This window comes from Campylobacter concisus (genome assembly GCF_002913745.1).
In the GTDB taxonomy this organism is placed as follows: domain Bacteria; phylum Campylobacterota; class Campylobacteria; order Campylobacterales; family Campylobacteraceae; genus Campylobacter_A; species Campylobacter_A concisus_R.
The window spans coordinates 57,672-101,408 of the sequence record NZ_PPCG01000034.1; the positions used below are offsets into that span (position 1 = coordinate 57,672).

Below are 43,737 nucleotides of genomic sequence, written 5' to 3' on the forward strand. Positions count from 1 at the left end.
GCACAAACTAGCAACAAGTAAAACCAAACTCTTCATCATATCTCCTAAACTACTTTTATATCTCTACCGCGGTAGGCTAGGGCGATTAGCAAGGCAAGAGCCGCTAAGATCAAATATATTAGCCCTGAAACGCCAAAACTTTCGCCATTTGCGTATGAGTGAAGTCCGCTAAGGTAGAAATTTACTCCAAAATATGTAAAAAGCACCGAAGCAAATGATAGCACGCTAGCCGTTAAAAAGGCAAAAACGCCCCTTAGCTTTGGTATAAACCTTAAATGAAGCACTATGGCATAGACGATGATCGTGATGTATGACCAGCTCTCTTTGCTGTCCCAGCCCCAGTATCTACCCCAGCTCTCATTCGCCCAGACGCCGCCTAAGAAATTTCCGATAGTTAGCAAGCTAAGTCCTATGATGAGGCTTAGCTCGTCAGTAGCGGCTAGGTATCTTATCTGTTCGCTAAGCTTTTGCTCGTTTTTGTCATTTTTTAGAGCCATCAAGATAAGTCCCACAAGACCTAGCACAAAGCCAAAGCCCAAAAAGCCGTAGCTTGCTGTGATGACGCTTACATGCACGCTAAGCCAAAATGACTTTAAAACTGGGACTAAATTTGTTATCTGTGGGTTTATAAAATTTAGATGAGCTACCAGCAAGCTAACACTTGCAAAGAGCGAAGCAGCGCCAAGAGCGAAGCTTTGATGCTTGAAAAATAGCACTCCAGCTAGCACGCTTATAAGCGAGATATAAACTAAACTCTCATAAGCATCGCTCCAAGGTGCGTGGCCTGAGATATAAGCGCGTAGGGCTAAATTTAGAGCATGCACTATAAATGCAGTAAAAAATGCAAGGCTAAGCGCTCTTTCAAATCTAAATTTCCTTCCAAAAAATAGCCTATAAAAGCCAAGGGCGAGCGAGGCAAGAGCTAGGATCATATAAAAATAGATAAGAAATTTAAATATCTCCATTTGATTGTAGAGCAATTCAAGGCTGACTTTTGCCTCGCTTGGCGCAAGAGAGCCTAGAGTGCTTCTTTGATAGTTTGAAATTTGCTCCAAGCTCTTGTCAGCCCCTGCGCACTCGCCACTTTTTACGCAAAGGCTTAAATTTTCTATGTAAGCGCCTAAAACGCTTTTAAACTCATTTGAAATTTCATCTTTGCTAAAGGCTTCATTTACGCCTAGCCACGTGATCGCGTCATTATTTTTAGCGGGGATAAATTTTAAAATTTCGCCCTTTAGCGCAAGGTATAAGATGTTTAGCCTCTCGTCAAATTTAATGACATCACTATCAAATTTATCTCTTTTTGAGGTGGATTTTTCATTTGCAGCCTCTACAAATTTAGCCAGCTTATACTCGCCATTTTCGTTAAAGACGTCATTAAAGCTAGCAAATTTCTCACTAACGCCAAGAAGCTCACCCACGCGCTCACTCGTGATCTTTACTATCTTTTTATCCATCCACTCTTGTGGCGAGATGGCAAAAGAGAGCATAAGCTCATCGCTGCTAAGCCCAAAGAGCGTGGTTTTGGTTGAAATTTTGCTTATTACTGCCCTTGTGTAAGAGCCAGCTGGTGCGATCCTGCTATCAGTTTGAACCAAAATTTTGGCAAATTTATCTGCGTGAGCTTTAAAATTTGTAGCTTCGTCGCTTGCAAAATTTGGCGTAGCGTTTAGCAAAAGCAGGGCCAAAAGTGCAAACTGCGTGCCTTTTATGAAGTTACAAAGTCTAAAAAATCGGCTCTTTTTGCTAAATAAATTTCCCACAAAGCCAAGGCAAAGCAGAAAATATCCGATGTAAGTTGGCACTTTGCCAGGATCAAAGCTGATCTCAAAGGCGCTTCCAAGCTCGTCAGCGTCGTATGATGACTGAAAAATTTTATAGCCCATGATGCTAAGTGGGTGATTTAGCGAAATTTCATGCTCGCTTTTTGCGATGCTTACTTTGCTCGTGTAAGACGATGGGCTATTTAGCCCTGCGTAGCGCTCTAGGATAAATTTATCAAGCCTTAGTGAAAATGGTAAATTTATAGCCCTTGAGCTAAAGTAAAATTTCGCCTCTTGCCCATCAAAGCTCAAAATGCTTGGCTCAAGATCATATCCAGCGCCACCTTTTAGCTTGGCGGTTTTGCTCTTTTCATTAGCAAAGCCAGCCTCTATGCTAAGCGTGGCTGGAGCGTTTTTCTCATCTTTTTTGTAGCCAACTATCTTTATAATAAATTCTTTGCCGTTTATATCTTTTTTGAAGCCAAAGTCGTTTTTGCCAAGTAGACTAAGTCTTAGTGGATATTCAAAGCTTTCATTTGAAATTTGCACTCTCAAATAGGGCTTTGTGCTTTGCATATAGTTGCCACTCTCGCCCACTCTAAGATGCATAACGCCCTCTTCGCCAAAGTATCTTGTAAGCGCAGCACCGATGAAGATCAGAATAAAAGCAAGATGTATCAAAAATGCGCCAAATTTCTTATACATCTTGGTTTTTACGATGCTAATGGCTAGGCAAATAACGCAAGCTGCCATGACGCACTCGTACCAGAGCGCTTCATAAACAAGCACTCTAGCCGTCTGTGTGTCATAAAAATTTTCCAAAAAGGTCGCCGCCCCTGCACCAAAAGCAAGGATAAATAATAATATTAAAGACAAGCGATAAATGTTTAAAATTTTCATCACCTGCCCTTAAGCCTTAAATGCTATAAGTCTGTCCTGCATAAAGTATAAAAACCCTAAGCAATAAAACGCCAACGACTGCTGCAAATGAGCCAAGGTAGAAGCTAAATTTCATCTTGCCAAGTGCAAAATTTAAAACAAGAGGCAAGACAAAGCCAACTAAAACAACCCCAAGCCAAAAGAATTTAGCCCAAACGCCACTATAAAATGCAACTGCTGCCTCTTGCTGATAGCTTGAGCCAAGCAAAAGTGAGACAAAAAGCATTAAAATGAGTAAAATTTCAGCGCATAAGACGTAAAACTCCACGCCATGAAGCGAGCTAAGGTCGCTTGAGTGCGGATCTTCTTTGAAAAATAGTGCTGCTATCAAGCTGCTACCACTTATGCCAGCACTAAGCCCTGAAGCTATGAAAAGCGCTGGTAAAACGGCGGTGTTTAAAAGTGGAAATCTAATGAGCACCGAGATCAAAAAGCCTGTATATGCGCAAATGATAACCGCAAAAATCAGGCAAAGCGCGCTTAAGAGCGGATAAAGTGGCGATAAAATTTTCATCACGCCATCAAAAAAGCCACAAAATGACTTTAACTCTGCATTAAAAGCGTATAGACACATCAAAAAGCTAAGTGGTATAAACACGCAAAGTCCTGCTACACCGATAGACATAACCGATGTGAAGTTGTAATTAATCAAAATTTTCCAAAACAAAAGTGGCTTTTCAAGGTCAGCTATCAAGCAAACCATACCAAGCATGATGCTAACGAATGCCAAAAGTGAAGCAGCCTTAAAAAATGGGCTAAAGCCATCTTGCCTTTTGTAGCGCTTTAGAACTATGGCAGCTATTAGCGCTCCGCCGCTCATACCAGCTAGCAAAAGATAAACAGCGATCGGCCAGCCCCACTCAACTGCGTGCGAAAATGTCGCAGTGAAATTTAATGCACCATCCATCTTACACCCCCGCTTTTACTTTAGGAATATATCTAAGGCTTGGTTTTGTGCCAAGTTCTGCTCTTAGCCTTATGCTATCTTTGACAGCTAAAAGCTGACTAATGTGCGAGCTCTCATCGTTTAAATCGCCAAAGACCAAAGCCTCATATCTGCACGCCTCAACGCAGGCTGGATCTTTTTTATCCTTTAAATTTGTATCTATGCAGAAGTTACAGCTTTGGGCTGAGTGATTGACTTTGTCGATATATCTCACGTCGTAAGGACAGGCTACGATGCAGTATTTACAGGCGATGCAGTCATCTATGTTTGTAGTTTGGATGCCAGTTTTTATGTCCTTGTGACAGGCTTTTGTTGGACAAACAGCCACGCATGGTGCATCCTCGCACTGCTGACAAGATACTCTTACATATCTTTTATCAAGCAAATTTTTTGGATCAGTCTTATCCTCTACAAAAAGTCTCATCTGCCCTTTTGGGACTAAATTTACCTTTCTACATGCCACTTCGCAGTCCGTGCAGCCGACGCATTTGTTTTGGTCAAATATCATGCCAAAATGTGGTTTTTTCGCACTCTCTTCACTCTTAAAAGCAAAACCACTACTTGCCACGCTAGCACCAGCAGCCACAACTGCTATGCGTTTAAAGAAGGCTCTTCTGCTATTTTGATTTTGCATTTTTAACTCCATTTATGCCTTAATGAGGCTTTTTAATGACCTCATTTTGCTCTTTTTCATGAATTTTTCTTGCTGCCTCAGCTAGTTCACTAGGCTTTAAGACCTTAATAAGCTCTATCTCAAAAACGATAGTCTCGCCTCCAGGTATCCCCTCCATGCCGCTATCGCCGTATGCAAGCTCAGGCGGGATGACAAATTTAAACTTCTCACCCTCTTTCATAAGCATAAGTCCCTCTTCAAGCCCAGGGATCAAATTTAGCATCGAAAGATGAGCTGGAGCCTCTTTTGTCTTGTCAAAGACTTTGCCATCGACAAAACTTGCTTTATAATTTACTATGATGATGCTCTCAGGCTTTGGTGTAGCCCCTTTTGAGCCACCTTTTATGATCTCATATTGTAAATTTGATTTTGTTGTTTTTACATTTTTATTTTTTGCATTTTTTTCCATATAGGCTTTGCCTTGGGCTAAATTCTCTTTTAGCTTGGCAGCCTCTTTTTCTTTTACTATCTTATCTAAGCTTTCAGCCCTTTTGTTTAGTAGCTTTGCTATCTCATCATCACTTAGTTTTAGCTCGCTCTTTAGCGCATCGCTAAAGCCTCTTATGACTGCATCAGCGTCATAGCCAACACCTAGTTGCTTTTGATCTAGCAGTCCTTTTAAAACATATCCACCGCTTGTTGCACCTATGGCATAAGAGTCGTTTGTATCGACATTTGCTAAGAGACTAGCCACGCTTAGGCTAAGAAGTAGCGAACATTTTAAAAACGCATTTTTCATTTCAAACCCTTAAGATTAAAGGGGCTAAAACTAGCCCCTAAATGCTATAAATTTTTGTTTAGAATTCTCTGAGCTTCTTTTATATACTCTTTAGATGCATCTAGTCTTTGTTTAGTAAATTTAAATCCGTGCATACCCCACGAACCATCTTTTTCGACCATATCGATGATCTCTTGAGCGTTTTGGACAAGCTCATAAACTCTTGCTTTATCACTTGGATCTAGCTTTTTAGTCTCTAGTAGTGAGTAAATTCCCTCGATACCTATTTTGACCTCTGAGAATTCATTTTTAACTGGAGTTTGCCATCCCATAACCTCATCATAAACTTGTTTTTGGTTTTTGAAGTGAAGTGTTGGTTTTAGCTCAGATAGTACTGGGCTATGGCAGCCTTTGTTATCTTTCATATCTTTATCAGCCCAAGATGTTCTAGCGCATGCCCACATCAAATCAACATAGTTGTGGCCATTTTTATCTCTCTCAAAGTGCCAATCTTTAGCATCTCTTGGACCTTTAGCAGCGTCGCCTGGGACAAGAGATTTCTCTTTTGGATCGACCATGATCTTCCAGATGTGAGAGCGTCTTTGAGTATCAAAGCCAGCGTTGTCTTGGAACTGAACAGCGTAGAAATTCTCGCAGCTCATCATAAATGGCATGTGGCAAGATGCACAAGTGTTGTTTTTGTGAGTATCTGCCTTTGATGCGATATATGCTTGAGTCTCGTGACAATCTTTACAATCTTTTTTGAGTTTTGGTTTAGTGTAGAACGCACTTAGATAGCCTTGATCTGGGTTGTAGTTCATGCCAGTTACGCTCTTATCGCCTACGACGTTACCTGTGTTGTCGTGTGGATCGTGGCAAGTGACGCATCTCATACCTTTATCGTAGTGAGCGGTAAAGTATGATTGTGAGCCCTCAGAACCGCATCCTGGTCCCATTGATTTAAATTTAGAGCTTAGTGAGAGATCAAGCTTGCCGTTATTAAGTGGGTTAGCTCGCATTAGATCTGGACTAAAGTTAAATCTTTGGTGACAGCGTTCGCAGTTTGATGTTCTAAAATTTGTAGCTCCATCAAGGTGACCGCCAGCTCCGTGGCACTCCTCACAGCTTACGCCTTTTGAGATAGTGTGTTTTTGAAGCTCTTTTGCATTACCAAGTGCTGCGTAAAATTCTGCTTTTGACTTAAAGTCAAATTTAACTGGGTGGCAAACCTCACAATATGATGAGTTTGCTTGGAAAAACATCGATTTTTTATGTTTTGCGGCGTATGAGGCTAGACCTCTGACATATCCGCCATTATCGCCATACTCTTCAAGCGTGCCAGGAAATTCTGGGACAAGCTCTTTTATCTTTTTAACAGTTGCGTCGTCTAAATTTAACGCCCATGTTCTTTGCCATTGGTTACCGCCAGCCACGATCTGACCTGTGCCATCTCTTAGCAAACCACCCTCAACGTAGTAAGTACCACGAAGTAGCCATGCATCGACGTATCCCATCTTAGTTCTTAAGTGACCAACGGTTGCGTAGATAACATCTGGAGTGATACCTTTTGGAAGGATAGAAGCGGTATCTTTGTCAAATACTGGCTCAGTTAGGTTGTTATTGACCTCTGGGTGCTCGCCAGGGAAGCGCATAGTAGTTGCGTGGCGAGATCTGCTCCAGACCTCATACTGAGCTGGGTGACACTCACCGCACTTTTCTGGTCCTACAAATTTATTAGGAAATTGAAGTGATGAGGTGGCTGGAATTCTATACATCATAGAGCTATAGCCCTTACCACCATCTCTTTTACTAAGCTTTGACATATCAAAGCCATGTCCCTCGGCAAGCCACTCTAAGCCACGGTCATGAACGACCATTTTGCCGACGGTTTTGCCACCATACTTTGTAAAAATAGGGTGGTTTTTAAATAGCCAGTTATACATCTCTTGCTCTTCTACGACGTAGTCTTGCAAGGAGACAACACCTCTACTTTGCAGTGTGCCTTTAGGATTTGCGATAACATCACGTGCTTTATCGGACATCTGCATATTATGCTCTTCGCAACAGGCTTGTGAAGCAAAGATACTAACACCCATGAGTAAGCCTGCTAAGGCTTTGTGTAAGTTTCTCACGTCTCCTCCTTTGAATTTTTATCCTAAAATCAAAATGATTTCATACTGATAATCTTAACACCAAAAAAGGGTAGAAAAGGGGGAAAATTAACAAATTATAAATTTTCGAAACTAATTGTAAATGCAACGTGGTTTTCATCCACATTTTTAGCAAAGATTAGGGCGTTGTTTTTGCGAGCGATAAGGCGGCTCATATATAGCCCAAGCCCGCTACCGCTCTCTTTTGTGCTAAAGTGTGGCTCAAAAATAACCTTTAAAAATGAATTTTTTATCGCTCCTGCGTTATTTTGCACGCATAAATTCTTGCGATCATCTTTTAAAAAGGCGCTTATCTTTATCACTCTTGGCTTTGTGTAGCTCTGTTTAAATGCGTCTTTGGCGTTGTTTATGATGTTTATTAAAATTTGGATTATCTCATTAAAATTTGCAAATACCTCAAAATTTTCTCTCACGTCAAGCTGCACTTCGATCTGATGCTTTTTAAGCGTTGAGTTTAAAATTTTTATCGTTTGATTTATCACTTCAAGCACCTTAAATTCTTTTCTCAAGGTATTTGGACTAAAGAAATTTTTAAAGTCATCAACAGTTTCTGACATGAAATTTATCTGCTTGCTTGTCTCTTCTATAAATTCATAAATTTTTGCCTCATCAAGCTTCTTTCGCTCCTGATAAAGCTCTAAATTTATCAAAGATGAGCTTATCTGCGCTAGTGGCTGCTTCCACTGGTGCGAGATATTGCCTATCATCTCACCCATCGAGGCTAGGCGGCTTTGATGTATCATCAGCTGCTCGGTCTGCTTTTTGCTCTCCTCGCCGCGCCTATGCATCTTATAAACAAGTATCAAAAATAATCCAAAGATGACGCTTATAGCGCACATTATGACGATGACCTCTTGCAAATGGTAGGTAAAAATAGCGCGAATTGGTATCTTAAACGAGATCATCGCGACCGTTTCGTTCACGTCTGGGATCTCTATGCCCTCCATGCCGTATTTTTCTAGCATTTGTTGTGGGGCATTTGCGCTGCTATGACAGGCTAGACAGCTTGGACTTTGGTTTTTTATAGGCAGACCCACAAAGAGCTGTGAGCCATTTTCATCTTTTATTATCTTTACAAATTCTTGAAATTTATTCTCTTTAAAGCCATGCAAGACGCCAGCTTCAAATTCATTTGGCTCGTGGGCTTTGTTTAGCGGAGCGATGGCAACTAGCTTGTAGTCAAATTCAAGGTTGTATTTTTTCTTTTGGATGTTGTAAATTTCACGGCTTATATATGAAGATGATAGAAGTCTCTCGTCAAAAAAGTCCTCTTTTAAGATGCCCTGCTCTTTTAACTGCTCGATTAGCGGGCGCTGAACTCCAGCGATGTACTCTCTTACAGAATTTATGCCCTCCAAAACATAATACGCCTCTTTTTTGGCGTCTTTCATCGCAAGATCGTTGTAAAAATTTAAAACAAGTGCTGAGACTAGCAGATAGACAAAGATAAAAGCACCGACAATTAGCTGAAATTTATATCTCACAAAGGTAGCCCACGCCATATAAATTTTTGATCACATCTTTGCCTAGCTTTCTTCTAAGCTCTTTTACGATAGTCTTTATCGCCTCTTTTGTGGGCTGCTCGTAGTCCCAGATGTAGTCAAAAATTTGCTCATAAGTGATAGTTTGGTTTTTGTTGTTTAAAAAGTACTCCAAAAGCTTGCTCTCGCTCTTACTTAGATGAGAAATTTCGCCATTTATATAAAGCGCTTTTTTACCAAAATCATACTCAAGCTCGTCATTTAGCCTGATAGTTGGTGTGCGTCCAACTAGCTCAAACGCCACATCTTCAAGCGCTTTAACAAAAGATTTTTTATCGTATGGTTTTGCAAGGTATCTTGTGATCTTTAGCTCAACCGCGCGCCACAGATACTCTTGCTCGACGTGGCTTGATAAGATCACGATAGGGATTTTTTGATTGATAGCTCTTACTTTTTTAGCGATCTCAAGACCATCGATATTTGGCACGCTGATATCAAGCACTAGCACGTCATACGCCCCACTCATTGCAAGCTCAAGCGCATCAAAGCCGTCTGTGACGCCTTTAACCTCTGCGAAAAAGAGCTCCAGCGAGGCACAGATATTTCGCAAAATCGCCTCTTCATCCTCTAAGCAAAGGACCTTTTTGTTTGATAAAACATCTAAAATATCATACTCTTGCATACGTCATCTCATCTCTTAAGCCAAAATGCCGACTTAAATAACACAAAATAAAAACTATTTCATAAATTTACATCATGATCGTAAGCTTAAAGTAAAAAATAGACTCACTACTTAAGTGATAAATTTAAAGTTAAATTTAGCCAAAGATTTGGCTAAATTTATCAGGTTCTAAATTTTGAAAGGCTAGTGTTTAGATTATCAGTCATCTTTGAAAGATGAGCGGCTGCTAGTGAGATTTCATCCATGCTTTTTGAGTTTTGTTTTGAAATTTCATCGATATTTACGATGCCTTTTATCAGCTCTTCGACCTTATTTCCAGTCTCTAGATAATCCTTCGTAGAGGTCTCATTTAAGCTAACGCTCTCGTTCATTAGCTGATTCATATTTTCTATTTTTTCATTTATCTGGGCTGATTTTTTGCAAAGCTCTCCAGCTTTTTTAGCGTTATCGCCGATGGTTTGGCTTGAGTTTGAGATCGCTTCAACGATTAAATTTATAGTCGCATTTATCTCGCTTAGGCTATTTTGCGTGCGTTCAGCTAGCTGTCTAACCTCATCAGCCACGACTGCAAAGCCTCGTCCGTGCTCACCTGCACGAGCAGCTTCTATGGCAGCATTTAGAGCAAGTAAATTTGTCTGATCAGCGATATCATCGATGATGTTTAAGACATCTTTTACATTTTTAGCCTGATCAGCTAGGCTTTTCATCGAGCTAGCGAGTGAAATTTCGCTATTTGCAGCCTCATCTACATTTTTACTAAGTCCTAAAACATCGTTTGAAACCTCATTTATATATAGACAGGTTCTTTCAAGATTTTCTTTGCTCTTCTTAGCCTCTTCAAATGAGCTTTTTATCTCTTCTGACATGGTTTTTGCCATATTTGTCGTATCTGTGACGATTAGTGACGATTTGTTGGTTAAATTTGTGGTTTGAGCTGAGGTTGAAGAGAGCTGCTCAGCGATAGAAGAGTTCTCATGTGCTAGGCCTTTAACGCTTTCTATAACAGATCTTAGCTCGCTTGTTAGGTCATTTATCGAGCTTTTAATGTTTGAAATTTCATCTTTGCCACTAACTTCAAGCTTTTTAGTAAGATCGCCTCTGCCACTTTTTATCTCATCTGACATCTCGGTTAAATTTGCAACGATATTTTTTATAGGTTTGATGATCGCCCTACTTAAGATAAATAGCACGACAGCTATCAAAACAACTGTGATCACGGCACAGGTGATGATAAAAGTTCTTGTATTTTGGCTATTTTGCTCGTTTAGCACGACCTTTGTCTTTTCTATCTCATCAGCCAAGTCATCGACATATACGCCACTTCCTAGCATCCACTTATATGGCTCAAAATTTGCAGCGTAGCCAAGCTTCTCCACTGGCTCCTCGCCCTCTTTTTTCGCCCAGCCAAATGTGACAAAGCCGCCGCCTTGTTTAGCCTTTTCGATGAGCTCTTTTATGAGAAGTAGCCCTTTTGGATCTTTTAAGCCGATTAAATTTTTACCCACAAGCGATGGCTTTTCAGGGTGCATCAAAACAACACCATTGTAATCATAGATGAAGATATAGCCAGTCTTGTCGCTAAAGAATTTTAGCTTTGAGACGACTCTAAAAATTTCTTTTTTTATCTCATCGTCGCTTAGCCCTTTTTCTTTGCCACCATTATAAATTTCACGCATCATTTGATTGATCGTCTCGACGTCATCTCTTAAATTTTCTTTTCTGGCATTTACCAGCTCGTCGTAGGACTTATGGGTGAAAAACTGAGTTAGATCGCTTGAAAATTTGCTATTTAAAAAGATGAGCAAACAACTAACAAGCAAAACTGAGAAAACAAAAGTGAGAATTATCTTTGTAGATATTTTCATAGCACACATCCTTGCATTTTGGGATCTCCTAAAAATTTACGTGCCATTTTATACATTCAAATCTTAATTATAAATTAACTTTTGAAATTTAAGAAAAAAGAAGAAATTTGCTGAGAGAATTTACTCAAAGCCCAAAATAACGAATAAGTTACAAATATTATTATCTTAAGCTTTGAGCGTAAAATTTTATAAAATTTAGTTGCCTCTGCTTCCAGGCTTAATCGCCTTGCTACCACTCTTGCAAAGCGGACAGTGCTCTGGCTCGTAAATTTCAAATTCAAAATTCCCCAATGCAAAAAATGGCTTATCGCTTGGCAGTTTTGCATTTGCCTTAGCTTCATTGCCTAAATTTGCAACCTTGCAAAAGCCGCGATTTGCAAGTGCCGCAAAGCCAACCACCTCGCCACCAAGGCTCTCTATCACATGAGCTGCTTCAAGTGCAGAGCCACCAGTTGTGATGATATCTTCACAAACTATAAATTTCTCGCCTTTTTTCACTTCAAAGCCGCGCCTTAAGCTCATCACTCTATCAACGCGCTCAGTAAATATAAAACGCTTTTTCGCCGCGCGAGCTAGCTCATATCCAGCTAAAATTCCACCAAGTGCTGGCGAGCAAACACTATCAAATTTAATGCCAAATTTCTCTATCACACTGGCTAACTCATCTGCTAGCTTTGCTGCAAGAGCAGGGTCTTCAAGCACCTTTGCACTTTGCAGATAAAACTGTGAGTGGTTGCCACTACTTAGCAAAAAGTGCCCCTCCAAATACGCCCCAGCGTCCTTATAAATTTTCTCTAAATCCATCGCTTTTTCCTTTTAAAATTTGCCAAAAATCTTAACACATACCCACTTAAGCCACTCTTTTTAAAATTTAATAAGCCCCGCCCTTGTATAATTCTTGCACTCATACAAAAAGGACACTCATGCTTCTCTTTAACCCTGTTGTTTTTAGCATTTTGGTGATGACGGTGCTATGTTTGCTACGTTTTAACATCCTGCTTTCTATCCTCGTTTCTGCGCTTGTTGCTGGGGTTATGTATAAGCATGGTTTTAGTGGATTTGAAAGTGGTTTGGCAAGCGGTTTTGAGAGCTTTTTTACGGCTCTAAAAGAGACCACGCAAAGCCTCATAAGCGGCATGCAAGGCAACCTTGAAACCTCGCTTAGCTACATCTTGCTGGGTGCTCTTGCAGCTGCCATAGCAAATACAAATTTAACAGCCATTTTGATAAATGCAATGAGTAAATTTCTTAGCTCAAACAAAGTGATTTTTATACTAACTATTGCATTTATCGCTTGCTTGTCTCAAAATTTGATCCCAGTTCATATAGCCTTCATACCTATCTTGATCCCGCCACTTCTTGCTCTTATGAATAAAATGGGCATAGATAGACGCGCGGTGGCTTGCGCTCTTACATTTGGACTGCAAGCGCCTTATGTGAGCATTAGCGTTGGCTTTGGTCTGCTTTTTCACAATATCCTTAAAAAAGAGCTAGCCAACAACGGCATAAATACAACCATCTCAGACATCTCATCAGTCATGTGGATAGGCGGTGCATCGATGTTTGTTGGGCTCATCTTAGCCATACTTTTTTATAGTAAAAAAAGAATTTATAAAACTTCTAAATTTGAAAAAGCCGAGCTTGATGAGATCGAGCGTGCAAAAAGCCTTGAGATGACTAAAAAAGAGTGGGCGGTCTTAGCTGGTGCGGTTGTTGCTTTTGTCGTGCAAATTTATACTTCGCTCTTGCCACTTGGCGCACTACTTGGACTTTTGGTTATGGTTGTTTTTGGCGGCATCGAATACAAAAAAGTAGATAAGATCATGGATAATGGCCTTGCTATGATGGGCTTTATCGCATTTATCATGCTTGTTGCTGCGGGATATGGCACCATTTTAAGAGAGAGTGGCGGTATAGATGAGCTTGTAAAATACGCTAGCTTGGTATCTGGCGGCAAGATAGGCGGAGCATTTTTGATGCTACTTATCGGACTTCTTGTCACAATGGGCATAGGCACTAGCTTTGGTACTATCCCTATCTTAGCCTCTATCTACGTGCCACTTTGCCTTAGTCTTGGCTTTGGCGTGCCAGCTATCATCTTGCTAGTTGGTATAGCAGCAGCTCTAGGCGACGCTGGAAGCCCAGCAAGCGACAGTACACTTGGACCAACGAGCGGTCTAAATGCTGATGGTGAGCACAACCACATATATGATACTTGCGTGCCTACATTTATATTTTTTAATATCCCGCTAATCATCGGTGGCATCGTAGGAGCCATGATACTTGGATAAATGTGTTAAAATCATTAAAAAATTTAAAGGAAAATGCGATGCAAACAAATATTGACTATGCAAAATATGAGACTATGACACGTAAAGCATTGTTTAATTCTCTTGAAAAAGAAGAAAAAAAACTAAATTCATTGCAAGATACTTTAAAAAAACAATCAGAACTAATCCTTTATCTTAAAAAAAAGATAAAAAGCAAACTTGATGAGCCAAAAGATTATGAACTTTTAAAGTCTCCAAGCATAAAAAAACTTGATATAGAATTTAAAAAACTCTCAAAAGCAGAGCAGGAAACACTAATAGCTGAAGTTAAAACAGAAATGGGCGTTTAGTGTATAAAATAGTCATTAAGCGCTCTGCTGACAAGCAACTAGATAAAATTTCAAAAGGCGATCTAAGAGCAGCTCTAAAAATACGCACCTTTCTAAAAGAGCTTGAAAAAATAGAAAATCCTTTTGCAACAAATAACGCAGAAAAGATGCAAGGCTATGATGATCGCTGGCGTTGGAGAGTTGGCATACATTACCGCATAATAGGGCTTAAGCAAGATGAAATTTTAACTATTGAGATAATAGAAATCTCATCACGAGAAAAAGCATACTAAAAAATACGATCACACAAAAATTTTCAAATTTTTCTCTTTTTGCCGATATAAATTTTGGAACATCTTTTGCTTTAGAAAGATCATAAAAAATTTTAAAACGAGAAAAAAGGATAAGCTCATGATGAGATCACTTTGGTCTGGTGTTTCAGGCCTACAAGCCCACCAGATAGCCATGGACGTAGAAGGCAACAATATCGCAAACGTCAATACCTATGGTTTTAAATACAACCGCGCAAATTTTGCTGATATACTAAGCCAAACTCCAAGAGTAGCTACTGCTCCACAAGGCCAGCTAGGCGGTCAAAACGCTATGCAAATAGGTCTAGGAACGACTATAAACTCAACTACAAGAATTTTCTCACAAGGCACACTAACAGCTACTGACAAGCAAACCGACCTTGCACTTCAAGGAAATGGTTTCTTTGTCGTATCTCCAGATGGTGGAACTACAAGATACTATACAAGAAATGGTGACTTTGTCCGTGATAAAGCGGGAAATTTTGTAAACAATAGCGGATATATCGTTCAAGGCTGGACAAGAGATGAAGAGACTGGCACTATCGACTCAACAGGTCCGATAAAAAATATCGTGATCAAAGAAGGTCTTACAACTCCGGCAAGAGCTACAACAGAAGTAAAGATAAAAGGCAACCTCGACTCAGGTAACAGCATCGGTCAAAGAAGCACTCCTATCTACGCTCTTGACTCAGTAGCAGGCGGACGTGACTTTAATAACGATGGAATTTTAAATGCTAACGAAGTTCATAATGAAAACGACGTAAATAACGATGAATTTTATACAAACTCAAAAAAAGAACAAATGCTGACAGAGCGTGGCGTCGATCTTGGCGTGACATTTGACGAGCTTGGAAACGGCCTTGCTCTAAGAGAAGGTCAAGGTATATGGATAAGTTACGCAAATGCTAAAACTCAAAAATACACAATAGGAAGTGATACTCCACAAAATATAGGTCAATTTGTAGGGCAGAAAAAATTAAATATAACACTAAACGGCGTAAAGATCGAAAATAAAAATATAACTAATATTAGTGACGTTGCAGCTGCTATCAACGCTCAGTATAACAAAACTGGCGTTAGAGCTGAAATTTCAGAAGGCAACAAACTAACACTTATAAATAGAAACAACTCTGGTACCACTGAAGATACCAAAAATATTCACTTAACAGTTTATGGGGATGACTCAACTGGTCTTGGAAGTATAGATGTTATAACAGCATACCAATATACTTATACAAGCTCACAAACAACAACCGTTCATCCAAATAACGACAAGATCGCAAGACAAGTAACCACCACAGAAGATCTTCGTAGAGCTATGCAAGAAGATGCTAGATATCACATTGATTACAATGGTGACGGAACTATCTTGAATGTAACATCAATGGATGAGTTAATAGAACAAATAAAACAAACAAACGATGCAAATAATGAAGCTATAACTAAAGCAAATGCTGCTGCAGCAAAGGCAACAGCAGACTCAACAGCTGCTAATACAGAAGCAGCCAATGCACTAACGGCTTTAAATGCTGCAATTGCAGCGGCAGGTGCTGGTGGTGCTGGTGGCGGTGCAATACCTGGTGTACCTACAGGACTACTAGGATTGATTAACACTGCAAACACTGCAGCAAATACAGCCAATAATGCAATTAATGCAGCTAATGCAGCAATTGCTGTTGCTGCAGGAACACCCACAACACCTGGAAATCCAGCAGCATTAACCACTGCAAATAGTAATGCAACAGCAGCTGTTACTGCAGCCAATAATGCAAATCAAGCCGTTATCGCAGCTATTATTGCAGCTGCAAACGCTGCTATAACTGCACCTGGAGCTGGTGTTAATACCGACATAGAAGATTTACGTAAAAAATATAAAGAAGCGGCTAATAAAGCAGCTGAACTAGCTGAAGCAGCTGATAATGCAGTAAATGCAGCCAATGTAACTGCCATAAATGCTGCTTCTATGGCAAGGATTAATGCTGACAAGCTAAATAAAGCAAGAGCTGCAGGCACAGCGACAGCTCAACAAGAAAAGATAAAAAGTTTATCAGACTTAAATGATGGCGTAAAATTTACGGTTAATAAACTAGGTCAATTTCAGCTAGAAAACCCAACAAATGATAAATTCGATCAAGGTTTATATATATCAACTACCGCTCTTACAAAATCAGCAGAGAACACAACTACTCCAGCAGTCAATGAAAATGTTCGCTTTACAAACATCATGAAAGCACTTGATGGCGCACTAAGCCCAGGTCAAGCACTAAGAGCGAGCGGTAAGATGATGATGTCAAGCCACGGCTCAACAGCTGAAATTTTTGACTCACTTGGCTCAAAACACACAGTTAGTATAAAATGGGCAAAGACAGGCACTACAAAAGATGGTGGTACAGAGTGGAATATGATCATCCAAGTGCCAGAACCTGCTAAGATAAACTACACAGGTGAGGGTCCAGACAACGTCGTGACTGGTTCAGTTAGATTTAACTCAAACGGCTCACTTGCTAGTTTTCACCCAGCTACGATAACATTTTCAGCTAACAACGGCTCACAAAGTGGTCAAAATGTTAGTTTAAATTTTGGCTTGGGAACAGACTTTAATGGACTAACAAGCTTTGATAAAGACTCATCAACTGAGTCTATCTCACAAGATGGCTACACAGGTGGTACATTAAACGGCGTGAAAGTAGATGAAACAGGAACTATCATAGGCTCATTTACAAACGGACAAAGCTTTGGTCTAGCTCAAGTTGCACTTGCTAGCTTTACAAACAACGAGGGTCTTCAAAGTGAGGGCGGAAACGTCTTTTCACAAACTGCAAACTCAGGCGAAGCAGTCATCGGCGCAGCAGGCACAGGTGATAAAGGAACGATCGCAGCTTCAAAACTAGAAGCTAGTAACGTCGATCTAAGCCGTGCGCTAACAGATCTTATCGTCATCCAAAGAGGCTTTCAAGCAAACTCAAAAACGATCACAACAAGTGATGAGATGCTAAACACACTTCTTCAACTAAAACAATAATCATAAAGGGGGCGCTCGCTCCCTTTTAAATTTACAAATAAAATCAGCCTTCTTTTTGTAAAATGCTAAAAAATTTCACAAAAAGAGAAAATATGCAAGTAACGCTTCTAAATCACACCCCACTAAATATCTGCTCTCACGCGATCCGCACATGCTGGCAAAGCTTTGAAAAAGGCGACAACGGCGGCGAAAAAGACGTCGAGCTGATAGACAGGGTGGGTAATAAATTTAAACACGCTTCAACACTAGAGCATCTTTACTACAACTTCTACATCCAAGGCATCTCGCGCGCACTACTTCAAGAGCTAGCCCGCCACCGATTGGCAAGCCTAAGCGTCAAATCAACCCGCTACACGCTAAAAGAGCTAAAAAAAGAGGAGAAATTTGAAGTAGGGCAGTTTGAGCGTGCAGCTAAATTTATCGTGCTAACAAATGACGAAATGGTCGATAACGCGAGCATAAAAGCGCTTGAAAATTTACGTGAAATTTTAGCCTCAACTACAAAAAGCCTAGACATAGTCAAATACTGCTTGCCAGAGTGCTATAAAACCGAGCTTACATGGAGTATAAATGCTAGAAGCTTGCAAAATTTCATCTCTCTAAGAAGCTCAAAATCCGCCCTTTGGGAGATAAGAAATTTAGCAAATGCTATCTACGACGCCTTGCCAAATGAGCATAAATTTATCTTTGAGAAGTGCTTGCCAGAGGATGAGGGTTAAAATTAAAAGTAGTTAAATAAAGAGAAAGAACTAAAATTTTATGCTTGGTAAATTCTCTTTGTAGATCAAAAGTATAGTTATAGTCTCTTTTTCTTTATCGATATAAAATGGAACAACATAACCATGAAATATCAAGTCTCTAACATCATCATCGTTTATATCTAAATTTTTACGAAAACGATACGGCATATATTTTATCTCTTCGATCTTTGTTATCAGATCATTGTAAAAAAGTACCGCCTTCTCAACACTATCTTTAGCTATAAATTTAATGATCTTATCAGTAGCTTGCTCAAATTCCTTAGAAAATTTTACTCTCATCTGCACCAAGTCCTATGAGCAACTCTCTTTTATGACGTTTAAATTCATCTTCTTCAACACATTCAAGCTCGCTATTTTTAGCCTTAAAGGCTACATCTTTTAGATATTTTGCATCCTCTTTACAAAGTCTGTATCCATCATTTTCCATCTTAAACTGAGGATCGATCTTTTTTATAGCTTCGTAGGCATCTTGTAAAATTTGGGCTATCTGAGGCGTTATATCACCTTTAAAAATTGTAGTTGTCATCTTATATCCTTTAAATTTACTTTTTCAAAACGTAAAGAAGTTCGTCTACGTGGATGTTTCTAGCTTTTAAATTTCTGCTGCCACGGTAGGCGTTATACTTTTGGCGAAGCAGATGAACTTTGCCCATTTTATTTAGATTTTTGTCAAATTCATCTTGGTTTATAAAGCCCTCTGAGTTAAACGAGATGAGCACAAATTTCGCCTTTAAATTTGCTATCAGCTCGAAAAATGCCTCGCTTGCTGATGATTTTTTATTAAAAACTGATCTGTTCCAGTCCTTTGCGATGCCTGAAACTTTTGAAATTTTACTTGGCTCTTCATAGCTTGCGATGAGATTTAGCATGAAGTAGTTTGAGCCGTATGGATGCTGGTTATAAGGCGGATCAAGATAGGCTAGATCAAGCCCATCAAGCTTTTTTGCGAGCAAATTTGCATCCTTTTGATAGACCTCAAATGGCACACTAAAATTTGAAAAAATAGGCTTAGTCAAATTTATATCAGAAGTGATCCTTGAGATGGCATTTTGCCCCCTGCCACCAAACTGACCGATGCCCTCTTTATTTTTATGAAAACCTTTAAAAATTCCACTCGTATTTGCATGCACGCTTGCGTTATAAAGTAGTGGAGCTATGAAAAATTTTCTCATCTCCTCTGGCAATATCTCATCTATGAGCCTTCTTGCAGTGTCGATGAATTTGGCATTTTTTTTCGTGTAAAAGACCCGCTCTCCAAAAGTGATATTTTCGTCATCTTGCGGGGCATAAAGCCTTGTTATAAAGCCCTCAGAAAGGTTTTCTTCTATCTCTTTTTCAAGCTTTTTTTGCCAGAAATTTATCTCATCTTTTAGCTCATTTGTGACGTTTTGCAGGTAGCATGAGTTTGTGATGAAGCTATAAAGCTCCAAGTCGTTTGCGACTAGAAATTCGCTATTTTGTTTTAAAAACCTAGCCACCACGCCGCTTCCGCTAAAGAGGTCGCAGCAGCTAAGCTTCTCTTTTTTAAGCTCGTCTTTTGCGTATTTTACGCCTCGCTCGATAAAGCCTAAAAGAGAGCGTTTATTACCAAGATAGGTTAAAATTTGCTCTTTTAGATAGGCTTGATTTTCTTGTTTAGCTGGCTTCAAATCAGTGCTTTTTTAGTCCCATAGCATCAACGTCAAGTTTGATCTCTTCGTTATTTATGATGACTAGACCTTGTGCTAAAATTTTATTTGCTATGGCGTGCGCCTCATCAAGCGAGTGCATCTTGTAAGTGCCGCATTGAAATTTATTTAGTTCTGGGATCTTATCTTGATCTTTGACCTCTAAGATATCTTTCATCGAAGCAAGCCATGCCTTTTTTACAGCTTCTTCGCTAGGTGTGCCTATCACGCTCATATAAAAGCCCGTCCTACAGCCCATCGGCGAGATGTCTATGATCTCCACGCCGTTGCCGTTTAGATGGTTTCTCATAAAGCCAGCAAAAAGGTGCTCTAAAGTGTGGATGCCCTTTTCTGGCAAAATTTCTTCATTTGGCTTGCAAAATCTCAAGTCAAAAACGCTGATATCATCTCCTTTTGGGGTCTTCATACTCTTTGCTAGTCTTACTCCTGGGGCTTTCATCTTCACATGATCTACGCAAAAACTATCAAGTAGTGGCATATATTCTCCTTTAAATTTTTGGTAATTTTAGCGTAAAAAAGATTTAAAATTTAAAGGCCCACGTAAATTTACATGAGCCTAGTAGTATTTTTGGGTATTAAAATTTATTTTTTCTAACGTCTGTTAGTATGACCTTCGCCATGCCGTCTATCTCGCTAGTTACATCGTTTGTAGTATTAACAACTGAAATATTTTCTTTTGTAACATTATCTATTTGAGATACACTTTGATTTATCATATCAACAGCTGTTGTTTGCTCTTTGATTGATTCACTCATCTCGTTAATTGATTGAGCAAGGACATTTGTATTTGCTTCTATCTCGCCAAGTGATTTTTGTGTTCTTTCAGCTAGCTTTCTAACCTCATCAGCCACAACTGCAAAGCCACGTCCATGCTCACCTGCACGAGCAGCTTCTATGGCAGCATTAAGGGCTAGTAAATTTGTCTGATCAGCGATGTCACGGATAATAATGATGATATTTTTGATCTCATCACTTTGTCTTATAACATCCGCTGTCTTTTGAGATATTGCATTCATTGAGCTTGACATCTCTTCGATAGCTGCTGCACTTTCTTGAATAGACTCTGCTTGCTTATTTGCTCCTGAAGTTAAATTCTTCATAGATTCAGATAAAATTTGTGCTTTTTCTTCCAAAATTTGAGCTTGGTTTAAGTTATCATTTAGCATATTGCAAATAGCAACACCAGAGCTATTTATACCAAGCATCATGGCTTTTAGATCAGCTTCAATGTTTTCATCTATTTCAATCTTTGCAGTATAGTCATTTTTAGAGTAAGCATTTAATATATTTATTACATTGCCCAAATTTTGACTAATAGAACTAAAGAAAGTATTTAGTAGATCTCTTAGCTTAATAAGCGATGGATTGTTTGGATTTTGGCTAAGTTTAACACCTAAATTTCCTCTTATCATGTTATTTGCAGCTACATTTAGCTCTTCAAGCATAGTATTATCTTTTTGGATACCAACTATGACTTTATCGATATTTTTATTTATCTCTTCACTCATCACACCAAATTCATCAGTCGTGTGAATATCTAGCTTGCTTGGGGCAGTGCTGCTCTCATAAGTGATAAATTTAAATGTATCAGAAAGCTTCTCTTGGATAACTCCGATAGGTTTAAGTGAGCGTTTTAGTAGTACAAATACAATGGCTGAGAGTATGACTATAAAGAGCACTGCAAGTATTAGCTGAGCTTTTAAGATAGGCATAGTGTTGTTTGAAAAGGTATCCGCACCTATTGCAACAGCAGCAAGCCAGCCATCATCGTTGATAGGTAAAATTTTAGCTGTTACATCTTGGTTTTTAGAGTTTTTATATGAGATCAGACCATTTTCGTCAAATTCTTTATTGTTATACTTTTCTGAGACGACCTTTGTAGCAGGTAAGATGGTACCAACTTCTGAAGCTATATCAGAAATAAGCATAGTTCCATCTTTTTTCATAATATAAGCATATCCACCTTCTTTAGTTTTACCAATATCAAGGATCTTGTCACTTAACTTTTTAATGTCTATATCAATACCGAAAACACCTTCAAATTTACCATTTTTTATGACAGGAGCAGTAAAAGTGATAACTAGATCATTTGTAGAAGTGACTCTTGGCTCGGTATAAATTTCTTTATTTTTTTCTTTTGTACTCTTATACCAACCTCTAGTTCTTGGGTCATATTTATCAGCTACGGTTGTTCTTTTACCATCTGATTGAAAAAAGCGTCCATCTTCATCACCATAATATACATAAGTTATTATGGAATTTGATATCTTTTTCTCAAGCAAAACAAAATTCATTATCTCGTCGCCACTTTGTAACTCATCGATAACAGCTGAAGATTTTTTAACGTATTCTAAATTTTCATCAAAAAACGTATCTATGACACCTTTTACATCTTTTAGAATTTGATCTTCTTTTTGGCTAACAAGCTCAACCACCTTTTTCTCTGACGTAAAATAGCTGACCGCGGAAATAGTACAAAACGAGATGATGAGTAAGATCATCAAGGCAAATGCTATTTTATTTGTGATAGAACGAAACACCTTTACTCCTTTAAATTTTGTTTGAAATTTATTTGTAGAACAAAATCGGAGTAAAAATGAAAATGTTTATAGCTTTTTTATAGTGTTCTCATAAATTCAGTGCTATAAATTCCCTCGATGCGTCTTTTCATATCATCATGCCAGCCATTTGTAAGAGTGGTGAGGGCGTTAAATTTCTCTAGTAAATTTAAATTTTCACTTGGCGCGTAAAAGAGCCTGTTTATCTCTAAAATACTCATATGAACTGGATCACTTTCTACAACCTCTATCACGTCGCCTGCTTTGCACGATCCTGGCGTAAGGACACGGTAGTACCAGCCAGTAAGGCCTGTTTCAAAGATGTGAGTAGCCATATTTTCATTGCCCCATCTTTTTGAGAGCTTAAAGCATGGCTTTCTAGGCTGTGAGACTTGAAGCACAAGCGAGCCCACCTTGTGGATATCGCCCACATAAACGCAGCTCTCATCAAGCCCGTCAATACATAAATTCTCCCCCATCGCCCCATAAGCCATATTTTTTAATCCTAAAAATTTCTCCCACTCAGCGTAGTTTGCAAACGAATTTGCAAAGACTGCCTTTTCAGGGCCGCCGTGGTGCTTCGTATCAGCGACGCTATCGCCCTCAAAGCCAAGCTCATTTGCGAAAATTTCTCCATTTTGAGCCACTTTAAAAATAGCTGAGCTCCAAGGTAAATTTAGTTTATCAGTCACATTTTGCGAGCCGTAGTTTTTCACATTTCCTATTAGTAAAGCTTTTAGCGTTGCCATATTTTTCCTATTAAATTTAGTTTATTCTTAAATTATTCGCGTGAGTTAGCGCGATCGCGATCGCATCGGTGATATCAAGCGGTTTTATCTCTTTATTTATGCCTAAAATTTTTTTTACCATAAATGACACCTGCTCTTTGTCAGCCTTTGCCTTGCCAGTGACTGTTTTTTTTACTTGAAGCGGCGTGTATTCGGCAAAGTCACCATGAAGCTGCAAAATTTTAAGACTAAGTGCCCCGCGAAACTGAGCGAGCTTTAAGACCGTTTTTGGGTTGTAGGCAAAGAAGATGTCCTCTATCGCGACCTCGTCAAATTTATGGTTTTTAAAGATGAGATCAAGCCCCTCGCAAAGCTCTGTTATTTGGTATTGAAGCGTGTTTGGCTTTATCTTTATAAGCCCAGCTTCAAGAAGTATAGTTTTAAATTTGTTCTTTTCAAGTATCGCGTAACCGCAATTTTTCGTGCCTGGATCGATTCCTAAAATTTTCATCACAATCTTTTCAATACTTTTTCACGACTTTTTCACGGCGTGAAAAAGTTTGTCGGAGTTTAACAAAGGTTTTATTAAATTTAAGATAAAATCGCTAATAAAATTAATTACTTCAAAAGGGTTTAAATTTGCTAGCAGACGAGATTTTAGAGCTTTTACAGACAAAAATATCCGCTAATGAATTTGACTGCTACATCAAACAATTAAAATTTAACGAAAAGGCTTCAAACGAAGATTTTATAGTTTTTAACGCCACAAGTGAATTGATGGCTAAATTTATAAAAACTAGATATGCAGAAAAGATCGCCTACCTCTACGAAGTAAAAACAGGCAAAAAGCCAGAGGTCGAGATAACTAGCCAAACAAAGCTAAAAAATATAAAACAAAGCCAAGTAAATGTAAAGCAGATCAAGGCACAAAGCAGTATTTTAAACCCTGGATATACATTTGAAAATTTTGTCTGCGGCGACTCAAATCAGTTTGCATTTCTAAACGCAAAAGCAGTTGCAGACAAGCCTGGTGTGCTTTACAACCCACTTTTTATATATGGCACAACTGGTCTTGGCAAGACGCACCTGCTTCAATCAGTTGGTAACTACTGCCTAGATCAAGGCAAGGTCGTTATCTGCGTGACGAGTGATCAGTTTATGATTGATTTTACCACGCATCTAAATAGCCACTCGATGACTAAATTTCGTGAAAAGTACCGAAACTGCGACGTTTTACTAATAGACGACGTGCAGTTTCTTGGTAAAACCGATAAAATTCAAGAGGAGTTTTTTAACACCTTTAACGAGCTCATCGCCAAAAAAGGTCAGATCGTCATGACCTCAGACCGCCCAGCAAAGATATTAAAAGGCTTTGATGAGAGGCTAAAGTCTAGGTTTGAACAAAGCATAATGGCTGATATTACACCGCCTGAGCTTGATACAAAGATAGCCATCATCATCAAAAAATGTGAATTTGACAAAATTTATCTAAACAAAGAGGTGATTGACTACATCGCTACAAACATGGGCGATAATATCCGTGAGATCGAGGGCGCTATCATAAATTTAAACGCCTATGCAAGCTTGATGAGAGTTGAGATAACGCTTGAATTTGCTAAAAACACGCTAAAAGATCTCATCAAAGAGAAGCATGAAAATATAAATTTAGAGACCATTATAGAGATCGTGAGCAAAGAGCTAAATATCAAGCCAAGCGACATAAAAAGCAAGTCAAGAGTGCAAAACATCGTCGAGGCTAGACGCATCATCATCTACCTTGCAAAGATGCTTACAACAAATTCAATGCCACAAATCGCAAACTATTTTGGTATGAAAGACCATAGCGCCGTTAGTCACAATATAAAAAAGATAAACGAGCTCATGGAGAGCAACGAAATTTTCAACCTCAGAGTGACTGAGATAAAGAACAAAATTTTAACAAAAGGATAAAAACAGAATGAAATTCGTGAATAAATGTGAAGAAATGAAAAATTCTTTTCACATTTTAAATAACGATGCTGGCGTGAGAAAAGATGGTTTTCACACTTTCACGCTACCAACTAATACAACAAAAAGAAAATTAAAAATAAGAGGGAGTATTTAATGAAGGTTTTAATAAACAAAAACATGCTTGAGAGCATAGTAACAAACACTAATCCATATCTCGAAAAAAGAGATCTTAGTGCTATAACTTCTCACATCTATATCTCTGCAAAAGATGGAGTTTTAAACATAAAAGCAACTGATCACGAGATAGGACTAGCATATAAACTAAGCAACGTAAAGATCGTTGATGAGGGCTATGCAACTGCAAATGGTAAAAAGCTACTTGACATAATAAAAAGCCTAAAAGATGAAGAGGTAACGCTTGAAACTGTTAATAACTATCTTTACATCAAACAAAAAAACTCAAAATACAAACTTCCTATGTATAAATTTGAAGACTTCCCAGAGTTTCCAACGATAGATGGCAAGGCTAAATTTGACATAGACGCCATAATGTTAGGCAGAAGCTTAAAGAAAATTTTACCATGCATCGATAGCAACAACCCTAAATTTGAGCTAAATGGCGCTTTACTAGATATAAAACAAAACTATATAAATATAGTCGGTACTGATACAAAAAGGCTAGCTGTATTTAAATTTGCAAATGAAGCGAGCAATGAGTTTTCACTGATCATCCCTAAAAAGGCGATAAATGAAATTCAAAAGCTATTTTTCGACAAGATAGAAATTTACTACGATGAAAACGTTCTCATCGCTCAAAGCCAAAATTTTGAGTTTTTCACAAAGATGATAAATGGCAAATTCCCTGACTATGAGCGCGTTATACCAAAAGATATTGCTATAAGATTTGAGCTAAGCAGAGATAAGATGGTTGAGGGCATCAAAACTATCTCGATGCTAAGCGATCAGATGAAGATAACTTTTTCAAAAGAGAGCATCACGTTTGAGAGCATCATAGAGGACAACTCTGAGGCAAAAACGATGATAGAGTTTCAAACAGGACTTGAAGAAGATATCAGCATAAATGTAAAAAATAGAAATTTAATAGACTTCTTACAAAGCATAGAAGATGAGAAATTTGAGTTTGGATTTAAAGATAAAAATTTACCTTTCGTTGTTAGCTCAAAAGAGCTTTTAACGGTTATAAGTCCATTAAATATATAAGTTAAAAAAGGTTTATGATGGAAAATAATTACGGCGCAGAAAATATTAAAGTACTAAAAGGGCTTGAGGCGGTCAGGAAGCGCCCAGGCATGTATATAGGCGATACTAACATAAGCGGTCTTCACCACATGATCTACGAAGTCGTTGATAACTCTATCGACGAAGCGATGGCAGGATACTGCGATACGATAGATGTTGAGCTTACACGTGAGGGCTCAGCGATCATTAGCGATAATGGACGTGGTATCCCAGTAGATATGCACCCGACTGAGAAAATTTCAGCTGCGACTGTTGTTCTAACTGTGCTTCACGCTGGTGGTAAATTTGACAAGGACACATATAAAGTCTCTGGCGGTCTTCACGGCGTTGGTGTTTCTGTCGTAAATGCCCTTTCTAAAAAGCTAGTCGTAAATATCAAACGTGATGGCAAGCTTCACAGACAAGAATTTGCAAAAGGTATCCCTCAAAGCGATCTTGAAGTGATAAAAACTACAAATCGCACAGGCACACAAGTCGAGTTTTGGCCAGATGATAGCATATTTGAAGTGACTGAATTTGACGATGAAATTTTAGTAAAAAGATTTCGCGAGCTAGCCTATCTAAACCCAAAGATAACTATAAATTTTAAAGATCAAAGAAATGGCAGAAGTGAGAGCTTTCATTTTGAGGGCGGACTTGAGAGCTTTGTAACTGATATGAACAAGGCAAATGCTGTTAGCAAAGCAGTCTCATTTAGCGGCGGCGAAGATGATGTTATGGTTGATTTTGCCCTACTTTACAACGACACTTATAGTGAAAATTTACTAAGCTTTGTAAATAACATCAAAACTCCAGATGGCGGTACTCACGAGGCTGGCTTTAGAGCGGGCCTTACAAGAGTTATCACAAACTACGTTCAAGCAAACGCTGCTGCACGTGAAAAAGATACAAAGATAACTGGTGAAGATATCCGCGAGGGACTTATCGCAGTTGTTAGCGTAAAGGTGCCAGAGCCGCAGTTTGAGGGACAAACAAAGGGCAAGCTAGGCTCAAGCTATGTAAAACCTATCGTTCAAAAGATGGTTTTTGACGTGCTTACAAAGTATTTTGAAGAAAATCCTATCGAAGCAAGAGCGATAATGGATAAAGCCCTAATGGCAGCTCGTGGTAGGGAAGCTGCTAAAAAAGCTAGAGATCTAACTCGTAAAAAAGAGAGCATGAGCGTAGGCACACTCCCTGGCAAACTAGCTGATTGTCAGAGTAAAGACCCGGTAATTAGCGAGCTATACCTAGTGGAGGGCGACTCTGCGGGCGGTTCTGCAAAGCAGGGACGTGATAGAGTTTTTCAAGCGATATTACCGCTTAAGGGTAAAATTCTAAACGTTGAAAAGGCAAGACTAGATAAAATTTTAAAATCTGATGAGATAAAAAATATGATAACAGCTCTAGGATGCGGTATCGGAGATGAATTTGACGCTGAGAAGCTTAGATATCATAAGATCATCATCATGACCGACGCCGACGTCGATGGTAGCCATATTCAAACACTACTTTTAACATTCTTCTTTAGATTTTTAAATAAAGTTGTAGAAAACGGCCACATCTATCTAGCTCAGCCGCCACTTTACCGCTATAAAAAAGGTAAGAAAGAAATTTATCTAAAAGATGAAAAAGCACTAAATGAATTTCTTATCGAAACTGGCATCGAGGGCGTTGATATAGAGGGCATTGGCAGTGCGGATTTGATTGATTTTTTAAAGATCGTTGCAGCTTATAGAAGCGTCTTAAAAGAGCTTGAAAAACGCTTTAACGTCCTTTCGGCGATCCGCTATATGATAGAAAATCCAGATATCGTCTCAAAAAGCTACAATGAAATTTTTGAAATTTTAAGAGACTTCTTAAAAGCTGAGGGTCACAATATCCTAAACCACTACGTTAGCGATGATGAGGTTAGAATTTATGTCCAAACTGAAAGCGGCCTAGAAGAGCTTGTGGTAAATGAAAATTTATTTACAAATCCACTCTATGAAGAGGCGCTTTACATCAGCCAAAAGATAAAAGAGCGTGGCCTAGACTTGCATAGTGACGTTATAGACGTGCTTGATGAAGTAGAGAAAAATGCGAAAAAAGGTGCATACATCCAGCGTTACAAAGGTCTTGGTGAGATGAACCCTGAGCAGCTTTGGGAGACTACGATGAACCCTGAGAACAGAAGACTTTTAAAGATCGATATAAACGACGCTATAAGCGCTTCTGATACGTTTAATTTATTCATGGGCGATGAGGTCGAGCCAAGAAGAAATTACATCCAAGACCACGCAAAAGACGTTAAACACTTGGATATTTAAAAGAAAAAGGATAAAAAATGAGCGAAGAGATGAAGTATGGCGAGAAAATTTTAAAAGAATTTGACGTAGAGAGTGACCTTGAGGTCTGGGAAAATAAGCAAACAAGGGACTACGTCATAAAGATCACTCTGCCTGAGTTTTGCTGCCTTTGCCCTCGCTCTGGTTATCCTGACTTTGCGACCATATACTTTGAGTACATCCCAAATAAGCTAGTTGTCGAGCTAAAAGCGATAAAGCTTTATATAAATAGCTTTATGAACCGCAACATCAGCCACGAAGATAGCATAAATGAAATTTACTCTGTTTTAGAGAAAAAACTTGAGCCTAAATTTATGAAGATAGTTGGCGACTTTAACCCACGTGGAAATGTCCATACAGTTATCGAGATTAGCTCTGATCTAGTGGTAAAAAAGCCAGCTGAAGAGAAAGAATACGCTCCAAGAAGTAGGGAGAGAAGCTTTAGCGACAAGCCGCGCGAGAGACGTAGCACAAGCGATCGCGCTAGCAGCAAAGGCAGCAGAGATGATAAATTTAAAAAAGATGACAAGCCAAGAAGAAGCTCAAACAAAGAGGGCTTTAGAAAAATAAGCTACGCTGATGATAAGAAGCCAAAAGTAGTCAAAAAGGATAAATAATGATAAGTGCTAAGCTTATAGAACATATCTTTAAAGCAGCATCTATATCACGTTGGAACGACTATCCAAAGATGACAAATTTAGTCGAGCTTGACAAACAGGCTCATAAATTTATCATCGCTTATTTCATAGCAAAACAAGAGCAAAATGCCGATATGAACTACATCATCGAGGCTGGAATTTTTGAGTTTTTAAGCAGGGTCGTAGTCACAGACATACGCCCTGACGTCTTTCACCACATCCAAAAGACAAAAAAAGAGCAGATAAATAGCTGGGTTTTAAGCAACCTTGAGACGCTCATCTCAGATATCGAGGACGGCGAGTTTTTGGAGAGGTTTAAAAACCACTATAAAAACGACAAAACTCATGAAAAAGAGCACCTTATACTAAAAGCAGCCAGCTATCTTGCCACGAGGTGGGAATTTTCTATCGTCTATCAAACGAGCCAATTTTTAAGTGACATCGACGAGCTTAAGGCGAAGGTTGAGGAGGAGATGGAGGATTATTACGAGTTAATTGGTATTAGAAAGATTGCTATGAATCAAAAATTAGCCCGCCTTGTAGATCTAAGTGGCAGGCTAAGGTTTCAAAAGCGCTGGGCACAAACGCCTCGCATCCCCGAAACTGCAGTTTTAGGACACATGCTAGTTGTTGCGATACTTAGCTATTTTTATTCACTAAAAGCAAAAGCTTGCAAAAAACGCTTAGAAAATAACTTCTTTTGCGCACTATTCCACGACCTACCAGAGAGCCTAACAAGAGATATCATAAGCCCTGTAAAATACGGCGTAAAGGGGCTAAATGAGATCATCAGCGAGTATGAGATGAGGCTTATTGATGAGAGGATTTTGCCATTTGTGCCTGAAAAAATAAAAGATGAGTTTAGCTACATCCTTGGCATCAGAAAAGATGGCGAGAAATTTATCAAAGATGAGTTTGAAAATAGGACTTATGAGCGCAAGATCATCTGCCACGAAGGGACTATGGAGAACGTAAATGAGGATAAATTTAACCCGATCGATGGCAAAGCGCTAAAATACTGCGACAAGCTCTCAGCCTACATCGAAGCTGGAATTTCTATAAGCTACGGTGTCAAGTCAAAAGAGCTAACTGACGGCTTTAATAATATGTATAAATTTTTTAGCGAAAAACCTAAGATCGATGGAGTGGATTTTTTAGAAATTTGCGATGATTTTAATGAGCATTTTGGTTTAGAAAGACCCCCTCTCAGATGACTGCGGCACACACTTAATACAAGTGCTCTGCTGTGTTCCCACCCTGAAGCGGTGCTCATAAAAAGCATTGCACAGGTCTAAGAAGGAGCTTCGCAATCATACAAAAACTATACTTAAATTTAGTTTTATAGTTACATTTTTAAAAATTTAGCTTTAAAAGTATATAATCTCACATAAATTTCACCAAAAGTAGGGCAATGTCAGGAAAGATCAAACTTAGTTTTTTATCGGCCTTTAGAGATTTTTTTGTCTATCATCACAAGTCTTTAGAGTTTCGTGCCAAAATTTTTGCTGCGATTATCTCGGCTAAATTTGACCCAGATGAGGATGATTTTTTCATCTTAAATGACATTGTAAATGAAATTTATGAAAACGATCAAACTAGAAAAGACTTCTTAATCCAAACCGTTAGAGAGTACGTGGCAAGGGTTAAGAAAAACGATAGGATCACGCTTGACACGCTTCTTTTAAGTATAGATAAAGATATGAAAGATCACAAAAGATATGCTAAAAAGATAGATTTTTCGCACCTTCGCCGCTTGATGAGTGGCTGCGAGGAGGAAATTTTAGTGCAACAAAGAGTCTATGAGTTTTTGATAAACGAGGTTAAACTCTACTCGCAAAGCGCTTAAATTTCATCCTAAATTTAATCAAAAATTTTTCGTGGCTTGTAGCTAAATTTCTTCATTTTTGACCTTGATTTTCTCTATTTATCTAGCTAGCTTAGGCGATTTATGACCAAAATTCGAAATAACACTTCATCAGCTAAATTTACATTGATAAATGTGCATTATTTTGTGATAGAACGATATAGACCTTGGGCTAACCATAAAATTTAAAATAGGGTGTTGCAAAAATAATAATCACATATGATTAACCCGCTTGTTATGAGTGGGACTGGATGTAGCTTTTCAACGGCGCTTGCTTGCTACCTTGCAAAGGGCAAGAGCTTGGAGGAGGCCATAGGGCTTTCAAAAGAGTATATCTGCTCCATTATAAAAGAGAGCATCGACACAAAACTAGGTAAAAACCGCCTACTTTGGCACGGAGCAAAGTAAATTTAAGCTGCTTTTTGCACGGCGGCTGAGTGGGTTATGATGTCGTGTAAATTTAGTTTGTCTTTTCTAAAAAAGCAAAGGCAAAGTCCGATGATGCTAAAGCCGGCAAATGCAAAGCAAATTTGACGCAAGATCGCGTGAAAAAGGCCTAGTTTTTTGCCGGTTTGTAAATTTATGAGATAAATTTCTTGTGCTTTGTAGCCTGGAGTTTGCGCTTTTATGCTAAAAAAGAGGCACATTATAAGTGAGATGATACTATTTACCACAAAGATCGCAAGCTGGTTGTTTAAAAAGGCCTCTTTACCGCCAAGAACGAGATATGTGCTGATGTAAAATACTGGCATACCGATGATGAAAAGATCTATGATAGAGGCCTTTACTCTAGCCCAGATAGGTGCGATTTTCGCCTTTTGCTTTGCCAAGTTACTTTCCTGTATTTATAAAAATTTGGCTAAATTTCTAGCCATTATCATGCGTGACGCAGAGCATAGTAGAGGCGCGTGAGACCTTGCACCAGTGACTATAGAGATCAAGTTTTTTGATATCGCTTTCTAGTACATCAAAATAGCCTATATATTCATAAATGCTAAGATCAAAAAAGCTCTTATTTTCGGTCCTTAGCAGACGTTTTTTGCTAAAATCTTGCATCAAACTAGCTCAACGCCTTTGCCGCTTACCACTTCGCCGATCACGTAGCCATCACTATTTGCTAAGACAGCATCAATGTTTTCTTTAGGCACGACAAGGATCATACCAACGCCCATGTTAAATGTCCTCATCATCTCGCTATCTTCTACTTTTTGAGCTAGGATTTTAAAAATTTCAGGCGTTTTTATAGCGCTTTTTTGCACCTTTGCACCAAGTCCAGCAGGGAAGACGCGAGGCAAGTTTTCAACTATGCCACCACCCGTTATATGCGCCATCGCTGTGATCTTATCTTTTAATCTTAGAAAGTCGCTCACGTAAATTCTAGTTGGCTCAAGAAGCACGTCGATAAGTTTTTTATCGCCCACTTTTTCATCAAATTTTAGCCCAAGCTCGCTTACCACTTTTCTTGCAAGAGAGAAGCCATTTGAGTGCAGGCCGCTACTTGGAAGTGCGACTAAAACGTCACCAGATTTTACAAATTTGCTCCTATCGATCTCGTCAGCCTCGGCGATACCCACGGCAAATCCAGCAAGGTCAAAGTCGCCCTTTTCATACATTGACGGCATCTCGGCTGTCTCACCGCCGATCAGCGCGCATTGCGCCTTTTTGCAGCCGTTTGCGATACTTTTTACCACCTCTTTGGCGCTTTCTATCTCAAGCTTTGCAGTCGCGTAGTAGTCGAGGAAAAAGAGTGGTGTGGCGAAGTTGCAGATGAGGTCATTTACGCACATTGCGACTAGATCCTCGCCAACACCCTCAAATTTCTTAGCGTCGATAGCTAGGCGAAGCTTCGTGCCAACGCCGTCGGTCGCGCCTAAAATGGCTGGATTTTTATATCCGCTTGGCAGTCTGATCGCACCTGAAAATGATCCGATACCGCCTATGACGTTTGGTGTTTGCGTAGATTTTACGAAAGGCTTGATCGCCTCAACAAAGCTATTTCCAGCATCTATATCGACTCCAGCATCTTTATAACTTATCATTTTCACCCTTTTGGTTATTTTTTAAAACTTTAGCCAAAAGTTGCTAAAATTGTTATCAATTTTCAAAAATGGAGCGAGTTTGCAGAAATTTCCAAACGCCTACGTCATCACAGGCTCGATCGCTAGTGGCAAAAGCACGGTTGTAAATTTACTAAAAGAGCGAGGTTTTAGCGTGATAGATGCGGACTTGATCGCCCACGAACAGCTTGAAATTTGCAAATGCGAGATAGTAGAAGCTTTTGGCGAGCAAATTTTAGATGAGACTGGTAAGATAGATCGCAAAAAACTGGGTACCATCGTCTTTAACGAGCCAAAAAAGCTTAAAAATTTAGAGCAAATTTTACATCCAAAGATAAAAGCTGAAATTTTTTTCAAAGCTTCGCAGCTTGAGCGATTGGGGCAGGTTTATTTTGTAGATATCCCTTTGTTTTTTGAAAAAAAGCAGCGTTACAGCGAGTTTAAAAATGTAGCTGTGATCTACGCGCCAAAAGAGCTTTTGCTAAGCCGTCTAATGAACCGAAATGCTCTAAATTTAGAAGCTGCAAAAGCTAGAGTAGAGCTTCAGATGGACATCGAGAAAAAGCGAAAAATGGCAAAATTTATTATCGATAATAGCAGCGACATGGAGAATTTAAAGCTAGAGCTAGAGAAATTTCTAAAGCAAATTTGCGCTATCTCTTGATAAATTTACTAGCAAATTTATATGTTTGCAAGCTCTCTTTACTAGCTAAATTCCAGCTATCAAGCTCAGCTTTTACTAAATTTGGAAATTTTTTGCTTATATCCTTTAGAGCATTGCCAACCGACTTTCTAAGATACTCGCTCTCGTCTTCTTTTAGGCTAGCTAGACGCCTAATGGCCTCATCTGGGTTATCTTTAAAATAGGGCCTATTTGTCCATATCCTAAGCCCCTCTGTTACGGCTCTTTTTGCATTTGCGTTGCCATTTTTTACCCACTCATCGATCGTTAAAAGTGCCTGTTCGTAGCCAACTTTTTTACAAAACTCATCAAATGCCTTTGCTAGCACCTCTTGAACCCTCCAGTTTTCATCTTTTGAGACTTCATCTCTCATAAACGCCAAAATTTCTTCACTATCCGATAGGTGTCCAAAGAGAAAAACCGCATACATCCGCACTTGATAGACATTCGAGCCGTATGCTAGGTATGCAAGCTCTTTGCAGTGCGCAGCTCCCTTTGCTTTATAGTCAGCCAAAGCCCTATTTTCTTGCTCTTTAAAGCCATTTTCTATTAAAGAAAACTCTTTTTCTAAATTTAAGATGTAGCTCTTCAAAGTGGCTCCTTTAAAATCACTAATAACTCTTATCTAAATTTTAGTAAAATCACGCAAAAAATAAAAGGATGGCTCATGCAAGTCTCAAAATATAACGCCAGCGGCAACGATTTTGTCATATTTCACACATTTTTGAGCAAAGATAGAAGCGAGCTTGCAAGGCAGATTTGCAGCAGAACAAACGGCGTGGGAGCTGACGGGCTCATCGTGCTTTTACCTTACGAAAAGGGCGTGAAATGGGAGTTTTACAACAGCGACGGAAGCTACGCTGCGATGTGTGGCAACGGCTCGCGTGCGGCTGCTAGATATGCCTATCTAAACGGCCTTGTTAGTTCAAGCGAATTTGCTCTGCTAACTGGTAGCGGCGAGGTGATGGCAAGCGTGAAAGGTGAGTGCGTCGAGGTCGTGCTAACAAGTCCAAAAATTTTAAGCGAACCGCTAAATGAAAACGGCAAAACTTGGTACTTTTACGATACTGGCGTGCCGCATCTTGTAAATTTCACACAAAATTTAGATGAATTTGACGTCAAAGAGTGCAGGGCGCTTCGCCAAAAATACAATGCAAATGTAAATTTAGCCAAATTTGATGGCGGAGTTTTAAAGGTAAGAACCTATGAAAGGGGCGTGGAGGATGAGACGCTAGCTTGTGGCACTGGCATGGCGGCTTGCTTTTATGGCGCTACTTTAAATTTAAACGCAGCGCAATGTCTAAAAGTCTATCCAAAAAGCGGCGAGGAGCTTGGACTTAGGCTTGAAAACGGTAAAATTTTATTTAGCGGAGCGGTGAAACACTGCTTTGATACGAGTATTGAAATTTAGCTTTTAGAGTGAGTTTTTAGCCTATTCTTGGCTAGTCGCGGTAAGTAAGTTTTCAAATTTATATCACTAAATTTGTGCTCAACAGTCGAACTAAATTTATAGCGGTGCTGATTAAAATTTGAATACAAACCATTTAAGAGTTTAGCTACTTAAATATCTCAAGAATTAATTTATATGAAATTTGTTGGGGTGTAAAATCTCCTCCAAAATTTTATTTAATGGAGTGGTGAAACACTGTTTTAATATGAGTATTAAAATTTAGCTATTTGGCTGTGGGTAGTTAAATTTGGTTAGTAGTTTGTAAAAGTCGCGGGTAGTAAATTAAAACAAAGAGTTTTATAGAGTTTTTGTTATTAAAATTTAAGTGTATAAAAAAATCTCCGCCGAAGCGGAGAAAAGGTGTTATTTCAAAGCATCTTTTGCTTGTTTTGCAAGTGCCGCAAATGCCTTCGCGTCATTCATAGCCAGATCAGCTAAAATTTTTCTATCAAGTTCGATCTTAGCTTTGTTTAAGCCGTTGATAAATCTTGAATAGCTAATGTCGTTTAGTCTGCAAGCTGCATTGATACGAACGATCCATAAACGTCTGAAATCACGTTTTTTCTGGCGTCTGTCGCGATATGCGTAAACTAAACTTCTCTCTAGTTGCTCTTTAGCTTTTCTAAAGTGTTTATGCCTAGCACTGAAAAAGCCACGTGCTAGCTTTAAAACTTTCTTATGGCGTCTTCTTCTAACTACGCCTGTTTTTACTCTTGCCATATTTATCCTTTTACAAATTGGCGCTCACGAAGTGAGTCTTGCCCCTAAATTTGGGGGAGTTTGAATGACTTTTTTGTCAAAAACTTAAATCTACGCTGCTTTATACGCCGAGCATTTTGCGAACGGCTGGGACATTTGTGCTGTCCACGTATTTTGGGCCACGCAAATCTCTCATACGCTTAGTAGGTTTTTTTGTTAAGATGTGGCTTCTAAAAGCAGAGCCTCTTTTTATCTTATTTTTACCTACTTTAAAGCGCTTAGCAGCACCGCGAACGGTTTTCATCTTTGGCATGCTAATCCTTTTTGAAATTTTATACGCAAGTGCGTAAGATTTGGATTATAGCGAAAAATCCTTTAGAAAATTTAAATTTCACTTAGACAAAATTTGCAATAAATTTACATTTAACTTAAAAAAGTTTTAAAATTTAGAATTAAATTATTAAATTTGGCATATAATTACATATGAAAATTTTATTTTACTAAAGGAGTAAAAATGAAAGGGAAAATTCTCGCATCAATCGTCGCTATGAGTGCGATTTTAGGCACAAGTAGCTTGGCATGCACTACCATTTTAGTAGGAGATAAAGCTTCAAACGACGGCTCTATGTTAGTGGCTAGAAGCGCTGATAGCAAGGCTATAAAGGCACAAGTCTTTTTGATACATCCAGCTACGAAAAACCAAACTGGCATGCACAGCTCAAAGGCGCATGACGGCGCAAATGACTTTACATATCCACTCCCAAAAGATGGCATGAGATACACAACTATCGCAAATTCACACACAAAACTTCACGGAGCAGTCGGCTACAACGAGGCTGGCGTTGGACTTAGTGGCACTGAGACTATCTATGCAAAAGATGAGCTTTTAAAAGTTGATCCATACAACGAAGAAACCGGCATCACAGAAGATGACATCCCAGACGTGCTTTTGCCACGCATCAAAAGCGCAAAAGAGGGCGTTAAGCTTCTTGGTGAGATAGTGGAGACAAAAGGCGCTGGAGAGGGCTTTGGTGTGGTATTTGTCGATGCAAACGAGCTTTGGTACTTTGAAACTGGCACAGGTCATAAGTGGATCGCTTCAAAGATCCCACAAGATGAGTACTTCGTCACTGCAAACCAAGGCAGACTTCACGCTTATAAAGAGAATGATCCAAATTTCATGGGAGCAAAAGATGTCATCAAATTTGCGATCGATAACAAGACTTATGACCCTGCAAAAGACGGCGAATTTAACTTCACAAAGGCCTATACAAGGGACGATGAGAGAGATGTGACTTACAACTACCCACGCGTTTGCTGGGTGCAAAGTATGTTTAACCCAAGCCTAAAACAAGACTTCGCCGATGGTCAAAAATTCCCAGTATTTTTAAAACCAGAGAAAAAACTAAGTGTTGAGGATCTAAAAGCTGCGATGAGAGCCCACTACAACGGCACGCCGTTTGATAATTACGCTAGTAAAGATGAAGATAAGAAAAACATCTACCGCGCTATAAGCGTCTTTAGAACATACGAGTCTCACGTCATGCAGGTGCGCCCATGGCTACCAAAAGAGATCGGCCGTGTGACCTACGTCGCTCTTGGTATGGCTGATCTTAGCGTTTATTTGCCGTATTATGAGGGGCTTGATGGCTTTATAAAAGGCTACTCAGATGGCTCATATGACGCTGATGATACTTCGATTTACTGGGTTTATAGAAAGCTTCAAACCCTTGTGATGACTGATTATGAGAAGTATTCGCCAGTGGTAAAAGAGGCCTACGCTAAATTTGAAAAAGAGTTGGCGGTAAAACAGGCTAAATTTGAAGATGAGTACGTCAAACTTTATAAAAAAGATAAGAAAAAAGCGGACAAACTCTTAAATGAATTTAGCCAAAAGACTATGCAAGAGGCTAAAGATCTAACTCAGGAGCTTACAAACAAGGTCTTTACTATGCTTACAGCTGATATGGATGCTAAGCTAAAATCCCTAAACAAAGGCAAAAAAGACTAAAAACTCTGGGCGCGAAATTTAGTAGCGCCCAAACTTTAAACAAAAATTTGGCAAAGAGCGTTTATAATGCGGCAAAAATTCACTACAAAGGAAAAACGCTGATGCCTTGTCCCATGCGTAAAGCTCATTAATCTCGGCAAAAAACATATCAGCGATTTTCAAAAAACACGCAAATTTTTAAATGATTTTACATTTTTTCACATTGAGATAAATCCATTTTTGCTAGCAGGTCCGCTGCATTGTAACTGCATTTTTAATAGCAAAGCTAAGCAATGCCTGAAATTTGGCAAGGATCTTTTTAGTAGGGTTTTTTATAAATTTTACTTTAGTTTAAGAAGAAGCGGGTGTCATCCACCATGTTTTGGGTGACCTAGACTTGTGCGCAGCGCAACAACATTGAACGTGCGGGGGGGGGTTGGGTTGTAGGGATATACCTGCATAAAAATATTCAAGGTGGCTGTGCTCTGCATAGTTTTAATTTAAAAAGAAATTTAAAAAGGATAAAAATGATAAAAAGTTATGTTTTAGGTTTTCCAAGAATCGGAGAAAAAAGAGAGTTAAAGCGCGCATTAGAGGGCTTTTGGGCTGGTAAAGAGGGCTTTAGCGAAGAGAATTTGCAAGAGACTGCAAAGACGCTTCGCCAAAGACACTGGAAATATCAACAAGACGCTGGCATTTCGGCTATTAGCGTTAATGATTTTTCATTTTACGACCTAATGCTTGATAACATCATCGCTTTTGGCGCTACGCCTCCAAGATTTGCAAATTTAAACGGCTTGGAGCAATATTTTGCTTGCTCAAGAGGCAACAAAAGTGGCGTTGCTATGGAGATGACAAAGTGGTTTAACACAAACTACCACTACATCGTGCCAGAGCTTAGCAGCGAGAGCAAATTTAACCTAAAAGCAGACAAAATTTTAAATGAATACAAAGAGGCGAAGGCTAACGGCGTAAAAGGCAAGGTAAATTTGATCGGTCCTATCACATTTTTGGCTCTTTCAAAGACGACTGATGGCAGCTGCCCATTTAAGCACCTAGACGCGCTTGTAGGCGAGTATAAAAAGCTACTTGAGCAAATTTCTAAGCTTGATGATGAAATTTTAGTGCAGTTTGACGAGCCAATCTTTGTAACTGACAAAAACGAAAGCGACCTTTTGCCACTTATCACAAAGGTTTATAACGAGCTAACAGGCGTTGCAAATAACATCAAGATCGTATTTGCAACATATTTTGAGCATGCGATCAAGGCAGTTAGCGAAGTGGCTAAAACTAAAATTTACGGCATCGCACTTGACTTCATCCACGGCAAGAGAAATTTCGAGGCACTTGAGACTATCAAAAATAGCCACTTGACGCTATTTGCAGGCGTGATCGACGGCAGAAATATCTGGAAAAGCAACATCGATGATAAGGTAAAACTTGTTCGTGAAATTTCAGAGAAAATAGGCGGCAAAGACTTTTACATCGGCACTTCATGCTCGCTTCTTCACGTACCATACACTCTAAAATATGAAGAGAATTTAAACCCAGAGATCAAAAGCTGGCTAAGCTTTGCGGTTGAGAAGCTTGATGAGATCAAGATCATCACAAAACTAGCAAACGGCGAGAAGCTTGATGAGAGCGAAACAAAAATTTACGAAGAGAATAAAAATGCTGTTAAAACTCGCGCTACTTCAAAACTCATCCACTCTGAAAGCGTTCAAAAACGTATCAAAAATTTAAGCAAATTTGAGCGTGACGAGAAATTTGAAGACCGTATCAAAATTCAACGCGAAACACTAAAATACGGCATTTTGCCAACAACAACGATAGGTAGCTTCCCTCAAACGGTTGATCTTCGCGTACTTCGCCAAAATTTCAAAAAAGGCGAGATCGACGCAGCTGCTTATGAAGCAGGCATCAAAAAATATATCGATCACTGCGTGAAATTTCAAGAAGATATCGGCCTAGACGTGCTAGTACACGGCGAGCCAGAGAGAAACGACATGGTTGAATATTTTGGCGAGCAGATCAGCGGATATGCATTTAGCCAAAATGGCTGGGTACAAAGCTACGGCAGCCGCTGCGTCAAGCCACCACTTCTTTTTGGTGACGTAAGCCGCCCAGAGCCGATGACTGTTAAGTGGATGAAATACGCTCAAAGTATCACAAAACACGTAATGAAAGGCATGCTAACAGGTCCTGTAACGATGCTAAACTGGAGCTTTGTGCGTGACGATCTACCAAGAAGCGAGGTAGCAAAACAGCTTGCACTTTGTATCTACGACGAGATCGCAGACCTTCAAAATGCAGGCATCAGAGTGATCCAAGTCGATGAGGCAGCGTTTAAAGAGGGCTATCCGCTAAGAGCTGAAAATATCCCAGCTTATGAGAAATTTGCGGTTGATTGCTTCAAGCTTTCAGTAAGCTCGGCAGAGGCAAAAACTCAGATCCACACGCATATGTGCTACTCTGAATTTAACGATATTATTAAGACTATTGAGGCTATGGACGCTGATGTTATCAGTATCGAGACTGCAAGAAGTGGCAACGAGCTACTTAAAATTTTCAAAGCCGTTGGCTACAAACAAGAGGTCGGACCTGGCGTTTACGACATCCACAGCCCACGCGTGCCAAGTGTCGAGGAGATCGTCGCTCAGATCAAAGCTCTGCTTGAAGTCTTGCCAAAAGATCAACTCTGGATCAACCCTGACTGCGGCCTAAAAACTAGAAAATGGGAAGAGGTCGAGCCAAGCCTTAAAAATATGGTAGAAGCCGTCAAGATCGTAAGAGGTCTATAATCCAAATTTTAGCGTCTAGTAGGCCTAGGCGCTAAACTCCGTTTAAATTTCAAAAAAAGTTAGAAAATGTTAAAAGATAAGATCATAAACAATGAAAGTGGCATAGTGCTTTATGGCCTAACGCCTCCAAAGGCTGAATTTGACGAGGCAAAGCTTAAAGAGATCGCTGCAAAATGGGACAAGAGGATTACAGATGTGCAGGCTGATGGCTTGGTACTTTACGAGATCCAAGATGAAAGTAGCCGCATAAAAAGCGAGCGAACTTTTGAATTTAGTGATACATTAAGCCCTGAAATTTACTACTCAAAATACCTAAATTTAAAGACATCAAGCATCTTTTATAGGGTCGCGAACAAATATAATGAGAGCGAATTTAGAGCAAATTTAGCCAAAAGTAGTAGCGATATAAATGTTTTTGTTGGCGTTGCTTCTGGCAAGGTAGAGCCTAAAATGAGCTTAGAGCGTGCTTATGAGATCGCTAGAGATGAGTTTAAAGAGCTTGTAGTGGGCGGTGTTTGCATAGCTGAGAGGCATGCTAAAAAAGGTGATGAAGAGCAAAGGATGAGTCAAAAGGCCAAAATGGGGGCGAAATTTTTCATCTCGCAGGCGGTTTTTGATATAAATTTGGCTAAAAATTTACTAACAAGCGTGGCAAAAAGCGGGTTAAATTTACCTATTATTTTGACATTTACTACTTGCGGCAATACAAAAACGCTAGAGTTTATCAAGTGGCTTGGCATAAGCGTTGATAAAAAGAGCGAAAAAAGGATGCTTGAAAGTGATGATTTTTTAGCTACGGCATCGCAAATTTGCCTTGAAAATTTCGCAGAGCTTTATAATTTTGCTAAAAAGCTTGGCATAAATGTCGGCGTCAATGTTGAAAGCGTAATGGCAAAACGTGCCGAGATCGAAGCGAGCCTGGAGCTAACAAAAAATATAAGAGAGTTGGTGTAAAGCCAGCTCTTGTTATAAATTTCTACAAATTCTTTCGTAAATTTTCTAAAAAAGTCTTTTTGATGGTGCAATGGTGCCACAAATCAACACAGAATAGTTGTAATAATTAGCGATCACAAGCTGTTTTAAAGGTCGGTTGTCCACTGCTTTGCAAATTTTTAAAAAGTTGCTATAGCAAAAATGATATGGCTTTATGTAAGAAATTTGACGAGATACACGAATACGGCAAACTGCTAAGAGAAAAAAGGGCGGTGCTTTGGCAAGACAAATTTATCAAAGGTGCTGTGAAAATCGTTGAAGTCAAAATAGCCAAACAAGGCAAGAGTTTTTACAAATTTAAGCAAATTTGATCCAAAAGTATAGAAATTTAGCCCTCAAATAAGATCTAAATTTGACTAACCCCCACACTCGCTCCACCTTATATCCAGTGTCTCTCACGGTTTTTAGGCAGATAGTTGGTATCTTAGCTCTTATCTCTCGCACGAGCGATCTTATGCGGTCTTGCGATAAGGTTTCATTTTTATATAGGTGGTGATCTATCTTGTCGTAGGTGACGACATGGGGAGAGTTTTTGCATAAAATTTCAAGCAGCTGGCTCTCTTTTTTGTCAAGATAGATGGCCTTGTCTTCTTTTCTTGCTACACTGGGAGTTTTTGTCAAAGATTTAGCTTAAATTTAGAGCCTAAAAGTACCTTTCAAAGCCTAAAAACATGAAATAAAAACTCTTCAGACAAAACGTAGTAAATCCTCTTAAAAACGCTAGGGACGCTAACGCCCCGCAAAAGCATAATGGGAATGATGTTTTGGCTATCTCTTATAAAATTAACCAGATCAAGGTTTAAATTTCTTTATCCATTGCTGCGCTCAAAGTCCTTGATGACTGAGCACGCGCTTTTTAGCTGCATCATCCTAAACCCAAAGCGGTAAAGCGATGCATTTAGGATGATATTTTGCCAAAAGTCGCTTAAGAGCAGCAAAGCTTCTTTGTTAGCCAGCTAGACCACCGCCACCAGCTGGTTTTTTGGCGTCTTTTTCAGCCTTTTGTTTTAAAAATTCCTCTTCGTCTTTTGTAGGTTTGTACTCATCTTTGAAGAATTTTTGCTTAGTTTCGATCCTCTTTTCAAGCATCTTTTTATCATAAATTTTATATGACGGCTTCCAATACTCAAGATAGTTTCTAAAGCCAGCGCTGTGACCTGCGTCATAGTGGCAGCTTACACATTTTAGCTCTTTAGGAGTGTCAAGGAACTTTTTGTAGTGAGCGTGCATCTTTTGAGCTTGCGCTGAAGTGTTGTTGCTATCTATCACGTTTGTGTGGCAGCTTGTGCAGCCGTTGTCAAAGACGAAATGCTCGCGGTTTTTGAGGTTTTTGTGCCAGTCAATCGCGCTAGGATCGCCAAAGAAATGCACCCAGCCCTCTAAAATGCCGTTTTTCGCCTTTGTTAGGGCGTATTTTGCGATGTTGTCATGCGGTATGTGACAATCCACGCATCTTGCTTTGATACCAGTTTTGCCCTTGCCGCTGTGGATGTCGTCGTTGTAGGCGATCACCATAGGATCCATCTCGTGGCAAACGATGCAGAATTTATCCCCACTCGTCTCATCAAGTGCGTAATGAACTGGCAAAACGACTAAAAATCCAACAATTCCGCTTATGAAGATTATAAGCGCTAGTAATTTTTTTGAAATTTTCATGGTGTTACTCCGTTCATCCATTGTGGCACCTCGTGTTCATGGCACTCAGAGCACATGTTTGTAGATGGTTTGTGTTCGTTGTGGCACTCGTCGCAGTACAAAGTCGGACCATCGTGAACAGAGTTGTGAGGATTTGCCTTTAGAGTATCCATAAATTTTAGCCTTTCGGCTAAGAGCTTTTTACTCTTGTGACAGGATAGGCAGCCAGCGTCGCCGATCGCTTTAAATTTGCTAGGATCATCGCCTTGGTTTTGGTGACAATCAACGCAGTCAAAGCTTAGGTGTTCATGATGAGGTTTGATCTTATACTTGGCTCTTAGCTCATCAGAGACTACTACTTTTGTGACGTTTAGATCGCCCTTTGGCATATCAGCACCAAAGAGATGAAGCGAAAATAAACAGGCAAAAATAGCGATGAATTTAAGCTTATTCATACCCTTTTCCTTTCTTTTAAAATTTTATTAACGTCAAATTTCAGTGAAAAAC

The 43,737-nt window shown here is 39.3% G+C and carries 43 protein-coding genes, 1 other RNA gene and 2 pseudogenes (1 of these 46 cut by a window edge); 18 read left to right on the top strand and 28 right to left on the bottom strand.

Translation table 11 applies throughout. From position 1 onward, the window contains the following. The 11 genes and pseudogenes from CYO90_RS04920 to pyrE form a co-directional block, all read right to left on the bottom strand. Positions 1-36 carry the start of an SEL1-like repeat protein gene (locus tag CYO90_RS04920; protein WP_103578678.1) on the bottom strand. It extends 786 nt beyond the left edge of the window, so 36 of the gene's 822 nt are visible here — the first part of the coding sequence; it begins with the start codon at positions 34-36; its stop codon lies off the left edge, out of view. 8 nt (positions 37-44) lie between these two features. Then, the gene (gene ccsA, locus CYO90_RS04925; protein WP_103578679.1) at positions 45-2,663 is read right to left on the bottom strand and encodes a cytochrome c biogenesis protein; all 2,619 of its coding nucleotides are present in this window, start codon (positions 2,661-2,663) and stop codon (positions 45-47) included. Positions 2,664-2,679: 16 nt separating this feature from the next. Further along, positions 2,680-3,609 carry an NrfD/PsrC family molybdoenzyme membrane anchor subunit gene (gene nrfD, locus CYO90_RS04930; protein ID WP_103578680.1) on the bottom strand — a complete coding sequence of 310 codons (930 nt, stop codon included), beginning with the start codon at positions 3,607-3,609 and terminating at the stop codon, positions 2,680-2,682. A 1-nt stretch (position 3,610) separates the two neighbouring features. Then, entirely contained in the window at positions 3,611-4,282 is a 672-nt protein-coding gene (locus CYO90_RS04935) for a 4Fe-4S dicluster domain-containing protein (RefSeq protein WP_181000213.1), read from the bottom strand. Positions 4,283-4,301: 19 nt separating this feature from the next. Further along, positions 4,302-5,060 (bottom strand): FKBP-type peptidyl-prolyl cis-trans isomerase, encoded by a 759-nt coding sequence (locus CYO90_RS04940; RefSeq protein WP_103578682.1) that lies wholly within the window; start codon positions 5,058-5,060, stop codon positions 4,302-4,304. 44 nt (positions 5,061-5,104) lie between these two features. After that, positions 5,105-7,171: a multiheme c-type cytochrome gene (locus tag CYO90_RS04945; RefSeq protein WP_103578683.1), complete on the bottom strand. Its 2,067-nt coding sequence runs from the start codon at positions 7,169-7,171 to the stop codon at positions 5,105-5,107. Positions 7,172-7,266: 95 nt separating this feature from the next. Next, entirely contained in the window at positions 7,267-8,694 is a 1,428-nt protein-coding gene (locus CYO90_RS04950) for a c-type heme family protein (protein WP_103578715.1), read from the bottom strand. Further along, the gene (locus CYO90_RS04955; protein ID WP_103578684.1) at positions 8,684-9,373 is read right to left on the bottom strand and encodes a response regulator transcription factor; all 690 of its coding nucleotides are present in this window, start codon (positions 9,371-9,373) and stop codon (positions 8,684-8,686) included. The genes CYO90_RS04950 and CYO90_RS04955 overlap by 11 nt, the downstream gene beginning before the upstream one ends. 478 nt (positions 9,374-9,851) lie before the next feature. Then, positions 9,852-10,041: pseudogene (locus CYO90_RS10780) on the bottom strand (methyl-accepting chemotaxis protein); the annotation flags it as partial. Between the two features lie 351 nt (positions 10,042-10,392). After that, positions 10,393-11,247, bottom strand: a pseudogene (locus CYO90_RS10785) (cache domain-containing protein); the annotation flags it as partial. A gap of 186 nt (positions 11,248-11,433) precedes the next feature. Further along, positions 11,434-12,042 carry an orotate phosphoribosyltransferase gene (gene pyrE, locus CYO90_RS04965; protein ID WP_021087034.1) on the bottom strand — a complete coding sequence of 203 codons (609 nt, stop codon included), beginning with the start codon at positions 12,040-12,042 and terminating at the stop codon, positions 11,434-11,436. Between the two features lie 119 nt (positions 12,043-12,161). Between pyrE and CYO90_RS04970 the strand changes: the two genes are divergently transcribed. The 5 genes from CYO90_RS04970 (at position 12,162) to thyX (ending at position 17,889) form a co-directional block, all read left to right on the top strand. Further along, positions 12,162-13,529, top strand: a complete 1,368-nt coding sequence (locus tag CYO90_RS04970; RefSeq protein WP_103578686.1) for a Na+/H+ antiporter NhaC family protein — start codon at positions 12,162-12,164, stop codon at positions 13,527-13,529. A 38-nt stretch (positions 13,530-13,567) separates the two neighbouring features. Beyond that, positions 13,568-13,858 carry a formate dehydrogenase gene (locus CYO90_RS04975; RefSeq protein ID WP_103578716.1) on the top strand — a complete coding sequence of 97 codons (291 nt, stop codon included), beginning with the start codon at positions 13,568-13,570 and terminating at the stop codon, positions 13,856-13,858. Continuing rightward, positions 13,858-14,130, top strand: a complete 273-nt coding sequence (locus tag CYO90_RS04980; protein ID WP_103578687.1) for a type II toxin-antitoxin system RelE family toxin — start codon at positions 13,858-13,860, stop codon at positions 14,128-14,130. Before CYO90_RS04975 ends, CYO90_RS04980 begins: the two co-directional genes overlap by 1 nt. A 118-nt stretch (positions 14,131-14,248) precedes the next feature. Further along, the gene (gene flgE / locus CYO90_RS04985) at positions 14,249-17,170 is read left to right on the top strand and encodes a flagellar hook protein FlgE (protein WP_103578688.1); all 2,922 of its coding nucleotides are present in this window, start codon (positions 14,249-14,251) and stop codon (positions 17,168-17,170) included. 92 nt (positions 17,171-17,262) lie between these two features. After that, positions 17,263-17,889: an FAD-dependent thymidylate synthase gene (gene thyX / locus CYO90_RS04990; protein ID WP_035142355.1), complete on the top strand. Its 627-nt coding sequence runs from the start codon at positions 17,263-17,265 to the stop codon at positions 17,887-17,889. Positions 17,890-17,919: 30 nt separating this feature from the next. Here thyX and CYO90_RS04995 read toward each other — a convergent pair whose 3' ends face one another. The 7 genes from CYO90_RS04995 to ruvC form a co-directional block, all read right to left on the bottom strand. Continuing rightward, positions 17,920-18,210: a type II toxin-antitoxin system RelE/ParE family toxin gene (locus CYO90_RS04995; RefSeq protein WP_103578689.1), complete on the bottom strand. Its 291-nt coding sequence runs from the start codon at positions 18,208-18,210 to the stop codon at positions 17,920-17,922. Continuing rightward, positions 18,191-18,457 carry a hypothetical protein gene (locus CYO90_RS05000; protein ID WP_103578690.1) on the bottom strand — a complete coding sequence of 89 codons (267 nt, stop codon included), beginning with the start codon at positions 18,455-18,457 and terminating at the stop codon, positions 18,191-18,193. Before CYO90_RS05000 ends, CYO90_RS04995 begins: the two co-directional genes overlap by 20 nt. 16 nt (positions 18,458-18,473) lie before the next feature. Further along, a complete protein-coding gene (locus CYO90_RS05005; RefSeq protein ID WP_103578691.1) occupies positions 18,474-19,580 on the bottom strand; it encodes a DNA adenine methylase in 1,107 nt (368 codons plus the stop codon). A 1-nt stretch (position 19,581) separates the two neighbouring features. Further along, positions 19,582-20,097, bottom strand: a complete 516-nt coding sequence (luxS, locus tag CYO90_RS05010; protein ID WP_009295135.1) for an S-ribosylhomocysteine lyase — start codon at positions 20,095-20,097, stop codon at positions 19,582-19,584. 97 nt (positions 20,098-20,194) lie between these two features. Next, positions 20,195-22,159 carry a methyl-accepting chemotaxis protein gene (locus CYO90_RS05015; protein WP_103578692.1) on the bottom strand — a complete coding sequence of 655 codons (1,965 nt, stop codon included), beginning with the start codon at positions 22,157-22,159 and terminating at the stop codon, positions 20,195-20,197. 77 nt (positions 22,160-22,236) lie between these two features. Next, positions 22,237-22,926 carry an MOSC domain-containing protein gene (locus CYO90_RS05020; protein WP_103578693.1) on the bottom strand — a complete coding sequence of 230 codons (690 nt, stop codon included), beginning with the start codon at positions 22,924-22,926 and terminating at the stop codon, positions 22,237-22,239. A 16-nt stretch (positions 22,927-22,942) separates the two neighbouring features. Continuing rightward, positions 22,943-23,422, bottom strand: coding sequence for a crossover junction endodeoxyribonuclease RuvC (gene ruvC / locus CYO90_RS05025; protein ID WP_181000216.1), 480 nt, complete (start codon positions 23,420-23,422; stop codon positions 22,943-22,945). A gap of 122 nt (positions 23,423-23,544) precedes the next feature. On the opposite strand from ruvC, the gene dnaA reads away from it, so the two are divergent. The 5 genes from dnaA (at position 23,545) to CYO90_RS05050 (ending at position 30,273) form a co-directional block, all read left to right on the top strand. Continuing rightward, on the top strand, positions 23,545-24,855 hold the full coding sequence (gene dnaA / locus CYO90_RS05030) for a chromosomal replication initiator protein DnaA (RefSeq protein ID WP_103567040.1): 1,311 nt from the start codon (positions 23,545-23,547) through the stop codon (positions 24,853-24,855). 153 nt (positions 24,856-25,008) lie between these two features. Beyond that, on the top strand, positions 25,009-26,076 hold the full coding sequence (gene dnaN / locus CYO90_RS05035; protein ID WP_103578695.1) for a DNA polymerase III subunit beta: 1,068 nt from the start codon (positions 25,009-25,011) through the stop codon (positions 26,074-26,076). Between the two features lie 17 nt (positions 26,077-26,093). Beyond that, a complete protein-coding gene (gene gyrB / locus CYO90_RS05040; RefSeq protein ID WP_084041988.1) occupies positions 26,094-28,403 on the top strand; it encodes a DNA topoisomerase (ATP-hydrolyzing) subunit B in 2,310 nt (769 codons plus the stop codon). Positions 28,404-28,420: 17 nt separating this feature from the next. Then, on the top strand, positions 28,421-29,038 hold the full coding sequence (queF, locus tag CYO90_RS05045) for a preQ(1) synthase (RefSeq protein ID WP_258030659.1): 618 nt from the start codon (positions 28,421-28,423) through the stop codon (positions 29,036-29,038). After that, positions 29,038-30,273 (top strand): HD domain-containing protein, encoded by a 1,236-nt coding sequence (locus CYO90_RS05050; RefSeq protein ID WP_103578696.1) that lies wholly within the window; start codon positions 29,038-29,040, stop codon positions 30,271-30,273. Before queF ends, CYO90_RS05050 begins: the two co-directional genes overlap by 1 nt. Here the strand turns inward: CYO90_RS05050 and ffs are convergent. Then, positions 30,260-30,357, bottom strand: an RNA gene (gene ffs, locus CYO90_RS05055) — signal recognition particle sRNA small type. The genes CYO90_RS05050 and ffs overlap by 14 nt on opposite strands. Positions 30,358-30,470: 113 nt before the next feature. Between ffs and CYO90_RS05060 the strand changes: the two genes are divergently transcribed. Together CYO90_RS05060 and CYO90_RS05065 are read left to right on the top strand one after the other, a co-directional pair. Beyond that, entirely contained in the window at positions 30,471-30,905 is a 435-nt protein-coding gene (locus CYO90_RS05060) for a hypothetical protein (RefSeq protein WP_103578697.1), read from the top strand. 237 nt (positions 30,906-31,142) lie between these two features. Continuing rightward, positions 31,143-31,331 carry a bifunctional hydroxymethylpyrimidine kinase/phosphomethylpyrimidine kinase gene (locus CYO90_RS05065; protein WP_103578698.1) on the top strand — a complete coding sequence of 63 codons (189 nt, stop codon included), beginning with the start codon at positions 31,143-31,145 and terminating at the stop codon, positions 31,329-31,331. 2 nt (positions 31,332-31,333) lie between these two features. Here the strand turns inward: CYO90_RS05065 and CYO90_RS05070 are convergent, their stop codons facing one another. Genes CYO90_RS05070 through purM form a run of 3 tightly spaced genes read right to left on the bottom strand, consistent with a single transcriptional unit; the run spans position 31,334 to position 32,962 of the window. Further along, positions 31,334-31,753, bottom strand: coding sequence for an RDD family protein (locus CYO90_RS05070; protein WP_103578699.1), 420 nt, complete (start codon positions 31,751-31,753; stop codon positions 31,334-31,336). Between the two features lie 37 nt (positions 31,754-31,790). Beyond that, the gene (locus CYO90_RS05075) at positions 31,791-31,979 is read right to left on the bottom strand and encodes a hypothetical protein (protein WP_103578700.1); all 189 of its coding nucleotides are present in this window, start codon (positions 31,977-31,979) and stop codon (positions 31,791-31,793) included. After that, positions 31,979-32,962 (bottom strand): phosphoribosylformylglycinamidine cyclo-ligase, encoded by a 984-nt coding sequence (gene purM, locus CYO90_RS05080; RefSeq protein ID WP_103578701.1) that lies wholly within the window; start codon positions 32,960-32,962, stop codon positions 31,979-31,981. Before purM ends, CYO90_RS05075 begins: the two co-directional genes overlap by 1 nt. A 79-nt stretch (positions 32,963-33,041) precedes the next feature. Here purM and coaE point away from each other — a divergent pair, with 79 nt between their 5' ends. Beyond that, entirely contained in the window at positions 33,042-33,644 is a 603-nt protein-coding gene (gene coaE / locus CYO90_RS05085) for a dephospho-CoA kinase (RefSeq protein ID WP_103578702.1), read from the top strand. Here the strand turns inward: coaE and CYO90_RS05090 are convergent. Continuing rightward, positions 33,634-34,254, bottom strand: coding sequence for a DNA alkylation repair protein (locus CYO90_RS05090; protein WP_103578703.1), 621 nt, complete (start codon positions 34,252-34,254; stop codon positions 33,634-33,636). The genes coaE and CYO90_RS05090 overlap by 11 nt on opposite strands. Before the next feature lie 75 nt (positions 34,255-34,329). Here CYO90_RS05090 and dapF point away from each other — a divergent pair, with 75 nt between their 5' ends. After that, positions 34,330-35,073, top strand: a complete 744-nt coding sequence (gene dapF / locus CYO90_RS05095) for a diaminopimelate epimerase (protein WP_103578704.1) — start codon at positions 34,330-34,332, stop codon at positions 35,071-35,073. 402 nt (positions 35,074-35,475) lie between these two features. Here dapF and rplT read toward each other — a convergent pair whose 3' ends face one another. Both rplT and rpmI read right to left on the bottom strand, forming a co-directional pair. Next, positions 35,476-35,832, bottom strand: a complete 357-nt coding sequence (rplT, locus tag CYO90_RS05100) for a 50S ribosomal protein L20 (RefSeq protein WP_004317321.1) — start codon at positions 35,830-35,832, stop codon at positions 35,476-35,478. Between the two features lie 100 nt (positions 35,833-35,932). After that, positions 35,933-36,124, bottom strand: coding sequence for a 50S ribosomal protein L35 (rpmI, locus tag CYO90_RS05105; protein ID WP_004317422.1), 192 nt, complete (start codon positions 36,122-36,124; stop codon positions 35,933-35,935). A gap of 201 nt (positions 36,125-36,325) precedes the next feature. Between rpmI and CYO90_RS05110 the strand changes: the two genes are divergently transcribed. From CYO90_RS05110 to CYO90_RS10210, 4 genes are all read left to right on the top strand, one after another. Then, the gene (locus CYO90_RS05110) at positions 36,326-37,822 is read left to right on the top strand and encodes a C69 family dipeptidase (RefSeq protein ID WP_103578705.1); all 1,497 of its coding nucleotides are present in this window, start codon (positions 36,326-36,328) and stop codon (positions 37,820-37,822) included. 506 nt (positions 37,823-38,328) lie between these two features. After that, entirely contained in the window at positions 38,329-40,602 is a 2,274-nt protein-coding gene (gene metE / locus CYO90_RS05120) for a 5-methyltetrahydropteroyltriglutamate--homocysteine S-methyltransferase (protein ID WP_103578707.1), read from the top strand. Between the two features lie 66 nt (positions 40,603-40,668). Continuing rightward, positions 40,669-41,556 (top strand): methylenetetrahydrofolate reductase, encoded by an 888-nt coding sequence (locus CYO90_RS05125; RefSeq protein WP_103578708.1) that lies wholly within the window; start codon positions 40,669-40,671, stop codon positions 41,554-41,556. Between the two features lie 185 nt (positions 41,557-41,741). Further along, a complete protein-coding gene (locus CYO90_RS10210) occupies positions 41,742-41,906 on the top strand; it encodes a hypothetical protein (protein ID WP_181000214.1) in 165 nt (54 codons plus the stop codon). Here CYO90_RS10210 and CYO90_RS10215 read toward each other — a convergent pair. From CYO90_RS10215 to CYO90_RS05140, 3 genes are all read right to left on the bottom strand, one after another. Continuing rightward, positions 41,893-42,216 carry a helix-turn-helix domain-containing protein gene (locus CYO90_RS10215; RefSeq protein ID WP_181000215.1) on the bottom strand — a complete coding sequence of 108 codons (324 nt, stop codon included), beginning with the start codon at positions 42,214-42,216 and terminating at the stop codon, positions 41,893-41,895. The genes CYO90_RS10210 and CYO90_RS10215 overlap by 14 nt on opposite strands. Before the next feature lie 327 nt (positions 42,217-42,543). After that, entirely contained in the window at positions 42,544-43,251 is a 708-nt protein-coding gene (locus tag CYO90_RS05135) for a cytochrome c3 family protein (protein WP_103578709.1), read from the bottom strand. Then, complete coding sequence (locus CYO90_RS05140; protein ID WP_103578710.1) at positions 43,248-43,685, bottom strand: cytochrome c3 family protein; 438 nt, start codon at positions 43,683-43,685, stop codon at positions 43,248-43,250. The genes CYO90_RS05135 and CYO90_RS05140 overlap by 4 nt, the downstream gene beginning before the upstream one ends. Positions 43,686-43,737: the final 52 nt, after the last annotated feature.

Bases quoted from the DNA above. Each gene is read 5' to 3' on its own strand.
- ccsA (WP_103578679.1), bottom strand. From the start codon at position 2,663: ATGAAAATTTTAAACATTTATCGCTTGTCTTTAATATTATTATTTATC.
- nrfD (WP_103578680.1), bottom strand. From the start codon at position 3,609: ATGGATGGTGCATTAAATTTCACTGCGACATTTTCGCACGCAGTTGAG.
- CYO90_RS04935 (WP_181000213.1), bottom strand. From the start codon at position 4,282: ATGCAAAATCAAAATAGCAGAAGAGCCTTCTTTAAACGCATAGCAGTT.
- CYO90_RS04940 (WP_103578682.1), bottom strand. From the start codon at position 5,060: ATGAAAAATGCGTTTTTAAAATGTTCGCTACTTCTTAGCCTAAGCGTG.
- CYO90_RS04955 (WP_103578684.1), bottom strand. From the start codon at position 9,373: ATGCAAGAGTATGATATTTTAGATGTTTTATCAAACAAAAAGGTCCTT.
- pyrE (WP_021087034.1), bottom strand. From the start codon at position 12,042: ATGGATTTAGAGAAAATTTATAAGGACGCTGGGGCGTATTTGGAGGGG.
- CYO90_RS04970 (WP_103578686.1), top strand. From the start codon at position 12,162: ATGCTTCTCTTTAACCCTGTTGTTTTTAGCATTTTGGTGATGACGGTG.
- CYO90_RS04975 (WP_103578716.1), top strand. From the start codon at position 13,568: ATGCAAACAAATATTGACTATGCAAAATATGAGACTATGACACGTAAA.
- flgE (WP_103578688.1), top strand. From the start codon at position 14,249: ATGATGAGATCACTTTGGTCTGGTGTTTCAGGCCTACAAGCCCACCAG.
- thyX (WP_035142355.1), top strand. From the start codon at position 17,263: ATGCAAGTAACGCTTCTAAATCACACCCCACTAAATATCTGCTCTCAC.
- CYO90_RS04995 (WP_103578689.1), bottom strand. From the start codon at position 18,210: ATGAGAGTAAAATTTTCTAAGGAATTTGAGCAAGCTACTGATAAGATC.
- CYO90_RS05000 (WP_103578690.1), bottom strand. From the start codon at position 18,457: ATGACAACTACAATTTTTAAAGGTGATATAACGCCTCAGATAGCCCAA.
- luxS (WP_009295135.1), bottom strand. From the start codon at position 20,097: ATGCCACTACTTGATAGTTTTTGCGTAGATCATGTGAAGATGAAAGCC.
- CYO90_RS05020 (WP_103578693.1), bottom strand. From the start codon at position 22,926: ATGGCAACGCTAAAAGCTTTACTAATAGGAAATGTGAAAAACTACGGC.
- dnaN (WP_103578695.1), top strand. From the start codon at position 25,009: ATGAAGGTTTTAATAAACAAAAACATGCTTGAGAGCATAGTAACAAAC.
- gyrB (WP_084041988.1), top strand. From the start codon at position 26,094: ATGGAAAATAATTACGGCGCAGAAAATATTAAAGTACTAAAAGGGCTT.
- queF (WP_258030659.1), top strand. From the start codon at position 28,421: ATGAGCGAAGAGATGAAGTATGGCGAGAAAATTTTAAAAGAATTTGAC.
- CYO90_RS05050 (WP_103578696.1), top strand. From the start codon at position 29,038: ATGATAAGTGCTAAGCTTATAGAACATATCTTTAAAGCAGCATCTATA.
- CYO90_RS05060 (WP_103578697.1), top strand. From the start codon at position 30,471: ATGTCAGGAAAGATCAAACTTAGTTTTTTATCGGCCTTTAGAGATTTT.
- CYO90_RS05065 (WP_103578698.1), top strand. From the start codon at position 31,143: ATGATTAACCCGCTTGTTATGAGTGGGACTGGATGTAGCTTTTCAACG.
- CYO90_RS05075 (WP_103578700.1), bottom strand. From the start codon at position 31,979: ATGCAAGATTTTAGCAAAAAACGTCTGCTAAGGACCGAAAATAAGAGC.
- purM (WP_103578701.1), bottom strand. From the start codon at position 32,962: ATGATAAGTTATAAAGATGCTGGAGTCGATATAGATGCTGGAAATAGC.
- dapF (WP_103578704.1), top strand. From the start codon at position 34,330: ATGCAAGTCTCAAAATATAACGCCAGCGGCAACGATTTTGTCATATTT.
- rplT (WP_004317321.1), bottom strand. From the start codon at position 35,832: ATGGCAAGAGTAAAAACAGGCGTAGTTAGAAGAAGACGCCATAAGAAA.
- rpmI (WP_004317422.1), bottom strand. From the start codon at position 36,124: ATGCCAAAGATGAAAACCGTTCGCGGTGCTGCTAAGCGCTTTAAAGTA.
- CYO90_RS05110 (WP_103578705.1), top strand. From the start codon at position 36,326: ATGAAAGGGAAAATTCTCGCATCAATCGTCGCTATGAGTGCGATTTTA.
- metE (WP_103578707.1), top strand. From the start codon at position 38,329: ATGATAAAAAGTTATGTTTTAGGTTTTCCAAGAATCGGAGAAAAAAGA.
- CYO90_RS05125 (WP_103578708.1), top strand. From the start codon at position 40,669: ATGTTAAAAGATAAGATCATAAACAATGAAAGTGGCATAGTGCTTTAT.
- CYO90_RS10210 (WP_181000214.1), top strand. From the start codon at position 41,742: ATGGCTTTATGTAAGAAATTTGACGAGATACACGAATACGGCAAACTG.
- CYO90_RS05135 (WP_103578709.1), bottom strand. From the start codon at position 43,251: ATGAAAATTTCAAAAAAATTACTAGCGCTTATAATCTTCATAAGCGGA.
- CYO90_RS05140 (WP_103578710.1), bottom strand. From the start codon at position 43,685: ATGAATAAGCTTAAATTCATCGCTATTTTTGCCTGTTTATTTTCGCTT.